The sequence below is a fragment of the Stutzerimonas chloritidismutans AW-1 genome, assembly GCF_000495915.1.
Taxonomy (GTDB): domain Bacteria; phylum Pseudomonadota; class Gammaproteobacteria; order Pseudomonadales; family Pseudomonadaceae; genus Stutzerimonas; species Stutzerimonas chloritidismutans.
Genome location: NZ_AOFQ01000055.1, coordinates 1 through 55508, shown reverse-complemented (window position 1 = coordinate 55508; position 55508 = coordinate 1). Strand labels below are relative to the sequence as shown.

The 55508-nt window shown below is 61.3% G+C and carries 53 protein-coding genes, 4 tRNA genes and 2 pseudogenes (1 of these 59 running past the window's edge); 40 read left to right on the top strand and 19 right to left on the bottom strand.

Annotation, left to right across the window (positions count from 1 at the left end):
* On the bottom strand, positions 1-1385 hold the 5' portion of the coding sequence (locus tag F753_RS42395) for a proline--tRNA ligase (RefSeq protein ID WP_023446268.1). Its footprint begins 331 nt before the window's first position; the window shows 1385 of its 1716 coding nt (coding positions 1-1385); the start codon lies at positions 1383-1385; its stop codon lies beyond the left edge, outside the window.
* Positions 1386-1558: 173 nt separating this feature from the next.
* The gene (locus F753_RS42390) at positions 1559-2788 is read right to left on the bottom strand and encodes an OprD family porin (RefSeq protein ID WP_023446267.1); all 1230 of its coding nucleotides are present in this window, start codon (positions 2786-2788) and stop codon (positions 1559-1561) included.
* 432 nt (positions 2789-3220) lie between these two features.
* On the opposite strand from F753_RS42390, the gene F753_RS42385 reads away from it, so the two are divergent.
* Positions 3221-3643: an HIT family protein gene (locus F753_RS42385; RefSeq protein ID WP_031298109.1), complete on the top strand. Its 423-nt coding sequence runs from the start codon at positions 3221-3223 to the stop codon at positions 3641-3643.
* Between the two features lie 2 nt (positions 3644-3645).
* Positions 3646-3852 (top strand): SlyX family protein, encoded by a 207-nt coding sequence (locus tag F753_RS42380; protein WP_014821044.1) that lies wholly within the window; start codon positions 3646-3648, stop codon positions 3850-3852.
* Positions 3853-3907: 55 nt separating this feature from the next.
* On the opposite strand, the gene F753_RS50205 is transcribed toward F753_RS42380, so the two are convergent.
* The gene (locus F753_RS50205) at positions 3908-4507 is read right to left on the bottom strand and encodes a cold-shock protein (RefSeq protein WP_023446264.1); all 600 of its coding nucleotides are present in this window, start codon (positions 4505-4507) and stop codon (positions 3908-3910) included.
* Positions 4508-4780: 273 nt separating this feature from the next.
* Positions 4781-5251, bottom strand: a complete 471-nt coding sequence (locus tag F753_RS42370; RefSeq protein WP_003300673.1) for a Dps family protein — start codon at positions 5249-5251, stop codon at positions 4781-4783.
* A gap of 346 nt (positions 5252-5597) precedes the next feature.
* Between F753_RS42370 and aspS the strand changes: the two genes are divergently transcribed.
* The 17 genes and pseudogenes from aspS (at position 5598) to nadA (ending at position 20704) form a co-directional block, all read left to right on the top strand.
* On the top strand, positions 5598-7373 hold the full coding sequence (gene aspS, locus F753_RS42365) for an aspartate--tRNA ligase (RefSeq protein ID WP_031298108.1): 1776 nt from the start codon (positions 5598-5600) through the stop codon (positions 7371-7373).
* A gap of 150 nt (positions 7374-7523) precedes the next feature.
* Complete coding sequence (locus F753_RS42360; protein ID WP_014821040.1) at positions 7524-8273, top strand: YebC/PmpR family DNA-binding transcriptional regulator; 750 nt, start codon at positions 7524-7526, stop codon at positions 8271-8273.
* Between the two features lie 167 nt (positions 8274-8440).
* Entirely contained in the window at positions 8441-8965 is a 525-nt protein-coding gene (ruvC, locus tag F753_RS42355; RefSeq protein ID WP_014821039.1) for a crossover junction endodeoxyribonuclease RuvC, read from the top strand.
* A gap of 74 nt (positions 8966-9039) precedes the next feature.
* The gene (ruvA, locus tag F753_RS42350) at positions 9040-9645 is read left to right on the top strand and encodes a Holliday junction branch migration protein RuvA (RefSeq protein WP_014821038.1); all 606 of its coding nucleotides are present in this window, start codon (positions 9040-9042) and stop codon (positions 9643-9645) included.
* Between the two features lie 3 nt (positions 9646-9648).
* Complete coding sequence (ruvB, locus tag F753_RS42345) at positions 9649-10701, top strand: Holliday junction branch migration DNA helicase RuvB (protein ID WP_003300681.1); 1053 nt, start codon at positions 9649-9651, stop codon at positions 10699-10701.
* 51 nt (positions 10702-10752) lie between these two features.
* On the top strand, positions 10753-11196 hold the full coding sequence (gene ybgC / locus F753_RS42340; protein WP_023446262.1) for a tol-pal system-associated acyl-CoA thioesterase: 444 nt from the start codon (positions 10753-10755) through the stop codon (positions 11194-11196).
* A 2-nt stretch (positions 11197-11198) separates the two neighbouring features.
* On the top strand, positions 11199-11891 hold the full coding sequence (gene tolQ, locus F753_RS42335; protein WP_023446261.1) for a protein TolQ: 693 nt from the start codon (positions 11199-11201) through the stop codon (positions 11889-11891).
* Between the two features lie 11 nt (positions 11892-11902).
* The gene (gene tolR / locus F753_RS42330) at positions 11903-12343 is read left to right on the top strand and encodes a protein TolR (protein WP_023446260.1); all 441 of its coding nucleotides are present in this window, start codon (positions 11903-11905) and stop codon (positions 12341-12343) included.
* A complete protein-coding gene (gene tolA / locus F753_RS42325; protein WP_023446259.1) occupies positions 12343-13344 on the top strand; it encodes a cell envelope integrity protein TolA in 1002 nt (333 codons plus the stop codon). The genes tolR and tolA overlap by 1 nt, the downstream gene beginning before the upstream one ends.
* Positions 13341-14642, top strand: a complete 1302-nt coding sequence (gene tolB / locus F753_RS42320; RefSeq protein ID WP_031298106.1) for a Tol-Pal system beta propeller repeat protein TolB — start codon at positions 13341-13343, stop codon at positions 14640-14642. Before tolA ends, tolB begins: the two co-directional genes overlap by 4 nt.
* A gap of 46 nt (positions 14643-14688) precedes the next feature.
* Positions 14689-15192 carry a peptidoglycan-associated lipoprotein Pal gene (gene pal, locus F753_RS42315; RefSeq protein WP_003280313.1) on the top strand — a complete coding sequence of 168 codons (504 nt, stop codon included), beginning with the start codon at positions 14689-14691 and terminating at the stop codon, positions 15190-15192.
* Positions 15193-15198: 6 nt separating this feature from the next.
* Positions 15199-16018 (top strand): annotated as a pseudogene (gene ybgF / locus F753_RS42310) (tol-pal system protein YbgF).
* A gap of 120 nt (positions 16019-16138) precedes the next feature.
* Positions 16139-16780, top strand: coding sequence for a 7-carboxy-7-deazaguanine synthase QueE (gene queE / locus F753_RS42305; protein WP_023446256.1), 642 nt, complete (start codon positions 16139-16141; stop codon positions 16778-16780).
* 63 nt (positions 16781-16843) lie between these two features.
* Positions 16844-17518, top strand: a complete 675-nt coding sequence (gene queC / locus F753_RS42300; RefSeq protein ID WP_023446255.1) for a 7-cyano-7-deazaguanine synthase QueC — start codon at positions 16844-16846, stop codon at positions 17516-17518.
* Between the two features lie 108 nt (positions 17519-17626).
* Positions 17627-17702 (top strand) — tRNA-Lys (locus F753_RS42295).
* Positions 17703-17902: 200 nt separating this feature from the next.
* Positions 17903-19399, top strand: a complete 1497-nt coding sequence (scpC, locus tag F753_RS42290; RefSeq protein WP_023446254.1) for a succinyl-CoA:acetate CoA-transferase ScpC — start codon at positions 17903-17905, stop codon at positions 19397-19399.
* 246 nt (positions 19400-19645) lie between these two features.
* Positions 19646-20704 carry a quinolinate synthase NadA gene (gene nadA, locus F753_RS42285; protein WP_023446253.1) on the top strand — a complete coding sequence of 353 codons (1059 nt, stop codon included), beginning with the start codon at positions 19646-19648 and terminating at the stop codon, positions 20702-20704.
* A 40-nt stretch (positions 20705-20744) separates the two neighbouring features.
* Here the strand turns inward: nadA and F753_RS42280 are convergent, their stop codons facing one another.
* Positions 20745-22175 carry a M48 family metalloprotease gene (locus tag F753_RS42280; protein ID WP_023446252.1) on the bottom strand — a complete coding sequence of 477 codons (1431 nt, stop codon included), beginning with the start codon at positions 22173-22175 and terminating at the stop codon, positions 20745-20747.
* Positions 22176-22285: 110 nt separating this feature from the next.
* Between F753_RS42280 and F753_RS42275 the strand changes: the two genes are divergently transcribed.
* Positions 22286-22537, top strand: coding sequence for a sulfurtransferase TusA family protein (locus F753_RS42275; protein ID WP_014821027.1), 252 nt, complete (start codon positions 22286-22288; stop codon positions 22535-22537).
* 21 nt (positions 22538-22558) lie between these two features.
* Positions 22559-23635: an AI-2E family transporter gene (locus F753_RS42270; RefSeq protein WP_014821026.1), complete on the top strand. Its 1077-nt coding sequence runs from the start codon at positions 22559-22561 to the stop codon at positions 23633-23635.
* Between the two features lie 33 nt (positions 23636-23668).
* Here the strand turns inward: F753_RS42270 and F753_RS42265 are convergent, their stop codons facing one another.
* Entirely contained in the window at positions 23669-24142 is a 474-nt protein-coding gene (locus tag F753_RS42265; RefSeq protein ID WP_014821025.1) for a peroxiredoxin, read from the bottom strand.
* A 22-nt stretch (positions 24143-24164) separates the two neighbouring features.
* Complete coding sequence (locus tag F753_RS42260; RefSeq protein ID WP_023446251.1) at positions 24165-24725, bottom strand: glycine cleavage system transcriptional repressor; 561 nt, start codon at positions 24723-24725, stop codon at positions 24165-24167.
* 226 nt (positions 24726-24951) lie between these two features.
* On the opposite strand from F753_RS42260, the gene dapA reads away from it, so the two are divergent.
* The 6 genes from dapA to F753_RS42230 all read left to right on the top strand — a co-directional run bounded on the left by dapA (position 24952) and on the right by F753_RS42230 (position 31039).
* Positions 24952-25830 carry a 4-hydroxy-tetrahydrodipicolinate synthase gene (gene dapA / locus F753_RS42255; RefSeq protein ID WP_023446250.1) on the top strand — a complete coding sequence of 293 codons (879 nt, stop codon included), beginning with the start codon at positions 24952-24954 and terminating at the stop codon, positions 25828-25830.
* Positions 25831-25846: 16 nt separating this feature from the next.
* Complete coding sequence (bamC, locus tag F753_RS42250; protein ID WP_023446249.1) at positions 25847-26950, top strand: outer membrane protein assembly factor BamC; 1104 nt, start codon at positions 25847-25849, stop codon at positions 26948-26950.
* A 93-nt stretch (positions 26951-27043) separates the two neighbouring features.
* Positions 27044-27913 (top strand): phosphoribosylaminoimidazolesuccinocarboxamide synthase, encoded by an 870-nt coding sequence (locus tag F753_RS42245; RefSeq protein ID WP_023446248.1) that lies wholly within the window; start codon positions 27044-27046, stop codon positions 27911-27913.
* Between the two features lie 125 nt (positions 27914-28038).
* Positions 28039-28128, top strand: a tRNA-Ser gene (locus tag F753_RS42240).
* Positions 28129-28291: 163 nt separating this feature from the next.
* Positions 28292-30658 (top strand): DNA polymerase II, encoded by a 2367-nt coding sequence (locus tag F753_RS42235; protein ID WP_023446247.1) that lies wholly within the window; start codon positions 28292-28294, stop codon positions 30656-30658.
* A gap of 72 nt (positions 30659-30730) precedes the next feature.
* A complete protein-coding gene (locus F753_RS42230) occupies positions 30731-31039 on the top strand; it encodes a hypothetical protein (protein WP_023446246.1) in 309 nt (102 codons plus the stop codon).
* 48 nt (positions 31040-31087) lie between these two features.
* Here the strand turns inward: F753_RS42230 and F753_RS42225 are convergent, their stop codons facing one another.
* From F753_RS42225 to F753_RS42215, 3 genes are read right to left on the bottom strand one after another with little or no spacing between them, the layout of a single operon-like run.
* The gene (locus F753_RS42225; RefSeq protein ID WP_023446245.1) at positions 31088-31432 is read right to left on the bottom strand and encodes a YdbL family probable chaperone protein; all 345 of its coding nucleotides are present in this window, start codon (positions 31430-31432) and stop codon (positions 31088-31090) included.
* An 8-nt stretch (positions 31433-31440) separates the two neighbouring features.
* Positions 31441-31632 (bottom strand): YnbE family lipoprotein, encoded by a 192-nt coding sequence (locus tag F753_RS42220; protein WP_023446244.1) that lies wholly within the window; start codon positions 31630-31632, stop codon positions 31441-31443.
* A gap of 37 nt (positions 31633-31669) precedes the next feature.
* Positions 31670-34243 (bottom strand): intermembrane phospholipid transport YdbH family protein, encoded by a 2574-nt coding sequence (locus F753_RS42215; RefSeq protein WP_023446243.1) that lies wholly within the window; start codon positions 34241-34243, stop codon positions 31670-31672.
* 545 nt (positions 34244-34788) lie between these two features.
* Between F753_RS42215 and F753_RS42210 the strand changes: the two genes are divergently transcribed.
* Both F753_RS42210 and F753_RS42205 read left to right on the top strand, forming a co-directional pair.
* Entirely contained in the window at positions 34789-35136 is a 348-nt protein-coding gene (locus tag F753_RS42210) for a tetratricopeptide repeat protein (protein WP_014821012.1), read from the top strand.
* 65 nt (positions 35137-35201) lie between these two features.
* Positions 35202-36674: a DNA recombination protein RmuC gene (locus F753_RS42205; protein ID WP_023446241.1), complete on the top strand. Its 1473-nt coding sequence runs from the start codon at positions 35202-35204 to the stop codon at positions 36672-36674.
* A 9-nt stretch (positions 36675-36683) separates the two neighbouring features.
* Here the strand turns inward: F753_RS42205 and F753_RS42200 are convergent, their stop codons facing one another.
* Positions 36684-37931, bottom strand: a complete 1248-nt coding sequence (locus F753_RS42200; RefSeq protein WP_023446240.1) for an MgtC/SapB family protein — start codon at positions 37929-37931, stop codon at positions 36684-36686.
* Between the two features lie 88 nt (positions 37932-38019).
* Positions 38020-41487, bottom strand: a complete 3468-nt coding sequence (locus F753_RS42195; protein WP_023446239.1) for a hybrid sensor histidine kinase/response regulator — start codon at positions 41485-41487, stop codon at positions 38020-38022.
* A 277-nt stretch (positions 41488-41764) separates the two neighbouring features.
* On the opposite strand from F753_RS42195, the gene F753_RS42190 reads away from it, so the two are divergent.
* From F753_RS42190 to F753_RS42175, 4 genes are all read left to right on the top strand, one after another.
* On the top strand, positions 41765-42325 hold the full coding sequence (locus tag F753_RS42190) for a GNAT family N-acetyltransferase (RefSeq protein ID WP_023446238.1): 561 nt from the start codon (positions 41765-41767) through the stop codon (positions 42323-42325).
* Between the two features lie 153 nt (positions 42326-42478).
* Positions 42479-43195: an AzlC family ABC transporter permease gene (locus F753_RS42185; RefSeq protein WP_014821007.1), complete on the top strand. Its 717-nt coding sequence runs from the start codon at positions 42479-42481 to the stop codon at positions 43193-43195.
* On the top strand, positions 43192-43518 hold the full coding sequence (locus tag F753_RS42180; RefSeq protein ID WP_014821006.1) for an AzlD domain-containing protein: 327 nt from the start codon (positions 43192-43194) through the stop codon (positions 43516-43518). Before F753_RS42185 ends, F753_RS42180 begins: the two co-directional genes overlap by 4 nt.
* The gene (locus F753_RS42175; protein ID WP_031298102.1) at positions 43515-44927 is read left to right on the top strand and encodes an MFS transporter; all 1413 of its coding nucleotides are present in this window, start codon (positions 43515-43517) and stop codon (positions 44925-44927) included. The genes F753_RS42180 and F753_RS42175 overlap by 4 nt, the downstream gene beginning before the upstream one ends.
* Before the next feature lie 36 nt (positions 44928-44963).
* Here the strand turns inward: F753_RS42175 and rdgC are convergent, their stop codons facing one another.
* Positions 44964-45884: a recombination-associated protein RdgC gene (gene rdgC / locus F753_RS42170; protein WP_003300724.1), complete on the bottom strand. Its 921-nt coding sequence runs from the start codon at positions 45882-45884 to the stop codon at positions 44964-44966.
* 215 nt (positions 45885-46099) lie between these two features.
* Between rdgC and F753_RS42165 the strand changes: the two genes are divergently transcribed.
* The 3 genes from F753_RS42165 (at position 46100) to bamJ (ending at position 47282) form a co-directional block, all read left to right on the top strand.
* Positions 46100-46175, top strand: a tRNA-Val gene (locus F753_RS42165).
* A 13-nt stretch (positions 46176-46188) separates the two neighbouring features.
* A tRNA-Asp gene (locus F753_RS42160) sits at positions 46189-46265 on the top strand.
* 267 nt (positions 46266-46532) lie between these two features.
* The gene (gene bamJ, locus F753_RS42155) at positions 46533-47282 is read left to right on the top strand and encodes a BamJ family beta-barrel-assembly machinery protein (RefSeq protein WP_014821004.1); all 750 of its coding nucleotides are present in this window, start codon (positions 46533-46535) and stop codon (positions 47280-47282) included.
* Between the two features lie 71 nt (positions 47283-47353).
* Here the strand turns inward: bamJ and bfr are convergent, their stop codons facing one another.
* Both bfr and F753_RS42145 read right to left on the bottom strand, forming a co-directional pair.
* A complete protein-coding gene (gene bfr, locus F753_RS42150; protein WP_003300730.1) occupies positions 47354-47824 on the bottom strand; it encodes a bacterioferritin in 471 nt (156 codons plus the stop codon).
* A gap of 191 nt (positions 47825-48015) precedes the next feature.
* Positions 48016-48234, bottom strand: coding sequence for a bacterioferritin-associated ferredoxin (locus F753_RS42145; RefSeq protein WP_023446236.1), 219 nt, complete (start codon positions 48232-48234; stop codon positions 48016-48018).
* A gap of 195 nt (positions 48235-48429) precedes the next feature.
* On the opposite strand from F753_RS42145, the gene F753_RS42140 reads away from it, so the two are divergent.
* Entirely contained in the window at positions 48430-48969 is a 540-nt protein-coding gene (locus F753_RS42140; protein WP_003300734.1) for a YaeQ family protein, read from the top strand.
* A gap of 18 nt (positions 48970-48987) precedes the next feature.
* On the opposite strand, the gene F753_RS42135 is transcribed toward F753_RS42140, so the two are convergent.
* The 4 genes from F753_RS42135 to F753_RS42120 all read right to left on the bottom strand — a co-directional run bounded on the left by F753_RS42135 (position 48988) and on the right by F753_RS42120 (position 52687).
* Positions 48988-50208 carry an NRAMP family divalent metal transporter gene (locus F753_RS42135; RefSeq protein WP_023446235.1) on the bottom strand — a complete coding sequence of 407 codons (1221 nt, stop codon included), beginning with the start codon at positions 50206-50208 and terminating at the stop codon, positions 48988-48990.
* Positions 50209-50322: 114 nt separating this feature from the next.
* Complete coding sequence (locus F753_RS42130; RefSeq protein ID WP_023446234.1) at positions 50323-51237, bottom strand: 5-oxoprolinase subunit C family protein; 915 nt, start codon at positions 51235-51237, stop codon at positions 50323-50325.
* Positions 51234-51941 (bottom strand): 5-oxoprolinase subunit PxpB, encoded by a 708-nt coding sequence (gene pxpB, locus F753_RS42125; protein ID WP_023446233.1) that lies wholly within the window; start codon positions 51939-51941, stop codon positions 51234-51236. Before pxpB ends, F753_RS42130 begins: the two co-directional genes overlap by 4 nt.
* Positions 51938-52687, bottom strand: a complete 750-nt coding sequence (locus F753_RS42120) for a 5-oxoprolinase subunit PxpA (RefSeq protein ID WP_023446232.1) — start codon at positions 52685-52687, stop codon at positions 51938-51940. The genes pxpB and F753_RS42120 overlap by 4 nt, the downstream gene beginning before the upstream one ends.
* 180 nt (positions 52688-52867) lie before the next feature.
* Here F753_RS42120 and F753_RS42115 point away from each other — a divergent pair, with 180 nt between their 5' ends.
* The 3 genes and pseudogenes from F753_RS42115 to F753_RS50320 form a co-directional block, all read left to right on the top strand.
* Positions 52868-53395 carry a winged helix DNA-binding protein gene (locus F753_RS42115; protein ID WP_023446231.1) on the top strand — a complete coding sequence of 176 codons (528 nt, stop codon included), beginning with the start codon at positions 52868-52870 and terminating at the stop codon, positions 53393-53395.
* A gap of 26 nt (positions 53396-53421) precedes the next feature.
* Complete coding sequence (gene recJ / locus F753_RS42110; RefSeq protein ID WP_023446230.1) at positions 53422-55137, top strand: single-stranded-DNA-specific exonuclease RecJ; 1716 nt, start codon at positions 53422-53424, stop codon at positions 55135-55137.
* Positions 55026-55508, top strand: a pseudogene (locus F753_RS50320) (molybdopterin oxidoreductase family protein); the annotation flags it as partial. The gene recJ and the pseudogene F753_RS50320, both read left to right, overlap by 112 nt.

The following is a 55508-nucleotide window of genomic DNA, read 5'->3' as shown; positions in this document are numbered from 1 at the left end:
CCGCGGTCGTCGTAGTTCTGCTCGATCGCCGCGGCAACCACGCGGGATACGCCGATGCCGTAGCAGCCCATGATCAGAGTGGCCGGTTTGCCGTTCTCACCCATCACCCGGCAATTCATAGCCTCGCTGTACTTGGTGCCCAGCTGGAAGATATGGCCGACCTCGATACCGCGTTTGATTACCAGATTCCCCTGTCCGTCCGGGCTCGGATCACCGGCAACCACATTACGCAGATCGGCGATCTGCGGTAGCGGCAGGTCACGCTCCCAGTTCAGGCCGAAGTAGTGCTTGTCGTCGACGTTGGCGCCGGCACCGAAATCGCTCATCAGCGCAACCGAGCGGTCGATGACGCAGGGAATCGTCAGGTTCAGTGGGCCCAGTGAACCGGGGCCGGCACCAATCGCGGCGCGGATTTCCGCTTCCGAGGCGAATACCAACGGGCTGGCAACCTGCTCAAGGTTGGCGGCCTTGATCTCGTTGAGTTCGTGATCGCCGCGTACGATGAGGGCGATCAGTTGGCCGTCTTCGACGCCATGAACGACCAGCGTTTTTACCGTTTTCTCGATGGCGAGGCCGAACTGCTCGACGAGTTCGATGATCGTCTTGGCATTCGGTGTGTCTACCAGGCGCATTTCTTCGCTTGGTGCCGCACGATCGGTTTCGCGCGGAATGGCTTCGGCCTTCTCGATGTTGGCGGCGTAGTCGGAGGTGTCGCTGAACGCGATGTCGTCTTCGCCAGACTCAGCCAGTACGTGGAACTCGTGCGAGCCGGTTCCGCCGATGGAGCCGGTGTCGGCTTGCACCGGACGGAAGTCGAGCCCGAGGCGAGTGAAGACGTTGCAGTACGCCTCGTGCATGCGGTCGTAGGTTTCCTGCAGCGATTCCTGGGACAGGTGGAAGGAGTAGGCGTCCTTCATCAGGAACTCGCGGCCGCGCATGAGGCCGAAGCGCGGACGGATTTCGTCGCGGAATTTGGTCTGGATCTGATAGAAGTTGATCGGCAGCTGCTTGTAGCTGTGAAGCTCGTTGCGTGCCAGGTCGGTGATGACCTCTTCGTGGGTCGGGCCGACACAGAATTCGCGATTGTGGCGGTCCTTCAGACGCAGCAGCTCCGGGCCGTACTGCTCCCAGCGGCCGGACTCCTGCCAGAGCTCGGCTGGTTGAATGGCCGGCATCAGCACTTCCAGGGCGCCTGCCTTGTTCATTTCCTCGCGAACGATGGCCTCGGCCTTTCGCAGCGCACGCAGCCCCATCGGCATCCAGGTGTAGAGACCGGACGCCAGCTTGCGAATCATCCCGGCACGCAGCATGAGTTGGTGACTGATGACCACTGCATCGGATGGGGTTTCTTTGAGGGTCGAGAGCAGGAACTGACTGGTGCGCATGTGGCCGTTGTGTCCTTGCAGAAGAGGCTGGAATTTGGCTCGGCATTGTACGGCTGCGGGAAAGAAGCGTACAGAAGTCGGTCAGAGCGAGCGGACGCATGGGGCCGACTGCCGAATGAAAAAGAGGAGCCCGGCCAATTGGCCGGGCTCCTCGGTGCTGCGCTTGCCGCCGGTTACAGGATGCTGATCGGATAAATGGCGTACAGGCGCCATTCGTTAATATCGTTCCAAGCGGGGTTGTTGGTACGCAGGATAGAGTTGCGTGCGCGCAGGGTCAGGTCCTTGGCAGCGCCATCTTGGAAGGTGTAGGAAACCTGGTTGAAGAGTTCACGCTCGGTCGCCTCGCCTTCACCGCCGTAATAGGCTGCGTCGATGTTATCGCCGCGCACATAGGCGGTCTTCCACTGCAGACCGGACACGCCATAGCTGCTGAAGTCCAGCTCGTAGCTCGCTTGCCAGGAGCGCTCGTCCTTGAAGTTGAAGTCGGAGAGATAGGAGTTGGCTACCCAAATGGAGCCGCCGCCGTCGCCGTTGTCGTATAGATAGCCGGTATCACCGGTTACGCGCTGGTGAGCGAGGATGAAAGCGTGGGCACCGACTGCATACTTGGCCGACAAACTCCAAATGGTGTTGTCATCAGCGTTGACCGCTACTCGATCTTCAATGTCGTCGGTCTTGTAGTAGTTGAGGTCGAAGGTCAGCGATTGATCATCTGCGAGCGGCATCACGTAGTTAACGTTGGCGTACTTCTTGTCGTAGGTGTCTTCGACATCAGAGAAGTACAGCGACGCGCTGAGGTTATCGGTGAAGGCATAAGTACCACCGAAGACGTCGAGACTCTTCAGGCCGAGGTCGTCACGCGCGGGGGAGCCCATCGGGCTGTCCGCGGTGAAGTGGCCGGCGTTCAGTTCGAGGCCTTCGATCTCGCTGCTGGTGATCAGGGTGCCGGTAAAGGCTTCAGGCAGCAGGCGGGAGTCATCCGAGGCGATGACCGGAAGATTGACGAACTGATTGCCGTACTTGAGCGTGGTATTGGAGAGGCGGAATTTCACCGCCGCGCCCGCTTCGGAGATATCGTCTTCCCAATTCTTCGGCTCTCCGGGGAACATGTCGCCCTGGCCACCATCAAGCTTGACGCCTAGCAGGCCGTAAGCATCGATACCGACGCCGATGGTGCCTTGGGTGAAGCCGGACTCGAAGGTGGTGATGAAGCCCTGCGCCCAGGTGTTGCGGTCGTCGACGCCATCTTTGTGGTCACGGTTCCAATACGTGTTGCGCAGCAACAGATCCAGGCTCGCATCTTCGACGAATCCCTTGGACTCCGACTGCTGGCTGGCCAACGCCATCTGGGAGGTGCCCGCCGATACGGCCAGGGCGATTACGCTCCACTTCATCACTTTCATTGTGATTGCTCCTTTGGTTTAAAAACGGTGCTTACCTTGCCGCGCGTGGGCGGAAAGGGTGCAACTTCTTAGTCCCGCATCAGGCTTTAGCCAATTTTGGCTGCTCTCGCGAAAAGCCATCCAGAGAATGTACTGTTTAGCTCTAGTGCAGCGCTAGAGCAAGCTGTGTGACGCTGATTGCGGTGTTTTGAAGCCGCCCTAGCGTTCGCATAGATCGTCTAGCAAGAATCGTACTCAGAATTCATGATTGAGCTAATCGGGCGTTGCGGAGAAATACTGGGGTCGCATTGCACTGAAAGGCGGCGCATTTTCTGAGGTAAGGCACCAATCTTGTGCGCGGTTGCCAGATTGTCGTCCGGGATGTCTGAGGTATCCTTTTTACCTGTTTCCTACGGCGCATTCGCGCGGGGTTTGCTTCGCAAGGGGGGGCTTATGTTTGTACTTGATTCACGTCTGGAGCAGGACACGTTGCTGCTTGGTGACTTCCCGCTCTGTCGGTTGCTGTTGATGAACGACTCGCAGTACCCCTGGTTCATTCTGGTGCCGCGTCGCGAAGAGATTAGTGAGTTGTTTCAGCTGGATGCGGCTGATCAGCTGGCGCTGTGGAAGGAGGCCACTGCGCTGGCCGAGACCGTCAAGGACACCTTCGGCGCCGATAAGATGAATGTCGCCACGCTTGGTAATGTCGTCGGGCAGCTGCATATGCATGTCATTGCGCGGCGACGCGATGATGCTGCCTGGCCAGCGCCGGTGTGGGGTAGGCATCCGGCGAAGCCTTACAGTGACGAGCAGGTGGCAGCCATCAGGGACAAGCTAAAGTTGGTGCTGACCGATCACTTTCGTTTTGGAGTATGACTGTGGACCTTGAATCGAGAGTGATGGATCTGGAAACGCGTCTGGCGTTTCAGGACGATACGATCCAGACGCTGAACGATGTGCTCGTCGAGCAACAGCGGATCATGGAGCGTCTGCAGCTTCAGCTGCGCGCACTGGCAAAACGTCAGGAGGAAATGCAGGTTCCAATGGACGCTGGTGAGGACGAGGCGCCTCCACCGCATTATTGAATTGAGAAACGGGGCGCCGTGGTGACTTCGCCCCGTGGCAGCTTGCTCGGTCGTCCTACTCGATCGGGACGACGTCTTCGGCCTGCAGCCCCTTGTCCCGCATCATGATGGTGAACTCCACGCGCTGGCCCTCGACCAGGATGCGGTGCCCTTCGCCGCGGATGGCGCGGAAGTGGACGAATACGTCATCTCCGCTGTCCCGGGAAATGAATCCGAACCCCTTGGATGTGTTGAACCATTTTACGGTGCCAGCCTCGCGCCCTGCTGCCGATGGCGCGCGGGTGTTTGTGCGAGCCGGTTTTGCCTGCTTGCTCAGGCCGCGTGGCGTGGCGAGGTGCAGCAGCACGGCCACAAGGGCGAGCAGCAGGCTGGCGAGTGTTGCGGGCTGGCCGGCGATCTGTGGCAAAGCTACAAGTACGATGACGGCCTGCAGCGCGATAGATAGGAGTAGCAGTGCTGACGCAGCGATTATGACTGGCCGGGTGCGGCTGTCGATCAACTGGGCAGATGGGGCGAATTGAACGTTCAGCAGGCCGAGCATCAGCAGGCACAAGGCGTCGGGCTGCAGCAGTAGTGGCGCCGCGCCGCGCAGGCTTGGAACAAAGGACAGCAATAGGGCAACGACGCCCGCCAGGACATGGACGATCTTTAACATTCTTGTATGGCTCACGGTTGATAACACGACAGAGAAGCCGCAGGCCTGGAGTTCGTGGAAAACGTTCGTCGGTCAGGGCTGAACACTGTTCGAGAAACCGCGCGGGTCCGGGCTGCAGCGCGGCGTATTTAACAGGAAAGGAGGAGGGGGCTCAAATGAGCGTGTTCGCCGTCGTGGCTTCGAGTGCGGAGAGTGCTCGAAGACGGGCTGTTTCGCAGCAGATGCGTTGCGATCTGGGCAGAGCGAATATGGCGCTCCGCCCAGTAGCGAAACTTAGGCCGAAAGCAGGCTGCGCAGCATCCATGCAGTTTTTTCGTGGCTCTGCATGCGTTGAGTCAGGAGGTCGGCGGTCGGCTCGTCGTTGACCTTGTCCAGTAGCGGGAAGATACCGCGGGCGGTTCGTACAACGGCTTCCTGGCCTTCGACCAACAGCTTGATCATCTCTTCGGCGGAGGGGACGCCTTCCTCTTCCTTGATCGAACTCAGGCGGGCGTATGCCGCGTAGGTGCCCGGCGCCGGGAATCCTAGCGTGCGGATGCGTTCGGCAATATCGTCCACGGCGATGGCGAGTTCGGTGTACTGGGTTTCGAACATGGTGTGCAGCGTGTTGAACATCGGCCCCGTGACGTTCCAATGGAAGTTATGGGTCTTCAGATACAGGGTGTAGGTGTCGGCGAGCAGGCGCGACAGGCCTTCGGCGATGGCTGCACGGTCCTGTTCGGCGATGCCAATGTTGATTTCCATGTTTTTCTCCTGGTGGATGGTTCAGCCGTTAGTTATGCCAGAAAAATGCGTGGTGTTGTGAAGCGATACGTTTCTGGTCGAATGCTCACCGTTGGAAGGCTCTGATCGATTCAGGGTTCCATCAACGGCTCGATTTCGAGTTGGCGAGGGCAACGGCTGCGCCGCGGTGATTATCTCGATATAATCCCGCGCTTGTGCCTGGCGGTCCCAGTGCGTGCTGCGGCGCCCGGCGTCAATGCGGTATCGCGTACGGTACATGCCGCTTGCGCAGAGCAGTCACGGTCTTGTCAGTCTGTCGCGGCTCTGGCGCCCCATCGAATTCAAGATACGAGAAGCGAACTTCACCATGATGCGCAGCCACTATTGCGGCCAATTGAACGAAAGCCTGGACGGCCAGGAAATCACTCTTTGCGGCTGGGTACATCGCCGTCGTGACCACGGCGGGGTGATCTTCCTCGATGTGCGTGATCGTGAGGGCCTGGCTCAGGTGGTCTTCGATCCGGATCGCGCCGAAACCTTTGCGACCGCCGATAAGGTGCGTAGCGAGTATGTAGTGAAGATCACCGGCAAGGTCCGCCTGCGCCCAGCTGGTGCGGTGAACCCAAATATGGCTTCCGGTGCCATCGAGGTGCTGGGCTACGAGCTGGAGGTGTTGAACGACGCCGAAACCCCGCCGTTCCCTCTCAACGAATACAGCGATGTGGGCGAGGAGACGCGACTGCGCTATCGCTTCATCGACCTTCGTCGCCCGGAAATGGCCGAGAAGCTCAAGCTGCGCTCGCGTATCACCGCGAGCATTCGTCGGTACCTGGATGACAACGGCTTTCTCGATGTGGAAACCCCGATCCTGGGGCGTCCGACACCTGAAGGCGCGCGTGACTATCTGGTCCCGAGCCGCACCCATGCCGGTAATTTCTTTGCCCTGCCGCAGTCGCCGCAGCTGTTCAAGCAGCTGCTGATGGTTGCCGGTTTCGACCGCTACTATCAGATCGCCAAGTGCTTCCGCGACGAAGACCTGCGCGCTGATCGCCAGCCCGAGTTCACCCAGATCGACATCGAGACCAGCTTCCTCGATGAAGCGGACATCATCGGTATCACCGAAGGCATGATCCGCAAGTTGTTCAAGGAAGTGCTGGATCTGGAGTTTGGCGAATTCCCGCACATGCCGTTCGAAGAGGCCATGCGCCGGTACGGCTCGGATAAGCCCGACCTGCGCATCCCGCTGGAACTGGTGGATGTTGCCGATCAGCTCAACGCTGTCGAGTTCAAGGTGTTCTCCGGTCCGGCCAATGACCCGAAAGGCCGCGTTGCCGCGCTGCGCGTCCCGGGTGCGGCGAGCATGCCGCGCAGCCAGATCGACGATTACACCAAGTTCGTTGGCATCTATGGGGCCAAGGGCCTGGCCTATATCAAGGTCAATGAACGCGCCAAGGGCGTTGAAGGCCTGCAGTCGCCGATCGTCAAGTTCATCCCGGAAGACAACCTCAATGTGATTCTCGATCGCGTCGGCGCGGTCGATGGCGACATCGTGTTCTTCGGTGCAGACAAGGCGAAGATCGTTTCCGAGGCCCTGGGTGCGCTGCGCATCAAGATCGGTCACGACCTCAAGCTGTTGACCTGCGACTGGGCGCCACTATGGGTGGTCGACTTCCCGATGTTCGAAGAGAACGATGACGGCTCGCTGAGCGCGCTGCACCACCCGTTCACCGCGCCGAAGTGCTCGCCTCAGGAGCTCGAGGCCAATCCGGCTGCGGCGCTGTCGCGTGCCTACGACATGGTGCTCAACGGTACCGAGCTGGGTGGCGGTTCGATCCGTATCCATCGCAAGGAAATGCAGCAGACTGTGTTCCGCATTCTCGGCATCGATGAAGCCGAGCAGGAAGAGAAGTTCGGCTTCCTCCTCGATGCGTTGAAATTCGGCGCTCCGCCACATGGTGGTCTGGCCTTCGGTCTGGATCGCCTGGTGATGCTGATGACCGGTGCGCAGTCGATTCGTGAGGTGATTGCCTTCCCGAAAACCCAGAGTGCGGCGGACGTCATGACCCAGGCGCCGGGTGCGGTGGACAGCAAGGCGTTGCGCGATCTGCATATCCGTCTGCGCGAGCAACCGAAGGCGGAGTAAACGCTACCCGAAGCCTGGTTCTGCCAGGCTTCTTCGTCTTGCGGCTCTGAGTGCGAGACATTACGGCGATAGCCGGCCGCTGTCTTTATCGAGTGACAGACGGATCCGGTTATCGAGATTTTCTGATTCAGTCGAAGAATGGAGTGAGTTATGGCTGGTCATTCCAAATGGGCCAATATCAAGCACCGCAAAGAGCGTCAGGACGCCAAGCGGGGCAAGATCTTCACCAAACTGATCCGTGAGCTGACCGTGGCGGCCAAGCATGGCGGCGGCGTGCCGGCGGACAATCCGCGTCTGCGATTGGCCGTGGACAAGGCGCTGACAGCCAACATGTCGCGTGACGTCATCGATCGCGCCATCGCCCGGGGCGCAGGCTCCAGCGAAGCGGACAACATGACCGAGCTGAGCTATGAGGGTTACGCGCCAAGCGGGGTGGCGATCATCATCGAGGCGATGACCGACAACCGCAACCGTACCGCGGCCGAAGTGCGTCACGCCTTCAGCAAGAACGGTGGCAACCTCGGTACTGACGGCTCGGTCGCCTACATGTTCGATCGTAAGGGCCAGATCAGCTATGCGCCCGGCGTCGATGAAGACGCGCTGATGGAAGCGGCGCTGGAGGCGGGCGCCGACGACGTCGTTAGTCAGGAGGATGGGTCGGTCGAGGTCTATACCAGCTTCGCCGAGTTCCTCTCGGTCAACGAAGCACTGACAGAAGCCGGATTCCGCGGCGACGAAGCAGAAGTGGCGATGATTCCCTCCATCATGGCACCCATCACCGACGTCGAGACGGCGCAGAAGGTTCTGCGTCTCATCGATGCGCTGGAAGATCTGGATGACGTGCAGAACGTCTACCACAACGCGGAAATCTCCGACGAGATCATGCAGCAGCTGGGCTGAATCTCGTGGTGTCCGCAGCCGGGAGCCGCATTGCTGGGCTCCCGGCTTTTTTATAGGCGCGCATCGCAGGCTACGTAGTGACTAGCTGGGCGCATATTGTTGTCGGTGGCGGAGACGGCAGCGCCTCCGTATACTCGCCACTGGATAAATAGACAGCACGGCACGGCATGACGCTGATTTTGGGTATCGATCCCGGCTCTCGAATCACCGGCTACGGCGTCGTACGGGACACCGGCCGCGGTTGTGAATACGTCGCCTCTGGTTGCATTCGTACCGGCACCGGCGAGCTGCCTGATCGCTTGCGTGCCGTTTTCAGTGGCGTGAGCGAGGTCATTCGGACCTATGGCCCGGTAACGATGGGCATCGAGCAAGTATTCATGGCGCGTAATGCCGATTCCGCGCTCAAGCTCGGCCAGGCTCGGGGGGCAGCCATCGTTGCTGGCGCGGAAGCAGGTCTGCAGATCGCAGAGTACACCGCGACTCAGGTCAAACAGGCCATCGCCGGAACGGGCGGGGCTGATAAGCAGCAGGTGCAGATGATGGTCATGCACCTGCTCAAGCTTCTGGAAAAACCCCAGATCGATGCTTCGGACGCGCTGGCCATTGCGTTATGTCATGCGCATCACCGGCAGAGCCTCATTCCGCACGGCCTGGCCGGCGCCAAGCGACGAGGCGGGCGGTTGCGTCTGTAGTCGGCGCAAACTCTCTTGGTTGAACGAATAATCGACTGGTCGTCAGCGGATGCGATGGCCATGGAGGAAACAGCTTGATCGGACGTTTGCGTGGCACGTTGGTGGAAAAGCAACCGCCACATCTGATTCTCGATGTCAACGGTATCGGCTATGAGGTCGAAGTGCCGATGACGACGCTGTATCGCCTGCCGGCGGTCGGCGAGCCGGTGACGCTGCATACGCACCTCGTCGTGCGTGAAGACGCACAACTTCTTTATGGCTTCGCCGAGAAGCGCGAGCGCGAGCTGTTCCGTGAGCTGATCCGTTTGAACGGTGTGGGACCGAAGCTGGCGTTGGCGTTGATGTCCGGACTGGAAGTGGATGAGCTGGTGCGTTGTGTGCAGGCGCAGGATACGTCGGTCCTGGTGCGCATCCCAGGCGTTGGCAAGAAGACCGCCGAGCGGCTTCTGGTGGAGTTGAAGGACCGCTTCAAGGCGTGGGAGAGCATGCCCGCCATCGCGACCTTCGTGGTTGAACCCGGGAGCAAAATGGCAGTCACAAGCGCCGAGAATGATGCGGTCAGCGCGTTGATCTCCCTGGGCTTCAAGCCACAGGAAGCCAGCCGTGCAGTGTCCGCCATACAGGAAGATGATTTGAGCAGTGAAGAAATGATCCGCCGCGCCCTCAAGGGCATGGTGTAAGCCATGATCGAAGCGGATCGTATCGTCACGGCAGGCAGTCGCGATCGCGACGAGCAACTGGATCGTGCCATTCGGCCACTCAAGCTGGCCGAGTACATCGGTCAGCCGGTCGTGCGCGAGCAGATGGATCTGTTCATCCGCGCCGCCAAGGGCCGTCAGGAAGCGCTCGATCACACGCTCATCTTTGGTCCGCCGGGGCTGGGCAAGACTACCTTGGCGAACATCATCGCCGAAGAGATGGGCGTGTCGATCAAGAGCACGTCGGGCCCGGTGCTTGAGCGACCGGGTGACCTGGCCGCATTGCTGACCAATCTGGAGGCGGGCGACGTTCTGTTCGTCGACGAGATCCATCGCCTTTCGCCCATTGTCGAGGAGGTTCTGTACCCGGCGATGGAAGATTTCCAGCTGGATATCATGATCGGCGAGGGGCCTGCGGCTCGCTCGATCAAGCTGGATCTGCCGCCGTTCACCCTTGTGGGCGCCACCACGCGGGCCGGTATGCTGACCAATCCATTGCGAGACCGATTCGGTATCGTCCAGCGTCTGGAGTTCTATTCCACCGAGGACCTGGCGACCATCGTCAGCCGTTCCGCCGGTATCCTCGGTCTGCCGACCGAGCCGGAGGGTGCATTCGAGATTGCCCGTCGGGCGCGAGGGACGCCGCGTATCGCTAACCGCTTGCTACGTCGTGTGCGAGATTTCGCAGAAGTGCGGGGTCGTGGTGAGATCACCCGGCAGATTGCCGACCTTGCCTTGAACATGCTCGACGTCGATGAGCGAGGCTTCGATCATCAGGATCGCCGTCTGCTACTGACCCTGATCGAGAAGTTCGACGGCGGACCGGTGGGGATCGATAGCCTTGCCGCTGCGATCAGTGAAGAGCGGCACACCATCGAGGATGTGCTCGAGCCGTACCTCATCCAGCAGGGCTACATCATGCGCACGCCGCGCGGTCGGGTCGTGACGCGTCACGCCTATCTCCATTTCGGCCTCAACCTGCCCAAGCGCATGAGCGATGCTCCAACGCCGGATCTGTTCGATGGCGACATAGTTTGAAGAAAATATTGTTCTGTTACCCGATTGGCATTTACAGGGCCGAGCACTAGTATGCGCGCGCAAGCCGGAGCTGAAATCTTTACCCACCGCTGTCGAGTCTATTACGAGGACACCGACGCGGGCGGCATTGTCTACTACGTCAATTACCTCAAATTCATGGAGCGAGCTCGTACCGAGCGGTTGCGCAGTCTGGGATTCGCCCAGTCGCAGCTGGCCGGTGAGGACTTGCTGTTCGTCGTGCATTCGGTCGAAGCCCGCTACCGAGCACCGGCTCGCCTGGACGATGAATTGCTGGTGACGGCCGAGGTGGTTGAGGTGAATCGCGCCAGTCTGCGGTTTCGCCAGCAGGTCCGGCGTGCACTGGATGATGTTCTGCTTTGTGAGGGGCAGGTGCTGGTTGCCTGCGTGCGTGCCGAAAGTTTGAAACCCCGAGCCATTCCCGAAGCGCTGCGTGTCGCCTTCGCTGGCTCGGGTCTATCCCCTGCAGGAGAGTAAGCGTGGAAGCCAACGTCGATCACATGTCCATGTGGAGCCTGATCAGCAACGCCAGCTTCGTGGTGCAGCTGGTCATGCTGATTCTGGTGGCCGCTTCGGTCGCATCATGGATTCTGATTTTTCAGCGCGGCAGTATGCTGCGTGCCGCGAAGCGAGCACTCGATACCTTCGAAGAGCGCTTCTGGTCCGGTATCGACCTGTCCAAGCTCTATCGCCAGGCAGGCAACAACCCGGATCCGGATTCTGGCGTCGAGCAGATCTTTCGCGCCGGCTTCAAGGAATTTTCCCGTCTGCGTCAGCAGCAGGGTGTCGATCCCGATGCAGTAATGGATGGGGTCAATCGCGCCATGCGCGTGGCGATTTCCCGTGAAGAGGAAAAGCTCGAGCAGAGCTTGCCATTCCTGGCCACCGTTGGTTCCACCAGCCCTTACATCGGCCTGTTCGGTACCGTCTGGGGCATCATGAACTCCTTTCGCGGTCTAGCTCAGGTTCAGCAGGCAACTCTAGCGACTGTGGCGCCAGGCATCGCCGAAGCGCTCATCGCTACGGCGATCGGTTTGTTCGCCGCGATTCCTGCGGTGATCGCCTACAACCGTTTCGCCGCGCGGGGCGAGATGCTCATCGGTCGTTATTACACCTTTGCCGATGAGTTCCAGGCCATCCTCCACCGCAAAGTTCACACCACCGAAGACTGAGGCCCACGGCCATGGCCAGAATCCGCAACAGACGCAAGCCCGTCGCCGAGATGAACGTGGTGCCTTACATCGATGTGATGCTGGTGCTGCTGGTCATCTTCATGGTCACGGCGCCGATGCTCAACCAGGGCGTCAAGGTCGATCTGCCCAAGGTCAGCAGCGAAGCCTTGCCGCAGGATAACGACAAGCAGGTGCTGACCATCTCCATCAAGGCCGACAAGACCTACTACTGGAACGTGGGTAGTGAGGTGGACACCGAAAGCAAGGGCAATGACGCCGTCGCTTTGGCCGACATGACTCAGGCGGTCGTTGCCATCATGCGTCAGCGTCCGGATACCCAGGTGTTCATCCGTGGCGATCGCGCGGTTGATTATGGTTCGGTGATGGAGGCCATGGGCGGTCTGCAGGAAGCCGGCGTGGGTAATGTCGGTCTGATCACCGAGGCGCCTTGATGCAGCAGCGTGAGTCATCGCCTTCGCAGAGCTACTTCTGGCCGACCGTGCTGGCGGTCGCTCTGCACGTCATTATTTTCGGCATGCTGTTCGTCAGCTTTTCGATGACGCCCGAGCTGCCGCCGTCCAAGCCGATTGTGCAGGCCACCTTGTATCAGTTGAAATCGCAGAGCCAGGCGACTACCCAGACCAACCAGAAGATTGCCGGCGAAGCGAAGAAGACTGCTGCCAAGCAGTTCGAAAGCGAACAGATGGAACAGCGTAAGGTCGAGCAGCAGAAGCAGGCTGCTGCCGCCCGCGCTGCGGAACAAAAGAAGGCGGAAGAGGCTCGAAAGGCGGATGCAGCGAAAGCCGCAGCCGATAAAGCGGCTGCGGCGAAAAAGGCCGAGGAAGCCAAGAAGGTCGAACAGCAGAAGCAGGCTGACATCGCCAAGAAAAAGACTGCTGAAGAATTGGCCAAGAAGAAGGCAGCAGAGGAGGCCAAGAAGAAGGCTGCCGAAGAAGCCAAGCGCAAGGCGGCGGAAGAGGCCAAGAAGAAAGCTGCAGCCGAAGCTGCCAAGAAGAAAGCTGCTGAAGATGCCAAGAAGAAGGCAGCGGCAGAGGCCGCGCGCAAAGCGGCAGAAGACAAGAAGGCGCAGGCGCTTGCCGAGCTGCTCTCTGACACTACCGAGCGCCAGCAGGCACTGGCTGATACCCATGGTGATCAGGTTGCCGGCAACTTCGATGATCTGATCCGGCTGCGTGCAGCAGAAGGCTGGACCCGACCGCCGTCGGCGCGCAATAACATGACCGTGCAGCTCCAGGTAAACATGCTTCCGGATGGCACCATCACCAACGTCAGCGTCTCCAGATCGAGCGGAGATGTGCCATTCGACAATTCTGCGGTTGCCGCAGTAAAGAACATCGGTCGGCTGACGGAAATGCAGGGCCTGAGCCCGCAGGACTTCCAGCCTTACCGGTCCTTCAAAATGACATTTACGCCTGAGGATCTTGCGTTGTGATCAACTCCCTTCGAGGTCTATTTGTCCTGCTCTGCTGCCTGGCGGGAATGGCGGTGGCGCAGGAAAAAAACATCGTCGTCACCAGTGGTGCCGACCGTGCGATCCCGATCGCGGTCGTTCCATTCGGTTGGCAGGGCGGCACCGTACTGCCTGAGGACATGGCGGAAATCATCGGCAACGACCTGCGCAATTCCGGTATTTTCCAGCCCATTCCGCGGCAGAACATGATCAGCATGCCGACCCGCGGCAGCGAGATCATCTATCGCGACTGGAAGGCTCTGGGCGCCCAGTACGTGATGGTCGGCAATATCGAGCCGGCCGGTGGCCGCCTTCAGGTCCGTTACGAAGTGTTCAACGTAACGACCGAACAGCAGGTGATGACTGGAACCGTTGGTGGTTCCCCGGATCAGTTGCGCGACATGGCGCACCATGCGGCGGATCAGTCCTTCGAGAAACTCACCGGCATCAAGGGCGCGTTTTCCACGCGTCTGCTGTATGTGACGGTTGAGCGGCTGGGTGGCGCCAACACGCGCTACACGCTGCAGCGTTCGGATTATGACGGCGCTCGGGCGGTGACTCTGCTGCAATCGCGCGAGCCCATCCTCTCCCCGCGTTATTCACCGGACGGACGCCGGATTGCCTATGTGTCCTTCGAGCAGAAGCGTCCACGTATTTTCATTCAGCACATCGACACGGGTCGCCGCGAACAGGTCACCAACTTCGAAGGTTTGAACGGTGCGCCGGCATTCTCGCCAGATGGCAATCGCCTGGCGTTCGTACTGTCGAAAGATGGCAATCCGGAAATCTATGTGATGGACCTCGGCTCGCGGCAGTTGCAGCGCCTGACCAATCACTACGCGATCGATACCGAACCCTTCTGGGGTGCTGATGGTCAGACCATTTATTACACCTCTGACCGTGCTGGCAAGCCTCAGGTCTACAAGCAGCGGTTGGGCAGCAATTCAGCTGAGCGTGTGACGTTCGTTGGCAACTACAACGCCAACCCGAAGCTGTCGGCCGACGAGAAGACGCTGGTCATGATCCATCGCCAGGACGGTTACACAAACTTCAAAGTTGCTGCGCAGGATCTGCAGCGTGGCAATCTGCGAATACTCTCGGATACCAGTCTGGATGAATCGCCCACTGTTGCGCCTAATGGCACCATGCTAATCTACGCCACCCGCCAGCAGGGCCGGGGAGTCTTGATGCTCGTGTCCATCAATGGACGCGTTAGGCTCCCGCTTCCTACAGCTCAAGGCGAAGTCCGAGAGCCGTCCTGGTCCCCTTACCTGAACTGATGCGGTATCAACGCTTTTAACCAAAACACACCTGGGGTTGTTACAAATGGAAATGCTGAAATTCGGTAAGTTCACCGCTCTGGCTCTGGCCATGGCTGTTGCTGTCGGTTGTTCCTCCAAAGGCGGCGACGATTCGGGCGAAGGTTCGGGCGCGATCGATCCGAATGCTGGTTACGGTGCTGATTCCGGTTCCGTCGATAGCAGCATGAGCGAAGAAGCCGCTCTGCGCGCCATCACTACCTTCTACTTCGAGTACGACAGCTCCGACCTGAAGCCGGAAGCCATGCGCGCTCTGGACGTTCATGCCAAGGACCTGAAAGGCAACGGCGCTCGCGTCGTTCTGGAAGGCCACACCGACGAGCGTGGTACCCGTGAGTACAACATGGCTCTGGGCGAGCGTCGCTCCAAGGCCGTACAGCGTTACCTGGTACTGCAGGGCGTTTCCCCGGCTCAGCTGGAGCTGGTTTCCTACGGCGAAGAGCGTCCAGTTGCCATGGGTAACGACGAGCAGTCCTGGGCCCAGAACCGTCGCGTCGAACTGCGCAAGTAATTCGTCATGCGTAAGTACCGTCATGCTCTGACTCTTACAGTGCTCGCGCTGCCGCTGATGGCGGTGGCTCAAGTGCCGGTGGTGGATTACGAAGAAGGTGCCGCTAGTGGCAACTCGGGTTACTCCACCGCTGCGCCGAGCGGCGACGGTGCCTATGCCGGAGGTGGAGCCACCGCTCCATCTTCGGCACAGGGCATGCTCTTCATGCAGCTACAGCAGATGCAGGAAGAGATCGCGCAACTGCGCGGCATGCTTGAGGAACAACAGAATCAGATCCAGCGCCTGCAACAAGAGGGGCTGGAACGCTATCAGGACCTGGATCGCCGTCTGTCCAGCGGATCCGCGGCAGGCAATCAGCCTGCTCCGTCCAGTAATACGGCGGCGTCAGCTGGAAGTTCGGCATCCGCCCCCCGCCGCTGCCAGCCAGGGCCAGTCGCAAAGCACATCCGGCGATCCTGCAAAGGAAAAGCTCTATTACGACGCTGCTTTCGACCTGATCAAGGCGAAGGATTTCGACAAGGCCAGCCAGGCTTTCGCTGCATTCCTGCGCAAGTACCCTGACAGTCAGTACGCTGGCAACGCCCAGTACTGGCTTGGCGAGGTCAACCTGGCAAAGGGCGACCTGCAAGGGGCCGGTCAGGCGTTCGCTCGAGTGAGCCAGGCGTATCCGCAGCACAGCAAGGTGCCGGATTCGCTCTACAAGCTGGCAGATGTTGAGATCCGTCTGGGTAACCGGGACAAGGCGCAGGGCATTCTGCGTGAGGTCATTGCCCAGTATCCGAATACATCGGCTGCACAATTGGCTCAGCGTCAGCTCAATCGCTGAGGCACACTGGCGAGACCGAACGAAACCCGCCCATCGCGCGGGTTTTTTCGTTAGAATCGCCGCCCCTATTTCCCGCAACGGAGGCGGATGGCCTGTTTAGCCGTCACGCCCGTGGCTGATATGACCCTGCGAATTACCGAGATTTTCTACTCGCTGCAGGGGGAGACGCGGACCAGTGGATTGCCTACTGTGTTCGTTCGCCTGACCGGCTGTCCCCTGCGCTGTCAATATTGCGATACCGCCTACGCATTCAGCGGCGGAGAGTTGATGACGCTCGACGCGATCGTCGAGCGGGTTGCCTCCTACAATCCCCGTTACGTCTGCGTGACCGGGGGAGAGCCGCTGGCGCAGCCCAACTGCGTGCCTTTGCTGCAGCGATTGTGCGATGCGGGATATGAGGTTTCACTGGAGACCAGTGGGGCACTCGATATCTCCGTGGTGGATGAGCGTGTCAGTCGTGTAGTGGACCTGAAAACACCGGGTTCCGCCGAGGTCGCGCGTAACCGCTACGAGAACATCGCCTGCATAACGCGCAACGATCAGGTCAAGTTCGTCATCTGTTCCCGCGAGGATTATGACTGGGCTGTCAGCAAGCTGATCGAGTACGGGCTGGATCGACGTGCCGGAGAGGTGTTGTTCTCGCCGAGTCACGGCCAGGTCGATGTTCGTGCCCTCGCGGACTGGATCGTTGCCGACAATCTGCCGGTGCGCTTGCAGCTTCAGTTGCACAAGATTATCTGGAACGACGCGCCCGGCCACTGAGTCGCTGGCATTGGCGGCTCGTCCCTGGCTGGTCGTGCTCATCCGTTTTGAAGGTATCGCGAAATGAACGAGAAGAAAGCAGTCATCCTGCTGTCCGGCGGGCTTGATTCGGCTACGGTGGTCGCCATGGCCCGTGCTCAGGGCTACGCTTGCTACACCATGAGCTTTGACTACGGCCAGCGTCATCGCGCCGAACTGCAGGCGGCGGAACGTGTTGCCCAACAACTGGGTGTGGTCGAACATAAGGTGATCGGCCTGGACCTCAATGGCATCGGCGGCTCGGCATTGACCGACGACAGCATCAATGTGCCTGAGGTGCCTGGTGAGGGTATTCCGGTCACATACGTCCCGGCGCGCAATACGGTGTTTCTCTCGTTGGCCCTTGGCTGGGCTGAGGTGCTGGGTGCCCGTGACATCTTTATCGGCGTCAATGCGGTCGATTACTCGGGCTACCCGGATTGTCGACCGGAGTTCGTTGCGGCATTCGAGCGAATGGCCAATCTGGCCACCAAGGCAGGCGTAGAAGGGCTGGGGTTTCGCATCCAGGCACCACTGCAGGAGATGAGCAAGGCGCGGATCGTGCAGGAGGGGACTCGTCTGGGCGTGGACTATGCGGCGACGGTTTCCTGCTATCAGGCCGACACGGATGGGCGTGCCTGTGGCAAGTGCGACAGCTGTCGATTGCGTGCCGCCGGTTTTGCCGAAGCGGGGCTGGCTGACCCCACTCGCTATTTCTGAGCGGCCTGCGCCAGTACTGGAGGGGTGCCGTCAAACGAAGGCGATCGCGAACTTTTTCAAAAAAAAGTTTGTTTTCATCAATCAAATCAGTATCATGCGCCCCGCATTGGGTCGTTAGCTCAGTTGGTAGAGCAGTTGGCTTTTAACCAATTGGTCGTAGGTTCGAATCCTACACGACCCACCATATCGCTCCCGAGAGAGCACCAGAAGCCGGAGACCTGTCAGGGTTATCCGGCTTTTTTAATGGCCGCGATTTTGCGTTGCTGCAGGCTGCTACGTTCGGTCATAAGAAGCGTTTTTCTCTACGACCTTAGTAGGTGGCTCAAGCGTTTTTAAACGTAATAGACTGCGGCCCCTTCCGATTACCGTTGGTTCGAGGCTCAAATGTATTCTGATCGTATCCGCTTGTCCTCTCTGCAGAACAAGGTCATGAGTGCCCACGAGGCAGCTGCCCTTATTCGCGACGGCATGACCGTTGGCATGAGCGGCTTCACCCGTGCGGGCGAAGCCAAGGCCGTGCCCCTCGCGCTGATCGACCGTGCCAAGGACGAGAAGCTGCAGATCAGCCTGGTCACTGGCGCCAGCCTGGGTAACGATCTCGATGGCAAGATGGCTTCCGCGGGTCTACTGGCCCGTCGCATGCCGTTCCAGGCCGATCCGGTACTGCGCAAGGCGATTAACGCCGGTGAGGTCATGTTCATCGACCAGCACCTGTCGCATACCGTCGAGCAGATGCGCAATCATCAGATCAAGCGTCCCGACGTCACCATCATCGAAGCGTTGTGCATCACCGAGCAGGGCCACATCGTACCGACCACTTCAGTAGGCAACTCGGCCAACCTGGCCATGTTCGCCGACCAGGTGATCATCGAGCTGAACCTGGCACACAACCTGAACCTGGAAGGTCTGCACGACATCTACTTCCCGGGTGAGCGCCCGAACCGCGGCCCGATCCCGCTGACCAAGGTCGATGATCGTCTCGGCGCGACTTCGATCCCGGTCGATCCGGCCAAGATTGCCGCCATCGTCATCACCAATCAGCCGGATTCCTACTCCACGGTCACTCCGCCGGACGAAGAAACCCAGGCCATCGCCAACCATCTGGTCGAGTTCTTCAAGAGCGAGGTCGAAGCCGGCCGTATGGCGAAGAACCTCGGCCCGATGCAGGTCGGTATCGGCAACATCGCCAACGCAGTGATGTGCGGTCTGATCGATTCGCCGTTCGAAGACCTGGTGATGTACTCCGAAGTACTGCAGGACTGCACCTTCGAGCTGATCGATGCGGGCAAGATGACCTTTGCTTCCGGTTGCTCCATCACCCTGTCCGAGCGTTGCAATGATCGCGTGTTCGGCAACCTGGAGAAGTACAAGGACAAGCTGATCCTGCGTCCTCAGGAAATCTCCAACCATCCTGAGCTTGTGCGCCGTCTTGGCATCATCGGTATCAACACCGCGCTCGAGTTCGACATCTATGGCAACGTCAACTCCACTCACGTGGGCGGCACCAAGATGATGAACGGCATCGGCGGTTCGGGCGATTTCGCGCGTAACGCTCACATGGCCATCTTCGTGACCAAGTCGATCGCCAAGGGTGGCAACATCTCCAGCGTCGTGCCGATGGTTGCTCACGTTGACCACACCGAGCATGACGTCGAGATTCTGGTTACCGAGCAAGGCCTGGCTGACCTGCGTGGCCTCGCTCCGCGCGAGCGCGCCCGCGCCATCATCGACAACTGCGTGCACCCTTCCTACCGCGATGCGCTGAACCAGTACTTCGACGACGCCTGCAAGAAGGGCGGCCAGACGCCGCACCTGCTGGGCGAAGCGATGCAGTGGCACATCAACCTGGAGGAACGTGGACACATGCTCAAGGGCGAGTGATCCAGAAGAAAAGAACCGCCGGCTGATGCCGGCGGTTTTCGTTTGACAGGGCGCAATGCCCGGCTTTTCACGCTTTTTTACCGTGCTTTCCCTTTTATAGAGGCTTCGGCTAGTATTCCTGCCCCGTTGAAAGGCAGGAGGCGTGTCTGAATCCTGCGCGCCTCGTCTCTACCGACAAGCCCGAATTCCCGGCCTGGGCCGTTATACTCGGCGCTTCGTGCAATCCCGTGCTGGCAGGACCCGTCCATGACGCAGATACCCGAACGCATTCTCGTGCAGGCTCACCTGGCAGCTAAGCAGCCCAAGCCGCTTACGCCTGAGCAGGAAGCGCAGTTGCGCAGTGAGATAGCTGTTGAGTTGAAGCGCCAGAATGCAGTGCTGGTGGCGCATTACTACACCGATCCGGTGATCCAGGCGTTGGCCGAGGAAACCGGTGGTTGCGTTTCCGACTCCCTGGAAATGGCGCGCTTCGGCAACGAGCATCCGGCCCAGACCGTGCTGGTAGCCGGCGTCAAGTTCATGGGCGAGACGGCGAAGATCCTCAATCCTGAGAAGCGCGTGCTCATGCCCACGCTCGAGGCGACCTGTTCCCTCGATCTGGGCTGCCCTGTCGAAGAGTTTTCGGCCTTCTGCGATCAGCATCCGGAGCGCACCGTGGTCGTCTATGCCAACACTTCGGCGGCAGTAAAGGCACGGGCTGACTGGGTGGTGACATCCAGTTGTGCGCTGGAAATCGTCGAAAGCCTGATGGATAACGGCGAAAAGATCATCTGGGCGCCGGACAAGCATCTGGGCAACTACGTACAGCGCGAGACCGGTGCCGACATCCTGCTCTGGGATGGCGCATGTATCGTCCACGAAGAGTTCAAGGCCAAGCAATTGGCTGACATGAAGGCTCTTTACCCGGATGCCGCGATTCTGGTGCATCCGGAGTCCCCGCAGGCGGTGGTCGAACTCGCCGATGCTGTAGGTTCGACCAGTCAGCTGATCAAGGCTGCGCAGACCTTGCCGCAGCAGACGCTGATCGTTGCGACGGATCGGGGCATCTTTTACAAGATGCAGCAGTTGTGCCCTGAAAAAACGTTCATCGAAGCGCCGACTGCCGGCCAGGGTGCAGCCTGCCGAAGCTGTGCGCATTGCCCCTGGATGGCGATGAACACGCTGGAGCGGACCCTGGAATGCCTGCGCGCTGGCAGCAATGAAATCTTCGTCGATCCGGCGATCATTCCGCGTGCGGTCAAGCCCCTCAAGCGGATGCTCGATTTCACCCAGGCCGCGCGGCTGAAACAGGCCGGCAACGCCTGAGCCTTTTCATCGGCGCTGAACGTTCAGCGCCGTTTTCAACTCAGCGCAGCATTTCCTCGACCATTCGCTTTTCTTCGATCAGCTGTTTCTGGCGCGCGTCGATCCGTGATGCGATCTGGAAGTTGCTGGCACGACGCTTGGCGAGGTCGAGTTGCTCGATGCCCTGGTCATAGTCGCCTACCAGGGCGAAGTACTCCGCGCGTGCTTGATGCAGGCCAACGATGTTGCCGCTGAGCCCGCGCACTTCGGCGACCTGATACCAGATATCGGGATCCTGGCGGCGCTGCTCCACCAGTTTGTCCAGCTCGCGCTCGGCTTGCTGTGTCTCGCCCTTCTCCATCAGAAGGTCAATGTGCATCTGGCGCACCGGGTAGTTGCCCGGATATAGCTGCAGCAACCGCTGTAAACGGGTCTGCGCCTGTTGCAGGCGGTTGGCGGTGATGTCGAGTTCGATCTGCGCGAGGTTGTAGGTGATGTCGTCCGGTGCCTTGGTTAGCAGCGGGGCAAGGCTGCTGTTCGCTTCGTCGAGTTGCCCAGCTTTGACTTGCGCGAGCGCAAGGCCATAGCGTGCGGCATCCATCTCTGGATTTTCGCTGAGCATCGCGCGGAATCGCTTGGCCTCGACGCCCGGCGTTCTTTCGAACTTCAATTGCGTTCGAGCACGCATCAGCTGGTAGCGCAGGCTGTCCTGTGCTCCACCCTGTGGATACTGTTCCGCTCGGTTTGTGGTATCGGCGATGCGTGATTCACTGACCGGGTGCGTCAGCAGGAATTCCGGTGGCTTCTGATCGTAACGATACTGGCGCATGAGGCGACCGAACATTGAGGGCATCGCACGCGGGTCGTAACCGGCCCGCTCGAGGTTGACGATGCCGATGCGGTCGGCCTCCTGTTCGTTCTGCCGGGAAAAGCGGCGCTGGGCCTGGATGGCAGCGGCCTGGGTAGACACGATGGCGGCGATGCCGGCATCACCTGCGCCGGCTGCGGCTGCGACGACGCCGGCCAGCATGGCGGCCATCAGAGGCAGTTGCATGCGCTGTTGCGCTTCCAGTCCGCGGGCGAAATGGCGCTGGGAAAGGTGCGCCAGTTCGTGAGCCATCACCGAGGCATATTCGGCTTCGGTCTGGGCATAGATGAACAGGCCACCGTTGACACCAATGATCCCGCCTGGAGCTGCGAAGGCATTCAGCTGCGGGCTGTCCAGCAGGACGAATTCAAGGCGACGATCCTGCAGCTGACTGGTTTCTGCCAGGCGATAGACACTGCTTTCTACATAGTCCTTGAGCTGTGGGTCCGAGAGCTGGCTTACCTGCCCGCGCAGCAGGCTGAGCCATGCCCGGCCGAGCTGGTGCTCCTGTTCAGGTGAAACGATGGAGGAGCTGGCATCGCCGAGCGAAGGCAGGTCGTTGGCCAATGCTGGCAGTGCAGTCAGGCAGGCGAGCGTGAGCAGGGCGGGGCGCAGCAATTTCATCCAGACAGGCTCGTTGAGTTGAGAGCGACTACTGTAGCCTTGACCTTGGCCGGCTGGCCAGAGGCCCGCTGTGCTAGGTATGCTGCGAGGCTTTTCTGTGGAGGCGAACCATGACCGAAGCGCGACCGCAATCGCTTGAATGCGATGCCGAACTGGATGCTGTTGGGCTCGACTGTCCGATGCCTCTGCTCAAGGCCAAGCTGGAGCTGAACCGAATGTCCAGCGGTGCAGTGCTCAAGGTCATTGCCAGCGATCCGGGTTCGCAAAGGGACTTCCGCAGCTTCGCCAAACTGGCCGGTCATGCATTGCTGCATGAAGAGGTCGAAGGTGGTCTTTATCGCTACTGGCTGCGCAAGGCCTGACGATTCGCTTCGAGGAATGAAATGCTCAAGGTACTACGCGGCTGGATGCAGCGTTACTTCTCCCATGAGGAGGCAGTGGTTCTTGCAGTCTTATTGTTTCTGGCTTTCGCCGCCGTCCTGATTTTTGGTCGGATGCTGGCGCCGGTACTGGCGGGATTGGTGCTGGCGTTCCTGATGCAGGGGTTGGTGGGCGCGCTGGAACGGCTGCGAGTGCCGCATCTGCTCGCGGTGTGGCTGGTATTTCTGATGTTCATCGGTGTGATGGTGGTCTGCACGCTGTTCATCGTGCCCTTGCTCTGGCAGCAGGTTCTGACCCTGTTCAACGAGCTGCCGCGCATGCTGGTCGAGTGGCAGTCGTTGCTGCTATTGCTGCCGGAGCGCTACCCGCAGCTGGTGACCGAGGAGCAGGTGCTGCGCGGCATCGACTTTATTCGAAGCGAAATCGGCCGTTATGGCCAATTGGTGCTGACATCGTCGCTGTCCAGCCTGCCGCTGCTGATCGGACTGATGATCTATCTGGTCCTGGTGCCGATCCTGGTGTTCTTTTTCCTCAAGGACCGGCAGCAGATCAGCGACTGGATCAAGAGCTATCTGCCGCGCGAGCGCGGGCTGATCACTCAGGTCTCGCAGGAAATGAATCTGCAGATCGCCAACTATATCCGTGGCAAGGCGATCGAGATCCTGATCTGTGCCGTGGTGTCGTATGCAGTCTTCGCCGCGCTGGGGCTTAACTATGCCGCGCTGATGGCGATGCTGGTCGGCGTCTCGGTCGTGGTGCCCTATATCGGCGCGACGGTCGTGACCATTCCGATCGCGCTGATCGGAATATTCCAGTGGGGGCTGGGCGACCAGTTCTTCTACCTGATGGTGGCTTACGCGATCATCCAGACGCTGGATGGCAACGTGCTGGTACCCCTGCTGTTCTCCGAGGCGGTGAATCTGCACCCGGTGGCGATCATCTGCGCGGTACTGCTGTTTGGAGGGTTGTGGGGCTTCTGGGGCGTGTTCTTTGCCATTCCGTTGGCGACCTTGTTCAAGGCCGTTCTCAATGCGTGGCCAGGCGAGCCTAAGGCGGGTTTGGTCGAAGTGGCTGAATGACGCGGGAGGGGCTGGCGCTGTGGCCAGCCTTTTTCATTCGGCGTTCAGTGCTTGCGCGGCTTGAAGGACCGCCTCTACGTGGCCCGGCACCTTGACCGTACGCCACTCCTGTCGCAACACGCCGTTGCGGTCGATGAGAAAGGTGCTGCGATCCACGCCGAGGTATTCCTTGCCGTAGAGCTTTTTCAGTTTGATCACGTCGAACAGCTGGCAGAGCTGCTCTTCTTTGTCACTGATCAGCTCGAACGGGAAGCCCTGCTTGGCGCGAAAGTTCTCATGGGTCTTCAGGCTGTCACGGGAAACGCCGAATACCAGGGTGTTCGCCGCCATAAAAGCCTGGTGGTGATCGCGAAAGCCCTGGCCTTCGGTTGTACAGCCGGGTGTGTTGTCCTTCGGGTAGAAGTACAGCACGACCTGCTTGCCGGCCAGCGACTCGAGTTCGATCAGCTGACCACTGGTGGCCTGAGCCTGAAAGGGCGGGACGGGGCGGTCGATTTCAACGGCCATTGTGGGCTCCTGGTTACTGATCTCAAGGGTTCTGCGGACGCCAGGGCTCGATCAGTGCGTCGAGGTTCAGTGCGTCGGCGAAATCGAGGAACTGGTCGCGCAGCCAGCTGATCTGCGTACCCGCCGGGAGCGTGACGGTCAGTGTGGCGTTGAGCATGGTTCCGCCGGTCTGTGGGGCCTGGTAGGTGTCGCAGGTCAGGCTTTCCAGTTCGACGCGATGGTCGATGAAGAACTGGCACAGCTCATTGAGGATGTCGGGACGAAAGGCGGCGCTCACATAAGCGACGTAGGGCAGTGCCTGCGGGCGGTTTTCCAGCGCCTCGCTGCGCACCACGTTGGCGGTGAAGGCGTGCTTCTTCGCAAGCCCCGGCAGGGTCGTTTCCATCCGGGCCAATGCGTCCCAGCTGCCAGTGACTTCCAGAACCAGTGCACTGCATTCGCCGTGGCGGGTCAGCCGCGTGCTGACAACCGCGCAGCGATTCTCGTTGGCGGCCCGGCAGAGCATGTTGGTCAGCTCCATCGGGTTGGCGCCGAGCGCGCTGATGACGAGAAATTGTTCGCGGGGTAGAGGGGGGGTGGACATGCAGCATTCCTGGCGGTGGTGAATCGGTCGGCCAGCCAAGCCGAAAACGGCTAAGGGTAGCGAAAACCGAGGGCAGAGGGAATGTGCACTGCCAAATGGCCCCCGTGGCGAGGGCTCGGCGCCTGGTCCCCATCGGCTTTGTGCAGCGTGCTTCAGGCTACTCGCAAAGCGCTGGGGAGCCTTGTACCATTACGCCTCTTTTTATTATTCCGGCAGGAGTGGTTGCATGATTGCGGGCAGTATGGTGGCGCTGGTCACGCCCATGGATGCGCAGGGCGGTCTGGACTGGGACAGCCTGAGCAAACTGGTGGACTTCCACTTGCAGGAAGGCACCAATGCAATCGTTGCTGTCGGGACTACCGGTGAGTCGGCCACGCTTAGCGTCGCCGAGCACATCGAAGTGATCCGGCGCGTCGTGGACCAGGTCAATGGCCGGATTCCGGTCATCGCCGGTACGGGCGCCAACTCCACCAGCGAAGCCGTCGAGCTGACCGAGAACGCCAAGTCCGCAGGCGCCGATGCCTGCCTGCTGGTGACCCCGTACTACAACAAACCGACCCAGGAAGGCCTCTACCTGCACTTCAAACACATCGCCGAGGCCGTGGCGATTCCGCAGATTCTCTACAACGTGCCCGGTCGTACCGTTTGCGACATGCTGCCGGATACCGTCGAGCGGTTGTCCAAGATATCCAACATCATCGGGATCAAGGAGGCCACGGGCGACCTCAAGCGCGGCCAGGAAGTGCTGGATCGCGTCAGCAAGGATTTCCTCGTGTACTCCGGTGATGACCCCACTGCCGTCGAGCTGATGCTGATGGGCGGCAAGGGCAATATCTCCGTGACCGCAAACGTGGCGCCACGCGCCATGAGTGATATCTGCGCCGCTGCGATGGCCGGTGATGCCACAACTGCTCGGGCAATCAACGAGCGTTTGATGCCGCTGCATCGCGCTCTGTTTCTGGAAGCCAACCCGATCCCAGTCAAGTGGGCACTGCACGAGATGGGCCTGATGGGTAATGGCATCCGTCTGCCGCTGACCTGGCTGAGTCAGAGCTTCCAGGAAGCGCTACGCCAGGCAATGCGCCAAACCGGCGTACTGGCTTAATAACAAAGGAATACGCATGAAGCGACTGGCCGGACTTTCGACCCTTGCCCTGATGATCTCTGCAACCAGTGGCTGCGGCTGGCTGTGGGGCGATGATGGATATTTCCGTGACCGCGGTAGTGATTACCTCTCGGCGCGTCAGACCGCACCGATGCAGGTTGCAGTCGATGGCGAGACCCGCCCGCTCGACCCGCTGCTGCCGATTCCGCAGCAGGTTGCTGACAGCACTGGCGTTCCTGGCAAGTATGAAGTGCCGCGCCCTCAGCGTTTGCAGGTGGCGGCAGAGCTCAGTGATTTCAGTGTGCAGTCGTCCGAGGAGTCTCGCTGGCTTGTGGCGCAGTACACACCGTCACAGGTCTGGACCGCCGCGCGGCAGTTCTTCACCGACAACGGCTTCAGCATTGCTGAAGAGCGCCGCCAGACCGGCGAGTTCACCACGGCCTGGCAAGGCGCCGCGGGGCTGAACGACGCGTTGGTACGCAATCTGGGCATTCAGGATGGCGAAACGCGGGTACGTGTTCGCGTCGAGCCGGGTGTACAGCGCAATACCAGCGAGATCTTCGTGGTCAGCGTCAAGCGTCCAGCCGGCAGCACCGCCGACGTGGCCTGGCCGGAGATTTCCAGCAACAAGGAACTCGATCGGGTACTGCTCGACGAGTTGCAAGCCAGCCTTACCCAGAGCGCCAAGCAAGGCGGCTCGGTATCGTTGCTGGCAGAGCGTGATTTCGATGCGCCGAGTCGGGTGAATCTGACTGAGGACGGTAGCGGCAATCCTCTGCTGCAGCTGGATAGCGATTTCGATCGCGCCTGGTCCAGTATCGGTCGAGCCCTTCAGGCGGCGGACGTACGCGTTGACGATCTGGACCGCAGCCTCGGCGTGTATTACGTGAATCTGAGTGAGCGTGCCGACGATCCGGATGACAAGCCCGGCTTCTTCAGCCGTCTGTTCGGTGGTGCACCGGACAAGGAAGAGATCGAGGCGCGGGCTGAGCGCTATCAGGTACGTCTGACTCGTGTCGGCAATGGCGTTCAGGTCTCGCTCGACAAGAGCGTCGACACCGTCGCACCGGCCGATGTCGCACGCCGGGTGCTCAGTCTGCTCAAGGACAACCTGGGCTAAGCGAGAGCTGCCCTTGCAACACGACACGGATAGGCGAAACCCTCGGTTTCGCCTGTTTCGTTTCTGCCGACCTGCCAACCGCGGAAGTTTCGTATGACCACTCCCACCGCCCTCAGCCTGAAGAAGATCTATTCGGGCAAGGTTCGTGATCTCTACGAGATCGACGACAAACGCATGCTCATGGTCGCCACCGATCGTCTATCGGCGTTCGACGTGATTCTCGCCGAACCGATTCCGGAGAAAGGCAAGATACTCACCGCGATCTCCAACTTCTGGTTCGACAAGCTCAACGGCCTGATCCCCAACCACTTCACCGGTGACAAGGTCGAAGACGTTGTGCCGGCAGCCGAGTTGCCGCTGGTAGAAGGCCGTGCCGTGGTCGCCAAGCGTCTAAAGCCGGTAGCAGTGGAGGCGATTGTGCGTGGCTATATCGTCGGCTCCGGCTGGAAGGAATACCAAAAGAGCGGCACGGTTTGCGGCATCCAGCTCCCGGTTGGTTTGAAAGAAGCTGCCAAGCTGCCGCAGCCGATCTTCACACCTTCGACCAAGGCGGCAGTGGGCGATCACGACGAGAACATCTCGTTCGAGCAGTGCGAGGCTATCATCGGCAAGGAGCTTGCTGCCCAGGTGCGCGACGTGTCCATCGCGCTCTATAGCGCGGCAGTCGAGTACGCTGCCACGCGCGGCATCATCATCGCCGACACCAAGTTCGAGTTCGGGCTCGACGACGACGGCACGCTGACACTGATGGACGAAGTGCTCACTCCTGACTCGAGCCGCTTCTGGCCAGCCGATAGCTACGAGGAAGGTAAGAACCCGCCGAGCTTCGACAAGCAGTTCGTCCGTGACTGGCTCGAATCGACCGGCTGGAACAAGCAGCCGCCGGCTCCGGCTGTTCCGGCCGACGTTGCGCAGCGAACTGCCGACAAGTACCGCGAGGCGCTGACCCGCCTGACGGTCTGACTGAACTGCATGACCAGGCTCGCCCTGCGTCCGCTCATGGTGGGACGCAAGAGACTGAAAACGGTAAAAAATCTATGCAGTTGGGGTTCGACAAACCTGCTCCAGCTGCTATGATGCGCGCCGCTGGAGAGATGCCGGAGTGGCCGAACGGGACGGATTCGAAATCCGTTGTACCCTCGCGGGTACCTAGGGTTCAAATCCCTATCTCTCCGCCATTACATATAGCCTAAGCCCCTGAACTCGACAGAGTCCGGGGGTTTTTGCTTTTTGTGCCCTCGGTATGCGGCGGCCGGGTTTGTCTGATGATGGCTACGCTTCAACGGCAGGTGCAGTCTGCTGCATGGCCATCACAGTGTTGTGCGAAGCGAGGGGAGGGTGATGTCGCAGCTACGGCGGGGCTTTATCCTGACCCGGCACTGGCGGGATGCGCCGGAGGGTACGGAGGTCAGTTTCTGGCTGGCCACCGACGCTGGCGCGCAGCAGCTACGTGTCCCGCATCAAGATTCCGTCGCTTTCATCCCCGAAGAGCAGCGTCCTCTTGCTGAAGCGCTGCTACGTCGCGAGCGCGATGTGAAATTGCGACCGCTGGCCTTGTGCGACTTCCGCCATCGGCCAGTGATGGGGTTGTACAGCCGTTCGTACCGTCGCTTGCTGGATTGCGCGCGGTTGCTGCGTGAGGCCGGGGTGGACGTCTATGAGTCCGATATCCGTCCGCCCGAGCGCTACCTGATGGAGCGTTTCATCACCGCGCCGGTGTCCTTTTCGGAGGTGTCGGGCGGTGACGGTGCGTCGATCGATGCGCAGCTCAAACCGGCGCCTGACTATCGCCCGACGCTCAAGCTGGTTTCGCTGGATATCGAAACCACCTCCAGTGGCGATCTCTATTCCATTGCGCTGGAGGGCTGTAGCCAGCGCCAGGTCTACATGCTCGGACCGGAAAACGGGCAGGGCACGACCGTCGATTTTTCTCTGCAGTATTGCGATAGCCGACGCGAGTTGCTCGAGCGGCTGAACGACTGGTTTGCCGAGCATGACCCGGATGCGATCATCGGCTGGAATCTGGTGCAGTTCGATCTGCGCGTGCTGCGCGATCATTCGCAGCGCCTGCAAGTGCCGTTGCGTCTGGGGCGCGGTGGTGCGGAGATGGAGTGGCGCGAGCACGGCGGTCGCGGCAATCATTATTTCGCCGCGGCCGCCGGGCGCCTGATCATCGATGGCATCGAGGCGCTTCGCTCGGCTACGTGGAGCTTCCCCTCCTTTAGCTTGGAGAACGTCGCCCAGACCCTTCTGGGTGAAGGCAAGGCCATTGACAATCCCTACCAGCGCATGGCGGAAATCGATCGCATGTTCGCCGAGGACAAACCGGCTCTGGCGCGCTACAACCTCAAGGATTGCGAGCTGGTAACACGCATCTTCGCCCGCACGGAACTGCTGACCTTCCTTCTCGAGCGCGCCACGGTGACCGGACTGGCTGCGGATCGCAGTGGCGGTTCGGTCGCGGCCTTCGAGCATCTGTACCTGCCGCTGATGCATCGCCAGGGCTTCGTCGCGCCGAATCTTGGAGAGCGGCAGCCGGAGGCCAGCCCGGGTGGCTTCGTGATGAATTCGCAGCCGGGGCTTTACGAATCAGTACTGGTGCTCGATTACAAGAGTCTCTATCCGTCGATCATACGAACCTTTCTCATCGACCCGGTGGGGTTGATCGACGGACTGCGCCAGCCGGATGACGAACAATCGATTCCCGGCTTCCGCGGTGCGCGCTTCTCGCGGACTAGGCACTGTCTGCCGGCAATCGTGGAGCGCGTCTGGGAGGGGCGCGAAACGGCGAAACGCGAGCACAACAAGCCGTTGTCGCAGGCGCTGAAAATCATCATGAATGCCTTCTACGGCGTGCTCGGTTCCAGTGGCTGCCGTTTCTTCGATACGCGCCTGGCCTCGTCCATCACCCTGCGCGGTCACGAGATCATGCGGCGCACACGGGAGCTGATCGAGGCGCAGGGGCATGCCGTCATCTATGGCGATACCGATTCCACGTTCGTCTGGCTGCGCAAAGCGCATTCGGATGACGAGGCCGCCCTGATCGGCCGTCAGCTGGTACAGGACATCAATGATTGGTGGCGAGTGTATCTGCAGTCCGAGTACGGGCTGGGTAGTGCGCTGGAGCTGCAATACGAAACCCATTTCCGGCGCTTTTTGATGCCGACCATTCGTGGTGCGGAGGAGGGCAGCAAGAAACGTTATGCCGGACTGATCACCCGGCCCGATGGCAGCGACGGTATGGTCTTCAAGGGGCTGGAAACCGTGCGTACCGACTGGTCGCCATTGGCCCAGCGCTTTCAGCAGGAGCTCTACCAGCGCATCTTCCACCGCCAGCCGCATGGGGAGTATGTGCGCGACTACGTACGGCGCACGCTGGCCGGTGAGCTGGATGAGCTGCTGATCTATCGCAAGCGCTTGCGCCGCAGGCTCGATGACTACCAGCGCAATGTGCCACCCCATGTGCGTGCGGCGCGTTTGGCGGATGACTACAACGACCGTCAGGGGCGGCCTCGGCAGTATCAGAACGGTGGCTGGATCAGCTACCTGATGACGGTCGCCGGGCCCGAGCCGCTGGAAACACGGTCATCGGCTGTCGACTACGACCACTATGTAACGCGGCAACTGCAGCCCGTGGCGGATGCGATTCTGCCCTTCGTGGGCGATGACTTCGCGTCGCTCGTCGACGGGCAGCTCGGCTTGTTCTGAGCTCACCGGCTCGCGGCATCTATCTGGTGCCGGGCCGGTCATATGTCGAGCAACATTCACTGGAGTGCCGACATGTATCTGATTCAGTTGCTGCTACCGCTTTACGACAACGATCAGCAGGCGCTGCCGAAGTCGTCTTTCCGTGCTGTGCGTGATGAGCTCATCGAGCGTTTCGGTGGCCTGACCACCTATTCGCGAGCCCCGGCGAGTGGCTATTGGTTGGAAGAGGGCGACAGCGCGGTTCATGACGAGTCGGTGGTCTACGAAGTCATGGCCAATGATCTGGACAGGGGCTGGTGGGCAGATTATCGCGCCGAGCTGGAGCGCCGGTTTCGGCAGGAGAGCCTGGTGGTCCGGGCACACGCTCTGACGCTGCTGTAGGCGCTGCCGCGAAGAGCGATGGCCGGCAGACCCGGCCATCATCGTTGGTTACTTGCGAACCCAGTTGCCGTTGAGCTGAATGATCTGGCCCGAGGGCGTCTTCTCGATGGCTTTCTTGCCGGCGATGGCTTCCACGTCGCTGACGCTGATGCCGTTTTGCTTGGCGACGCGGTGGTACTCGGCTCGGCGCGCCTGATTGATCTGGCTTGCGATGTCCTCGGCGTTCTGGCTGGACCGCACCACGCCGAGATAGCCGTCGGGCTTCTCGCCAAGCAAGCCGCTGGCCTTGGCGTCACCCAGGGCGGACATGGCTTCGTTGAGTGTCATGGCTGCCGCTGGCAGAGCGATCATGAGTGCCAACAGCAGGCTTGCCAATTTCAGATAGATTTTCATCGTCGTCCTCAGAACAGTCCGCTGTCTTCGTTAATGATCGAGTCGAGCTGCTTGTCCACCCGGATGTAAATCTCATGCTCGATCTTTACGTTCAGGTTGATGTTGATCGGCTCGTTCGGTACGGCCAGTTCCACCCGCGGCGTACAGGCGCTGGCGAGCACGGCCAGCAGCAGAATGGTCAGCGATTGGTGCAACCGCATGGCGGTCTCTCCTGTGTCGGCTAGCGGCTGCAGAGCCTCATTGAAGGCGTTGAAGATGTTCCTGCACCCGTCGTTGAATTGTTTCGCTTACCCGGTCGCTCAGTTGCAAGCTGGTCAGCAGCGCCGGAATGTCCTCTTCCAGATTGATCGAAAAATTGATCGGGCGGCCTCCTTCCAGGGCTGGGTTGCGGCCGTTCAGGCGCAGCGCGAGGTTCAGTTTGCCGCTCTCATCATAGCGGACGTCACTGCTCAGCCGATCATAATGAAAATCGTGCAGGGCTTCGGTGACGATCTTCATGGCCGGGTTCGACTGGCCAAGGGCTTCTATCTTCGGCGAACGAAAGCGCAGTACACCGCCGGGTGCGCGTGCGGCCAGCTCGCCCTGGTCGACGCTGAACCCGAGTGCGCTGCGGCGAATGTCGAAGCTGCCATCAATCAGGCCGCTGCCATCGAGCCCTTCGGTAGGGTAGGCGGCGAGCATGTCGCTCAGTTGCAGTCCTTGCAGCTTGGCGCTTAATTGTTGCTGCGGTGCAGCCAGGTCGAGCGTGGCGGGGGCGAGCCAGAACCTGCCGCCGAAGATTTGGGTTTCCGCGGTTGCCCAGCGCAGCTGGCCTTGCACTGGATGATCGAGACCGGTGCGGTAGTTTCCGCGCAGCAGCAGCGGGCCAAAAGTGAATCCGGGGTTGAGCTGAGCGAGGCGCAGCTCGGTTATATCCATCTCCAGGCGGTTGCGCTCGAGGCTTGCAGCGATTCTTGCGTCGAGCCCGGATATCTCGGCGCGGTCGATGATGCCGGCCAGTCCGCGGGCCTCCAGCGTGAGCCTGGCGGATGGCGGTGTGCTGCCAGCTGGCACAGAAAGCGTGCCATCAGCCAGCAGGCGCCCGCTGTTCAGTTCGAGCATCTCCGGCCAGGCTGTGAAGCTGCGGGCAAGCGGGTTGCCGGCGCGCAGAAAGATCTCCTGTAGCTTGCCGCTTGCCTGTAGTGGGCCGTTCCAGCGCTTGTTCAGGTTTGCTGCCAGTGTCAGCCCGACATCGTTGCTCAATGGGCCGGTCGCTGCGAGTTTTGTGGCATCAGCTTCCAGCTGCCCGCTCCAGCGCCAGCCCTGGGAGATCAGTCGCGGGTGATCCAGTCGGCTGACGCGCAGGTCCAGAGGCCCCTGTACGCGCCAGCTAGGCGGCTCTGAGTTGCGGCGGCCGAGATGCAGGCTGAGCGGTTGGGAGAGCAGGGCCTGCAGTTGGCGGGCAGTGAGTTCTCCGCTGGTCAGGTCGGTGAGGGTGGCCCGTGAGCTTTTATGCAGCTGTACATCGATCTGCTCGAGGCTCGCACGACCGGAGAAGTCCAGCGTGGCCTCCAGACCTCCTAGCGAAAGTGCATCCAGCTTCAGCTTGCTACTGCGCAGTTGCAGTTGCGCCTGCTCGATCTGCAGTACATATGGCGGTGCGGTATTCAGTCGCACCCGTGCCTGCAGGGTCGCCGGTGTGGCGCCTTGGGCGTCCAGCTTGACCTGTAGCGGCAGTTCGTCTTGATCGGTTTCGGCATCCAAGGGCTCGATCTGGATATTCAGCCGCTCAGGTCGCAGATTCTCGGGGAGGTCGGCGACGAGCGCCGGTTCGGGGCGTAGCTGGACATTGGCTTTCAGCTCGGTAGGCAGCCACAGGCCATCCTGTCCATTAGCCGTGAGGTCGATATCGCCTTGCAGCTCGCCAAGCCCGATGATCGGCCACGGCGCCGGCAAGTGGCCGGAGAGACGCAGATCCCCGCCGGCACGGCGCCATTCGAGCGTGCCGTCTGTCGAGCGAGGCACGCTAAGCGCCCAACCTGCGCCAAGCCGCATGTCAGCTGGCATGTCTGGCAGCGGGGTGGGTTCGTAGCCGGTCCAATCGCTTAGCCAGCTCAACAGCCAGGGCGCTTCCGGCAAGCTGCCCATGGCAAGGGTGCCATCGGATCGCAGGGTGTTGCCGAGGAGGTTGAGCCGGTTACTGCCTTCCAGGCGCGACTGCTCGTCGATCAGCAGTCTGGCTTCGATCAGGCTGTGCATGGGGTCTGGTCCCTGTGCACTGACGATCAGCGAAACACGGTGTTCGTTGCGGCGCAGGTCCAGCCGGGCATCGACAGGCAGCAGTGTTTCGCCGGCGTGTTCCAGCCACAGGCTACCCCGTTCGTCGCAACGACCCTTCGCGCAGGGGAGGTCCATCCTCAGATCAGCTATGGTCATTCGCTGCGGCAGCCATGCCCCCCAGCGTGCATATTGCTCGGCGTCGCGCGGAGGCGAGCTCTCGTTCCCGGCACGGGGTAGCGAGAGTAGGGTCGTGCTGAGGCGATCTATTTGAAGCGATTGTGGTGGAAATGGCTGAAAAAGGCTGGGAACTTGCAGCGCAATATTTTCAGCCCGGACGGTCAGGTTGAGGCCGTTCTCGGTCAGCTGTGCATAGTCAAGCTGGCGGATCGATATGCTTCTGGAAGAGACACGCAGCCCCTGCCAGTCGAGTTCGACGATGCCTTGTTCGCGCTTGAATGCTGTCCATTGATACCAGGCGAAACCGCCGGCAAGTAGCAGCAGTAGCAGCAGGCCAGCCAGCAGCCAGCGCAGTATTCTCGACGGTTTCGTCATTTCCAGTTCCAGAATGCGAGGCGTACAGCATAGCCGCAGAACAAGCGTAGCTACCGTGCTCCGGCAAGGTGCGCAGGTCGACAACAGCTTTGTCTGAAAGTTCGCTCTTGTGCCGCTGCAACCCTTGTGGCAAGCCGCTTTGCGTCAGGTGCGCTGAACTTGTGCACATTTGCGCAGCATGCCTGTCAAGGCCTTATGACAAACTGTCGCAAATCGCCTGAGCTCATAGATCGTTAATAACCAATTGAAAAATAAGCACTTTTTTCATTGGCGAAAAAAACGTCAGTTTAAGCGCAGCCCCCATGAGACGTGGCATTCATAGATTTGTCTTCTGTTTGTCCACTGACTTATCCACAGCTTCTGTGGATTAATTTTTGGTGTGATCCGGATCTAATTTTTTCGCTTTTGACAAGACTTTAACTCTCGGAAAAAAGGAGTAGAGTGCGCGACCTTATTCATCCAGCCCCCAGATGTGCATGAGAACGCGTACAGCCCCCTCCGCCTCCTTCGCCACTACCGCCCCTACGGCACGGTTGCCGCTGCGCATGGCGCTGTGGTTGCTCGATAGCCAGCACCTGGGCAGAAATCAGGGTGTCAAGCGGATTGCGGGGCGCCTGCTCAAGCAGCCGGCGCGTGAGGGCGTGGTGGAAGCGCAGAGTCGTCTGGGGCGTCTGCTGTGCTGCGAGTGCGATGGTCAGCGCGACCGCCGTATCGGTTTCGAGCTGCTGCGTCAGGCGGCCCGTGCAGGCGACTGCCAGGCACAGCTGGAGCTGGGGCGCCTTTATTGCCAGCCCGACCACAGCGAACCTGCCAAGGCGCGCCTGTGGCTCGAGCAAGCCGCCGCACAGGGTTCCCAGGAGGCTGCGAGCTTCCTTCAGCGGATCAAGGGCTGACGGCACCCGCCTGACCACCCACCTGCGGCTCGCTATACTGCCCGGCACTTTTGCCGGAGCCCTTCATGTCCTTTGATCCTCTTCATCTATTGATCGGTCTGGCGCTCGGCCTGGCTGCCTTGGCTGGGCTGAGCCTTTATCTGCAGCGCCGCCTGTCCGCCAGCGAGTCCGAACAGGCGTTGCTCGATGAGCGGCTCCGACAGGCCACCTTGGCGCAGGAGGGGCTGACGGCGCAGCTGGAGAGCTGTCGGATCGAGCTGACTGAGTTGAGTGGCATAAAATCAGCGCAGCAGGCCGAGCTGGCTGCGCTGCGCCGCGAGGCCGAACTGTTGCGCACGCAGCGTGACGGCCATGATGAAACCATTGCCGACCTGCAAGCCGAGCGCGACGCCCAGCAAGGTGAACTGCGCCGGTTGAGTGCGACCCATGCCGCGCTCGAAGCCGAACTGCGCGAACAGCACAACGCCCATCAGCAAAGGCTGGCAGACCTGCAGGCAGCGCGTGACGACCTGCGGGCACAGTTCGCCGAGCTGGCCGGCAAGATCTTCGACGAGCGTGAGCAGCGTTTCAGCGAGTCCAGCCATGAGCGCCTGGGGCAGCTGCTCGAACCGCTGAAGGAACGCATCCAGTCGTTCGAGAAGCGAGTCGAGGAGAGCTACCAGAACGAAGCGCGCGAGCGCTTCTCCCTGGCTCGCGAGCTGGAGCGCCTGCAGCAGCTGAACCAACGCCTTGGTGATGAAGCGACCAACCTGACCCGTGCGCTGCAAGGGCAGAAGACGCAGGGCAACTGGGGCGAGCTGGTGCTGGAAAAGGTGCTGGAGCACGCCGGGTTGGAGAAGGGCCGCGAGTACCATACGCAGGTCAGCCTGAAGAGCCCGGACGGTGAGCGTTTTCAGCCGGATGTGCTGATCCATCTGCCCGGGGACAAGCAGGTCGTGGTTGATGCCAAAGTCAGTCTGACCGCCTATCAGGCGCTGACCTGCGCCGAGGATGAAGGCAGCCGGGCGCTGGCGCTCAAGCAGCATGTGCAATCGCTGCGCAGCCACCTCAAGGGGCTCTCGCTGAAGGACTACCAGCGCCTCGATGGTTTGCAGAGCCTCGACTTCGTGCTGCTGTTCGTGCCGATCGAGGCGGCTTTCGCGGCCGCGCTGCAGGCAGATCCCGATCTGTTCCAAGAAGCCTATGGGCGGCACATCGTGATCGTCAGTCCGACGACCTTGCTCGCCACCCTGCGGGTCATCGACAGCCTCTGGCGGCAGGAACGGCAAAGCCAGAACGCCCGGGAGATCGCCGAGAAAGCCGGCGGGCTTTACGACAAGTTCGTCGCCTTCATCCAGGATCTCGATGAGATCGGCAGCCGCTTGCAGCAGGTGGATCGTGCTTACCTGGCGGCGCGCAACAAGCTTAGCGATGGTCGCGGCAACCTTGTTGGTCGAGCCGAGCAATTGAAGTCGCTCGGTGCACGGGCCAGCAAGCGCTTGCCGGGCGACTGGCTGGAGCGTGCCGGTGCCGAGGAACTCAGCGAGGCGGGCGACTAGATCACGGCGCTAACGCAACAGCAGCACGGCGAGCGCGGTCAGCAGCCCGGCGAACATGATCGGCAGGGTACGGATAGCCAGTTCACGGCCACCGATGAAGGCGATCAGCATGGCCTTGACCAGGCTGTTGCTCAGCGCGGCGAATACGATGCCGCGCGACGCGACCTCATGACTGAGCCCGTCGCGGGCATTGTTGGCCAGCGAGAGGGTGATCGCATCCACATCGGTCAGACCTGCGACCAGCGACACCATGTAGATGCCGGCATCGCCCAGCCAGCGCCGTGCCCCCTCGACCAGTAGCAGGATCAACACTAGCAAGGCGGCGAAGCGTAGCGCCGGTCCCAGCTCGAACGGGTTCTTCAGCAGGGGCTCGGCAGTGTCTGTGGGCGTTTTGGCTGCCAGCAGGTAATAGAAGATTGCACCTGCTGTATAGATGGCGCCGGCGCACGCCAGAGGCAGGATCAGGCCGGGAAGCAGCGCCGGATTGACCAGTCCCACCTCCAGTAGAACGCGAGGAAACATGAGCGCCGACGTCGCCAGCAGGCCGGCTGCGAGCGCGGCACGCAGCTTCGGCGCGTTCAGCCGCGCCAGCGTGATGGTCATCGCAGTGGAGGAGACGATGCCGCCAAGCAGCGCCGTGACGAAGAGGCCGTGACGAGGACCAAGGATACGGATCGCCACGTATGCGGCGAAACCGATTCCGGCGATCAGTACCACCATCATCCAGGTCGTGTAGGGATTGAGTGCCTGCCAGGGGCCATAGCCCTGGTTCGGCAGCGTGGGCAGCAGCACCACGGAGATGAACAGCATCTTCAGCGCGCCGCCCAGTTCCGCCTCGCTGAGCCGCTTCAGCGCCTGATGCAGCGGGGCTTTCAGGCTCAGCAGCAGCGCCACGACGATGGCGCATGCGGCGGCGAGCTGCCGGCTCTCCGCGACCGCCAGGCTGCCGAGAACAAAGGTCAGCAGCATGGCGACCTCGGTGGTCATGCCATGGTCGCCGCTGCGACGCGCATCGATCAGATAGCCGGCAATGACCAGCAGCGCGAGCATGGCGAACATGGCCACCCAGGCAGAGCCGCCGAGATGGCTGACGCTAACCGCCGCGAGCCCGCCGAACAGGCCCGACAGGCCGAAGGTGCGGACCCCGGCGACCAGCTCCTGGCCGGGGCCGTCTCTGCCGCTCCAGCTACGTTCGGTGCCGATCAGTAGCCCGACGGCAAGCGCCGTGGCGAGGTTGAGAAAAAGCTCGAGCGTCATCGGCCACCTTGCCGCCAAGTGTGCAAATTGCCAGCAGTGTAACCGGCCTCGGCCGCGATTGTTTCACCCGCTGGCCGAGGTCGCCTGTTTACTGAAGCGTCAGGTGCCGGCTCATCAGGGCGCGCAACGCCGCAGGCTTGACCGGCTTGGCGAGGAAATCCAGGCCGCTTGCGTGAATCGCCGCCACCAGTTCCGGGCGGCCATCGGCACTGATCACCACGCCGGGCACCGGCTCGCCCAGCCGGGTGCGCAACCAGGCCATCAGCTCGGTGCCGGTCTGGCCCTCGTCGAGGTGATAGTCGACCAGCACCAGTTGCGGGCGAATGTCCTCGGCCAGCAGCGCTTCGCATTCGGCGCGGTTGCTGGCGGTCCATACCTGGCAACCCCAGCGGGTGAGCAGGCTGTTCATGCCGACCAGAATGCTGTCCTCGTTATCGATGCAAAGAACCTGAGTGCCGGTCAATGCGGTGTGATGCGGCTCGCCACGCTTGGCTGCCGGGCGCGGCTGGCTCAATGCACGGGCGATCGGCACAGTGACGCTGAACACGCTGCCCTTGCCCGGCCAGGAGCGCACTTCCAGTGGGTGTTCGAGTACGTGGCAGAGACCGTCGGCGATGGCCAGGCCCAGGCCCAGGCCTTTCTCCGCGCGGGTCTGGTGGCTGTCGAGGCGTTTGAACTCCTCGAAGATCACTTTCAGCTTGTCATGCGGGATGCCCGGGCCGCGGTCCCAGACTTCGAGCCGCAGTGATGCGCCTTGCCGGCGCACGCCGAGTACCACGCGGCCCTTGGCGTAACGGAAGGCATTGGTGATGAAGTTCTGCAGCACGCGACGGAGCAGGCGGATGTCACTGTCGACGCGCAGCTTGCTGCCGTGCACGCGGAAGTTGACCCCCTGTTCGCGGGCCAGGGCGGTGAACTCCGTGCCCAGCGTGTCGAACAGCGTGGCGAGCGGGAAGGGGTTGCGATCCGGAGTCACCCGACCGCTTTCCAGGCGCGAGATATCCAACAGGTCGGTGATCAGGTCTTCAGCCGAACGCAGCGAACTGTCCAGATGCTGCACCAGTTCCTGGGCCTCGCTGGGCAGCGCGCTCTGCTGATGCGACAGTGCGGCGGAGAACAGCCGTGCGGCGTTGAGCGGCTGCATCAGGTCGTGGCTGACGGCGGCGAGGAAGCGGGTCTTCGACTGGTTGGCCGCTTCCGCGGTGCTCTTGGCTTCGATCAGCGCCTGGTTGAGCTGCGACAGTTCCTGGGTCCGCTCGCTGACGCGCTGTTCGAGACCTTCGTTGGCATCTTTCAAGGCGCGTTCGGCTTCGCGGTAGGCGGTGATGTCACTGAAGCTCATGACGAAGCCGCCGCCCGGCATCGGGTTGCCGATCAGCTCCACGACGCGGCCGTTGGGGAACAGCCGCTCGGACGTATGCGCGCGACCTTGGCGCATCCAGTACAGGCGCTTGGCCACGTGGGTGTCGGGATCACCGGGACCGCATAGTCCGCGTTCGGCGTTGTAGCGGATGATGTCGGCGATCGGGCGGCCGATGTAGACCAGCCCGTCCGGGTACTCGAAGAGTTCGAGATAGCGATGGTTCCATGCCACCAGACGCAGCGACTGATCGACCACGCTGATGCCCTGGGTGATGTTCTCGATCGCGCCTTGCAGCAGTGCGCGGTTGAACTGCAGCACCTCCGACGCTTCGCCGACGATGCGCACCACGTCGTCGACCTGCATGTCGCGGCCTTCCAGCGCTGCCTTGACCACCGCACGGGTGGACGACGCGCCGAGCACGCCCGCCAGCAGGCGTTCGGTATGGGCGATCCACTGACCATCGGCCTGCAGCTTGGGCGAGAAGTCCTGGCCGTGGCGACGGGCAAAGCGCTGGAAACTCTGCTCGGCGCGCTCGGCGCCGACGAAGCGGGATGCCAGGACCAGCAGGTCTTCGACGCGTACGGCGAGCAGACGGCGGGCACCGGTCGGGGAGGCGATCTCCTGACCGATGAAACGGCTGGCCTGCCAATGCTCGGCCACGTGGGTCTGGGTGAGGATGGATACCCAGAAGAACAGCGTGGCATTGCCGATCAGCGACAGGGTCACGCCCAGGGTCAGTCCGCTGAGGCCGAAACCGAGGCCGCCGTTGTACATCCAGCTCAGGCCCGGGAACATTTCCAGCGGCCAGCCCAGCAGAGGAACAATCAGCGTATAGAACCAGATTGCCGCGCCGGCGGTCAGGCCGGCGAACACGCCGCGACGGTTGGCCTGCTTCCAATACAGCGCACCAACCATCGCCGGGGCCAGCTGAGTGATGGCGGCGAAGGCGATCTGGCCGATTGTAGCCAGCGATGCCGTGGAGCCGAGCAGGCGGTAGCTGACATAGGCGAGCAGCAGGATCACGACGATGCTGATGCGACGTACCGAGAGCATCCAGTGACGGAACGCCTCGAATGGGCGCTCGGTTTCCTGGCGGCGCAGCAGCCAGGGCAGCAGCATGTCGTTGGAAACCATGGTCGACAGTGCGACGCTGGCGACGATTACCATGCCGGTTGCCGCCGAGGCGCCGCCGATGAAGGCGAGCAGGGCGAGCCAGGGATGCAGTTCGGCCAACGGCAGGCTGATGACGAAAGAGTCCGGCGTTACGCCAGGCGGCAGCAGCATCTGTCCGGCCAGCGCGATCGGGATGACGAACACCGCGGCGAGTACCAGATAGAGCGGAAACACCCAGCGGGCCATACGGAAGTCTCGCGGCTCGATGTTTTCCACCACAGAAACGTGAAACTGCCGCGGCAGACAGACGATCGCCATCATCGCGACGGTGGTCTGGACCAGCATGGCTGACCAGTTGACACCTTCGCTCCAGAATCCGGCAAGGTCCGGCGAATCATAGGCCTGATTGAACAGATCGCCGAAGCCGTCGAACAGGCCGAAGGTGACGAAGGCGCCCACCGCCAGGAATGCCAGCAGCTTGATCAGCGATTCGAAAGCGATTGCTAGGACCATGCCGCGGTGATGCTCGGTCACATCGAGGTTGCGCGTGCCGAAGAGGATGGTGAACAGCGCCAGCACGATCGAGACGATCAGCGCGGTGTCGCGCGTGCCGGTGCCGGCTGCCTCGATGTTGATGCCGCTTAGCAGGTTGACGCCGAGTACGATGCCTTTGAGCTGCAGCGCGATGTACGGCAGTACGCCAACCAGGCAGATCAGCGTAACAACCACTGCCAGCAGCTGGGATTTGCCATAGCGGGCGGCGATGAAGTCGGCAATGGAGGTGATGTTCTCCTGCTTGCTGATCATGATCATCTTCTGGATCACATGCGGTGCGAACAGCATCAGCAGGATCGGGCCCAGATAGATCGGCAGGAACGCCCAGAGCTGCTCGGCGGATTGGCCAACAGCGCCGAAGAAGGTCCAGCTGGTGCAGTACACCGCCAGTGAAAGGCTATAGACCCAAGGCCGCAGGCGCGGCGACATGGAAGCGCTGTTGCGGTCGCCGTAGAAAGCGATGGCGAACAGAATGGCCATATAGACGAGGGCGACCGCGGCGATCAGCCCGCCTGACAGCGTCATGCAAACTCCAGAAAACGAAAGGTGAGTGCCAGGCAGGCCTCGGCGGGCCGGTAACGGTGCCGAATTCAATCAGCCCTGGTGACTCGTTAATATGCTGAGTTCGCGAAGTTTCGCAGCAATGGTCACCCCGTGTGCAGGGTTGCGACCAAGGTCGCATGCGTCTAGCGCGGGCCCGCCAGCAATATCGCCGGTCGTCCGCGAAGTACGGCGTTTCCTGCGCCATGGGTTACTGTCTGGTAACCGCCGATTTGCCCGAACGCAATAACAGGAGAATGTCATGCTCAGCCCCCATCCGGTAACCCTGCAACGCGGGGCGCTGCGCCTGGAGCCGCTGATGGAAGCGGATATCCCGGAGCTGGTTGCCCTGGCAGAGCGGAACCGCGCCGAGCTGACATATATGAGCGGGCCGCTACGGCCGGACTGGTACCGCCATGCGCTGGCGGAACAGCGCGAGGGGCGCGCGGTTGTCTTCAGTGTGCGCATGGCCGAGCAGCTGGTCGGCACCACGCGCTTCGCCGACTTCAACCTGAGCCTGCCGGCGGCCGAATTGGGCTGGACCTGGCTGGACCATGCGGAGCATGGCACCGGGCTGAATGCCTCGATCAAGTACCTGCTGCTGCGTCACGCATTCGAAGAATGGCAGTTGGTTCGCCTGCAGCTGAAGACTGCCGCCAGTAACCTCCGCTCGCAGCGGGCCATCGAAAAGCTAGGTGCCCTACGCGAAGGATTGCTGCGTAACCATCGGCGACTGGCAGACGGTCGTCTGGACGATACCGTGCTGTACAGCATCACCGACCGTGACTGGCCGCAGCTCAAGCAGCGGCTCGCGGCCGACTGACTGCTCTGCGACGCATCGCCTGAGCGTCTGAGTTCGGTTATCGTGCGGTGCTTTGCCGCATGTTTTGCGTCGATCCGTCCGCCACCCACGCCTTTCGCTACGAGATCGATAGGCAACGCAAGGTTCGGTGCGAAATTGGCTACAGGAGTTCCAATGTCCCGCTCGCAAGAGTTCGTTCACGGATGCCGTGACATTCTGCCGTTGATCCTCGGTGCGATTCCGTTCGGCGTCATCTTCGGCACGCTGGCCGTCGGCGCCGGATTGACGCCCTGGCAGACCATGGGCATGTCTTCGCTGGTCTTCGCCGGTTCCGCACAGTTCATCGCGATCACGCTGATAACCGGTGGCGTTGGCGCAGCCGTGGTACTGCTGACCACCTTCGTGGTCAATCTGCGGCATGCCTTGTACAGCGCCGCGCTGCAGCCATTCGTTCGTCATCTGCCGGGCCGCTGGCGCGCCCCTCTGGCGTTCTGGCTCACGGACGAGGCCTTCGCCGTGGTGCAGAACCGCTATGCCCGCGACGATGAGTCGCCGTACAAGCATTGGTTCTTTCTCGGCGCCGCGCTGACCATGTACATCAACTGGCAGTTGTCGACACTGGTGGGGGTCGCCTTCGGTCAGGCGGTTCCGGATATCGCCAGCTGGGGGCTGGACTTCGCCATGATCGCCACCTTCATCGGCATCGCGGTGCCGATGATGCGGACGCGCCCGCAGGTGGCCTCGGCGCTGGTGGCTGGCGCGGTGGCCTTGCTGACCTGGGAGCTGCCTTACAAGCTCGGACTGATCGCCGCCGCCATGGCCGGCATCGTCGTCGGCGTCTGGCTCGAACGTCGCGCCGAAGCGGCTGCGCGCATGCAGGGGGCGCTATGACGACCTGGTTGCTGATCTTCGGCATGCTGGCGATCACCTTCGTGATCCGCTACAGCTTTTTCGCCTGGCCCAACCTGCGCTTTCCCCGCGCTATCGAGCAGGGGCTGCATTACGTGCCGGTGGCGGTACTGACTGCCATCGTGGTGCCGGGAATGCTGATGCCGGAAGGGCAGTGGGCGTTGCGCCCGGACAATGCCTATCTGCTAGCGGGGCTGTTGGCGATCCTCATAGCCGCGTTTAGCCGCAACCTGCTGGCGACTATCGCCGGCGGACTGCTGAGCTTCTTTCTGCTGCGCTGGGCTTTCGGGCAGTTGCCGATATGAATCAGGAATCGACCGGGGCTAGCTCGACAAGGCGTGTGCCAGCTGGCGGGCCGGCGACCACGCATTCGCAGTTTCGCCTGCTCGGCAAGCGTCGCTTCCTGCCTTTTTTCTGCACGCAGCTGCTCGGTGCATTCAACGACAACGTGTTCAAGCAGGCGTTGATCCTGGCGATTCTGTTCAAGATCGGCACTGGCGCCGACAAGAGTCTGCTGATTAATCTTTGTGCGCTGCTGTTCATCCTGCCGTTCTTTCTGTTCTCCGCGCTGGGTGGCCAGTTCGGCGAGCGCTTCGAGAAGGCCTGGCTGATTCGCCGGATCAAGTTCGCCGAGATCCTGATCATGCTTGTCGGGGCGCTCGGCATGCTGCTCGGCAACCTGCCGGTATTGCTTGCGGTGCTGTTCTGCATGGGCACCCAGTCGGCGCTGTTTGGTCCGGTCAAGTACTCGATCCTGCCGCAGCAGCTCGCCGAGGATGAGCTGGTGGGAGGCAATGCGCTGGTGGAGATGGGAACGTTCCTGGCGATTCTCGGGGGCACCATCGGTGCGGGTGTGTTGATGGCGAGTGAGGGCTACGCCGAGCTGGTGGCGATCAGCGTGGTGCTGATCGCGCTCGTCGGTTATCTCGCCAGTCTGGCCATTCCAGCCGGTACGGCAGCGCTGCCGACCCTGCATATGGATTGGCGCGTGCTGCGTCAGTCATGGCGCATTCTGCGGCTGGGGCTCGGTCAGCAGCGGGCGGTGTCCCGGGCCATGCTGGGCAATTCCTGGTTCTGGTTTCTCGGTGCGACCTACCTGACGCAGATCCCGGCGTTTGCCAAGGACTATCTCGGTGGCGATGAAAGCGTGGTGACGTTGATCCTGACGCTGTTTTCGGTCGGCATCGCGCTGGGATCGCTGCTTTGCGAGCGGCTGTCGCGGCATCACGTGGAGATCGGCCTGGTCCCGTTCGGAGCCATTGGCCTGAGCCTTTGCGGAGTGCTGCTGTGGTGGCATGCGAGCGGCCACGTGGAGCCTCTGGGTACGGTCGACTGGCTTGCGCTGCTCCGCGAGCCTTCTGCCTGGTGGGTACTGATGGATATCCTCGGGCTGGGGATTTTCGGTGGGCTGTACATCGTCCCGCTGTATGCCCTGATCCAGTCACGCAGTGTGGTTCACGAGCGCTCGCGAGTGGTGGCAGCGAACAACATTCTCAATGCGCTGTTCATGGTCGCGTCGGCGATCATCGCAATTGTCCTGCTGGTGCTGCTGAAGCTCTCGATACCGCAGCTTTTCCTGACTGTTTCGTTGCTCAGCGTGCTGGTCTGCGGGGCGCTGTTCGTCGATGCGCCGGAGTTCATCGAGCGTTTTCTGGTCTGGTCGCTGGGGGAGCGATTGGGCGGGGCGCTGGCGTTGCAGCTGAAGGTGCGTTGAGGGGAGCGGGGCGCCGATCAGCGCCCCGGGCGGGTGTCAGAGGCCCTGGGGGACTTCTTCGCCACCGAACGCCTCGAACAGCGCAGGCAGGAACTCGCGGAAGGTCATCATCATCAGCAGGAAACTGGCGTCCTGCTGGGCAAGGGCGTCTTCACCACCGTCCTGCTCGGCCTGGTCCTGCAGCAGTTCCTCGAAGCGCAGGCGCTTGATGATCAACTTGTCGTCCAGCACGAAGGACAGCTTGTCCTGCCAGGCCAGGGACAGCTGGGTGACCTGCTTGCCGGCTTCCATATGCTGCTGGATCTCGTCGCTGGTCAGGTCCTGGCGCTTGCAGCGCACCACGCCGCCGTCCTCGTGGGTATCGCGCAGCTCGCATTCGTCGAGCACGAAGAAGTCGTCTGCGGACTTCTGCGTCTTGACCCAATCGGTCAGGGTGGCGCTTGGCGCAATCTTCACGGTCAGCGGGCGCACCGGCAGCGAGCCGATCGCTTCACGCAGGGTGGACAGCAGGTCCTCGGCCTTCTTCGGGCTGGCCGAGTTCACCAGGATCAGCCCGCGCTCGGCGTCGATTGCGGCGAAGGTGCCGGATTTGCGGATGAAGGCGCGCGGCAGAAAGGCCTGGATGATCTCGTCTTTTATCTGGTCGCGCTCCTTCTTGTAGACCTTGCGCATCTGCTCGGCTTCGATCTCGTCGACCTTTTCCTTCAGCGCATCCTTGACGACGCTGCCCGGAAGAATGCGTTCTTCCTTGCGCGTGGCGATCAGCAGGAACCCCTGGCTGACGTGCACCAGGGGGGCGTCTTCACCCTTACCAAAAGGGGCGACGAAGCCGTAGGTGCTCAGCTCCTGGCTGGCGCAGGGGCGGGCAGGTTTGGCGGCCAGTGCAGCTTCGAGTGTCTCGGCATCTAGAGCGACGTTCTGGGTGAGACGGTAAACGAGCAGGTTACGAAACCACATGGCGGGGTAGATCTCCGGAAAGCAAAGGGGTGCATTATTCCTGCCTGGCCAGTTCAGGCCAACCCTGCGGGATGTTAATGCACGGCGGACGAGAAAAATCGGCTGGTAAATCGAGGGTTTTCCTAAGTCTTTGGAACTTCTGCAATTTTTTTTTCGAAAGGGGGTTGCCAAGGTGCGGAACCCTCTCTAGAATGCGCCCCACTTCGAGAGCAAACGGGTGATTAGCTCAGCTGGGAGAGCATCTGCCTTACAAGCAGAGGGTCGGCGGTTCGATCCCGTCATCACCCACCACTCGAGGTTTAGCGCAGCGGTAGTTCAGTCGGTTAGAATACCGGCCTGTCACGCCGGGGGTCGCGGGTTCGAGTCCCGTCCGCTGCGCCATATTCGCTTCACGGGTCCACTGAACGCCCTGAAGCAACGAAAGAAACGGCCATCTAGGCCGTTTTTTTTTGCCTGAATTTTTGTGGGCGGAAGCTGCGGGTGCCGCTTCTCGCTCGGCTCGATCCTGCTGTCGGATTGCTACGCGCGTCCGTTCTTTGCAATCTCTTTACGGTCCTTGCCTTGGGGTGCGGTAGCCAGTGCCGGGATGCGCTGCTAAGCTCGACCATCGGTTTTTCGAATGCCCAACAGCGTATTTAAGGAAACAGCATGAGACTGAGACATCATCGTTTGGCGCCTGCGGTTGCCCTGGTTGGCCTGGTGCTGGCCGGCTGCGACTCGCAGACCAGTGTCAAACTGGACACTCCGGCGCAGAAGGCGTCCTATGGTATCGGCCTGAACATGGGCAAGAGCCTTGCGCAGGAGGGTATGGATGATCTCGACTCCCAGGCTGTTGCGCAGGGTATTGAAGATGCCATCGGCAAGAAGGAGCAGAAGCTCACCGATGAGCAGCTGATGGAAGCTTTCACCTTCCTACAAACCCGTGCCGAAGAGCGCATGGTTGAGATGAATGCCAAAGCGGTCGAGGCTGGCAAGAAGTTCCTCGAAGACAACGCCAAGCGTGAGGGCGTGAAGACCACCGAATCCGGTCTGCAGTACGAAGTCGTCAAGGCGGCCGAAGGCCGTCAACCGACCGAGAACGACGTGGTGACCGTGCACTACGAGGGCAGCTTGACCGACGGCACCGTCTTCGACAGCTCGATCAAGCGCGGCAGCCCGATCGATCTGCCGGTCGGCGGTGTGATTCCAGGTTGGGTCGAAGGTCTGCAGCTGATGCATGTGGGCGAAAAGTACAAGCTCTACATCCCGAGCGAACTGGCCTACGGCGAGCAGAGCCCGAGCCCGCTGATTCCGGCCAACTCGGTGCTGGTCTTCGATCTCGAGCTGCTGGATATCAAGGGTGACGAGGCCGAGCAGCCCGCAGCCGAGCAGCCTGCTGAAGCAGCCGAGCAGGAATAAGCGGTTCTCTTCGCTGCAAACGAAAACGCCCCGATCTAGTCGGGGCGTTTTTACATGGGCTTGCTACTGAATCAGTCGTCCATCTGCGACTGCAGGTAGTTTTCCATGCCCACCTTGTCGATCAGGCTCAGCTGCGTCTCCAGCCAGTCGATGTGTTCCTCCTCGGATTCGAGGATGTCTTCCAGCAGCTCGCGACTGCCGTAGTCGCCGACGCTTTCGCAGTAAGCGATGGCGACCTTCAGATCCTGCACGCCACCTTGCTCCAGCCTGAGGTCGCACTCGAGCATCTCGCGAGTGTTCTCACCGATCAGCAGCTTGCCCAGATCCTGCAGATTCGGCAGGCCTTCCAGGAACAGGATGCGCTTGATCAGCTTGTCCGCATGCTTCATCTCGTCGATGGATTCTTCGTACTCATGCTTGCCGAGCTTGCCGAGACCCCAGTCCTCATACATGCGCGCGTGCAGGAAGTACTGGTTGATGGCTACCAGCTCATTGCCGAGGATCTTGTTGAGGTGCTGAATGACCAGCTTGTCGCCTTTCATGTAGTTAGCCTGCCTGACGCGGTGGGAATGCAAGCAGTCTGGCCACGCTCAGGCGACCTGTCAAACCTAAGTCATTGAATGCTAAAGCTAAACCCTAGCGAGAATAGTTGCGTTCCGCATCCTTCTGAGCAACTTGCTGATTTGCAGGCAAAAAAAAGCCGGGCATGCCCCGGCTTCATGGCTTCAGTCTGTCAAGCCTGAACAAAACTGGCAGGGTAGGCGAGGGAGGCCTGGGCACTTTGCACGTTGCTGAGCGTATCGCGCACGACCTGCTTGGCGACGCAGGCACACTTGCCGCACTGGGTGGCGACGCCGGTCGTTTCCCGTACTTCACGGTAGCTGCAGCAGCCTTCGTAGATGGCATCGCGAATCTGGCCGTCGGTGACACCCTGGCAAAGACAGACGTACATAGAAGCACTACCCGTTGAATTCGTTGACGGTTGGGATGCTAATCAGAATGAGAATAATTGTCAAAGTTCGTTCGTCGGGGGGTTCTCCGATGAGCGTATTTTTCCGTTCGTACCGACGGTGTCGAAGGCCGCAGCGAGGATCGGTGTTGATCGCTTTGCGGTAGACTGCGCGCCTTTTCGCAACGGAGGCCGTTCATGGCCCTGCAAGCCACACCATATAAAGTCGAGCTGAATCTCACGGACCTGGACCGCGGGGTTTACGAGAATCTGCGCTTTACGGTCGCCAAACACCCGTCGGAAACCGAAGAACGCCTCGGCGTGCGATTGATTGCCTATGCGCTCTGGTATAGCGAGCAGCTGGCCTTTGGTCGCGGCCTCTCTGATGTGGACGAGCCAGCACTCTGGGAAAAGAGTCTGGATGGCCGCGTCCTTCATTGGATCGAAGTGGGTCAGCCGGATGCAGAGCGATTGACTTGGTGTTCGCGACGAGCCGAACGCGTCAGCCTGGTTGCCTATGGCAATCTGCGCGTCTGGCAGGGCAAGGTGATCGATGCGGTGAAGGGATTGAAGAATCTGTCCATTGCCACCATCGACTCGGAGTCACTTGCCGCGTTGGTCAAGGACTTGCCGCGTAGTCTGCAGTGGGGCGTGATGATCAGTGACGGCACGTTGTTCATCACCGATGAGCGTGGTCAGTTCGAAGTGAAGTTGGGTTGGTTGCTCGGCGAGCGCTGAGAGCGCCCGCCGTGCCAGTCACGCTTGCCAGAACTCCAGCAGCGCATTGAACGACATCACCACCCCAACCGCCGTGGCCAGCATGGCCAATATGCCGAACATCAGCATCCAGGTGGGGTGACGGTAGCCGTCGCCGACGATGTTCGTTTTGCGCGATGCGAGCAGTATGCAGCCCAGTGCCAGCGGCAGCACCAGGGCATTCAGTGTGCCCGCTACCACCAGAACCTTCACGGGCTGGCCGACCAAGCTGTAGATGAGCGTCGAGCAGGCAATAAAGGCGATCACCACTCGCTGGTTATGCCGGCGGATGCTGTCATGCAGCGAGTACATGAAGGTCACACTGGTATAAGCGGCGCCGATCACCGATGAAACCGAAGCGGCCAGCAGCACTACGCCAAAGATCTTGTAGCCGATGGTGCCCATCGAATGGGAAAACACCGACGCAGCGGGGTTGCTCGGGTCGAGAGTCAGGCCCTGGCTGACGACCCCGAGCGCGGCAAGAAAGAGGCAGATGCGCACGACGCCGGTGGTAGCGATACCGATCACGGCCGCGCGGGTTACCAGCCTGACATTCTCTACCCCGGTGATGCCGGCCTCTACCAGGCGATGGCCACCGGAAAACGATATGTAGCCGCCGACCGTGCCGCCCACCAATGTCACGATCGGCAGCAGCAGGATCAATGGGTCGTCCGGATTAAAGCTGCGACTCATCGCTTCGAGCAGCGGTGGATTCGACTGCAGCATGGCGTAGCCGATCATGCACAGCATTACCAGGCCGAGAACCTGCATCACCGAGTCCATCACGCCCTTGGCGTTGCGCAGCAGGAAGATGCCGATGATCAGCACGGCGGCGATCAACGAGCCGATTATCGGCGGGATGCCGAAGATCACATTCATTGCCAGGCCGGCGCCACCGATATTGCCGATATTGAAGGCAATGCCGCCCAGCACGATGAAGGCGGATATCAGATGGCCGACGCCGGGTATCACGCGGTTGGCGACGTCCTGGCCGCGCAGGTTGGCAACGGTGATCACCCGCCAGATATTAAGCTGGGCACCGATGTCGATGAGCAAAGAGATCAGGATCGCGAAGGCGAAACTCGCCAGATACTTCTCGGTGAACAGCGACGTTTGGGTTAGAAACGCGGGTCCGATGGACGAAGTCGCCATGATGAAAATGGCGCCGCGCAGGACGTTGCGCTGGGCGGGAGTTCCGCGTTCGGCTTGTGTGGCTTGCATTGGATACCTTCTTTTTCTTGGCGTTGGGGCAGGTAGAAATGCGCCCGGGTCATACCCGGTAATGTTGTTTTTGTAGGAATAACTGGCTGCTGGTCAGCGGCTCCTTATGAGCGACTATCGCCATTGGGCGAGCAGTTCGCGGTGCGCGCGTTGCGCGGCCTCCAGTGAAATCGGTTTGAGCCTGAGCGAGGTACCGGGCAGGCACTGCCCCAGCTGGGCCACCGCCGCAGGTGTCAGCGCGCCGAGGCGTGGATAGCCGCCGATTGTCTGGCGGTCGTTGAGCAGGATGATCGGCTGCCCGTCGGCCGGAACCTGGATCGCCCCCAGCGGCACGCCTTCGGAAATCATCGATGAGCGCGTGCTGTGAAGCGCGGGGCCGAGCAAGCGCACGCCCATGCGGTCGGCTCGTTGATCGACTGTCCAGTCGCTGTTGAAGGCATCGAACAGGCTCTGGCCGCTGAAATCACCAATCTGCGCACCGAGTACGACCGCCAGGGTCGGGCTCGATAGTGGGGTGACGGTTTGTACTGGCAGCTCTCGGGGAGCAGCAGAAACACCACCGAGCCAGTGCAAGCGGTCGCCCTCGGCCAGCGCTTGGCCGTCACCGGCCAAGCCGCCGAGTTGCTCGCGCCGGACCGTGGCGTAGCTCCCCAACACCGGTGTCGCCTGGAAGCCGCCTGGTGCCGCGAGATAGGCGCGAACGCCTCGCTTTGGATGCGCGAAGGCAAGCAGCTGACCCTTACGGACCTCGAAGCTACGCCCCGGCGCAATGGCCTCGTCATCGAGCGCGGCGCCAAGATCGGCGCCGCAGATCGCCAGGCAGGTATCGGTTTCCGCGCGAATGCTGAAATTCCCCAGCGTGATTTCCACTGTCGCGGCCTGCACCGGATTTCCAAGCAGCCAGTTGGCCCAGCCGTGGGAAATCCAGTCCACCGGGCCGCCCTGGGTAACGCCGAGGTGACGTACGCCCATACGGCCGCCGTCCTGCAGGCTGGCCAGTGCGCCGGCGCGTTCGATAAGCAGGCTCATGCAGTGGTTTCCTTGAAGGGGCTGTCGTCACCGCCCAGGCGGACGAATTCGGCGCGCTCGATGGGCACGAAGCGCACCCGGTCGCTTGGCTGCCAGAGGCTGTAGCCGTCGAGCTCGCGGTCGAACAGACGAACCGGGCTGCGCCCGATCAGATTCCAGCCGCCCGGCGAAACCAGTGGGTAGATCGCTGTCTGCCGATCGGCGATGCCTAGGCTGCCCGCCGGCACCTGCTTGCGCGGTGTGGCCAGGCGCGGGCTGGCCAGACGCTCATCGACCAGCCCGAGAAAGGCGAAACCCGGTGCAAAGCCTAGGGCGAATACCTGATAGATATGCGCGCTGTGTTGCTCGATCACGCCAGCTACACCGAGTCCGCTGCGCTTGCCTAGCGCTCGTAGCTCGGGGCCGACGCTGGCGTCGTACCACACCGGGATTTCATGCTGGCGCGCGGTTTCGGCGGCGGCGGGCTGCAGACCCGCGAGCGCTTGGTGAAGGTGCTGGCGAGCCTGCAGGTCGTCCAGTTGGGTCAGGTCGTAATGCACTAGCAGCGTGGTGTAGGAGGGCACCAGATCGACCAGTGCCGCGCCGAAGGTTTCGCGCACACGCTGACTGGCGGCGAGCATCCAGGGCATGTTGTCTTCATCGATCTGATCGAACAGGCGCAGCAACAGACTGTCGACGCCGACCACTTCGATCCGCGGCTTCATGCGGGAAGCGCCTGCAGCGACTGACGGATGCGCTGGACGGCGGCTATGGAACCGGCGTTGTCGCCATGCACGCAGAGGGTATCGGCCTGCAGAATCAGCGCGCTGCCATCGCTCGCAATCAGCGCCTCGCCCTTGGCCAGGCACAGGGCCTGGTCGGTCACGGTTTCTGCATCGTGGTGGACGGCGCCTGGCAGGCTGCGTGACACCAGCATGCCGGCGGCGTCATAGGCGCGGTCGGCGAACACCTCGAACCACAGGGTGATGCCCATTTCCGCTGCCAGCGCCTGGCTTGCGCTGTTGTCGCGGGTGGACATCAGCATCAGCGGCAGATTGGTGCTGTAGGCCTTGATGGCGCTCATCACCGCGCGCAGCAGTTCGGGCTGGCGCATCATGTCGTTGTACAGCGCACCGTGGGGTTTGACGTAGCGGACCTGCGTGCCTTCGGCGCGGCAGATGCCGTCGAGCGCGCCGATCTGGTAGAGCAGCATGTTCTCCACTTCGGCCGGGCTGCAGGCCATGGAGCGCCGGCCGAAGCCGACCAGATCCGGATAGGCCGGATGGGCGCCAATACGCACATCATGCTTGCGTGCCAACGCCACTGTGCGCCGCATGATCTGCGGATCGGACGCGTGGAAGCCGCAGGCGACATTGGCGCAGTCGATGAAAGGCATCACCTCGGCATCCAAGCCCATGGTCCAGGCGCCGAAGCTTTCCCCTATATCGCAATTGAGTAACAGACGACTCACGATGGCTGCTCCTTTCTAGATGGGCCGGTGCGGCGGTCGAAGCTGATACACTGATAAAGTATCGATAAATTATCAACGTATTTTTCCTATTGACCGCCGAAGTGACCGCGCGGACATTGCTGTATCCTTGCCGCCCACCTCTATACGATCGACCGCCGCTTCTTCAATCAGGAATTCAGAATGGTTGACGCCAAAAGCTCTCGCCCGTTGCGATCCTCGATTGTCGCCTCGGCACATCTCGCCGAGCAGTCTCAGGAATTGTCCGAACTCGAATACGGCATCATCGTCGCCAGCGCCGCGCTGATGCGCTGGATGGAGCGTTGCATGCAAGCCTGCGGTACGGTGGAGATGAACGCGCTGGACGTCATGGTGCTGCATAACCTCACCAGCCGCGGCCGCGCCAAGCGACAGGCGGACATCTGCCTGCTGCTCAACGTGGAAGACACGCACACCGTGACCTACGCGCTGAAGAAGCTCGGCAAACTCGGTCTGGTGGACGGCGCGAAGCAGGGCAAGGAGATGTTCTATCGGACCACTGACAAGGGACGCGCGCTCTGCCAGGAATACGCCGACATCCGCCGCGAATGCCTGATCGCGTCGTTCGAGAACCTGAATATCGATCCCGATGAGATCCATCGCCTGGCGGGTATGCTGCGCGCCATGTCCGGGCTGTACGACCAGGCCGCTCGCGCCGCCACCTCCCTGTAAACGACCTTCACCGAGCCCGGAATTCCATGCGTATCGAACCCCGCCCCTTGCCCGAGCAGCTGCCCGACCTTGGCGAGCTGCCGCCGCTGCTGCAGCGCCTCTACGCGGCCCGTGGCGTGACCTGCGCTGAGGAGCTGGACAAGGGGCTGGCGCGGTTGATTCCTTATAAGCAGCTCAAGGGCATCGATGCCGCGGTGGAACTGCTGGTCGAGGCGCTGGAAAAGCGTCAACGCATCCTGTTCGTCGGCGATTTCGATGCCGATGGCGCCACGGCCAGCACCGTGGGTGTACTTGGCTTGCGCCAGCTTGGCGCTGCCCACGTCGATTACCTGGTGCCCAATCGCTTCGAGTACGGGTACGGTCTGACCCCTGAAATCGTTGCCGTTGCCTTGCAGCGCGAGCCCGATCTGCTGGTGACCGTGGACAACGGCATCTCCAGCGTCGACGGCGTGGCGGCGGCCAAGGCCGCAGGGCTCAAGGTGCTGGTCACGGACCATCACCTGCCGGGTCACGAACTGCCGGCGGCTGATGCCATCGTTAACCCCAATCAGCCTGAGTGCGCCTTTCCCAGCAAGTGCATCGCCGGTGTCGGGGTCATCTTCTATGTGCTGCTGGCATTACGCGCTCGCCTGCGTGAGCTGAACTGGTTCACCCGTCAGGGCTGGACCGAGCCGAATCTGGCTGAGCTGCTCGATCTGGTGGCGCTGGGCAGTGTCGCCGACGTGGTACCGCTGGATGCCAACAACCGCATTCTGGTCCATCAGGGCTTGGCGCGGATTCGCGCGGGGCGGGCGAGGGCGGGCCTGCGGGCGATCCTCGAAGTGGCCGGGCGCGATCATCGGCGCATCACCTCCACCGATCTGGGCTTCATTCTCGGCCCGCGGCTCAACGCGGCCGGGCGGCTGGATGACATGTCGCTGGGCATCGAATGCCTGCTCTGCGAGGACGAGGCACTGGCGCGGGATATGGCGGTCCAGCTCGATGAGCTGAACAAGGACCGCAAGAGCATCGAGCAGGGCATGCAGCGCGAGGCGCTGGCGCAGCTCAAGGATCTGCCGCTGGAAGACCTGCCGTTCGGCCTGTGCCTGTTCGAGGCGGACTGGCATCAGGGTGTGATCGGCATCTTGGCTTCGCGCCTGAAGGAGCGCTACCACCGCCCGACCATCGCCTTCGCCGATGCTGGCGACGGGCTGCTCAAGGGGTCGGCGCGCTCGGTGCCGGGCTTTCATATCCGCGATGCGCTGGATGCGGTTGCCGCCAAGCATCCTGGCTTGATCAGCAAGTTCGGCGGGCACGCCATGGCGGCCGGGCTGTCGCTTCCGCAAGCCAACTTCGGTGCCTTCGCCGCAGCCTTCGACGCCGAAGTGCGCCGCCAGCTGTGCGAGGACGATCTCACCGGTCGGCTGCTCACCGACGGCCAGCTCAGCGTCGAGGAATTTCATCTGGAACTGGCCCGTGCGCTGCGCAACGCCGGGCCTTGGGGCCAGCATTTTCCCGAGCCGATGTTCCATGGGGTGTTCCAGCTGGTGCAGCAGCGTATCGTCGGCGAGCGCCATTTGAAGCTGGTGCTGAAAAGTGAATGTGGATCGCTGACCCTCGACGGCATTGCCTTCAACATCGACCGCGAGATCTGGCCGAACCCGACGGTGCGCTGGGCCGAGCTAGCCTACAAGCTAGACGTCAACGAGTACCGCGGTCAGGAAAGCGTGCAGCTGATGGTGGCGCATATCGCCCCGCGCTGATCGATGCATGCCGGCTGACGATAGGCCGGCTGAATCCAGCGCCATTCCCCGTCAAGACGTCTGATTGTTGCCCGCGGCCATGGCGCCTAGAGTGGCTGGACAACAACAGCGCCATGCGGGAATCCGAAATGAGCGACACGACCGTCCATCACCGTGCCTGTCACCTGTGCGAAGCCATCTGCGGCCTGACCATCCAGACCGAAGGCGAGCGCATCCTTTCGATCAAGGGCGACCCCCTCGACAGCTTCAGTCGCGGCCATATCTGTCCGAAAGCGGTGGCGCTGCAGGACATCCAGAACGACCCTGACCGGCTGCGCCACCCGATGCGCCGCTGCGGCGATGAGTGGCAGGCGATCGGCTGGGGCGAGGCG

What these genes read in the sequence shown, in the direction of transcription:
- F753_RS42270 (WP_014821026.1), top strand. Translation starts at nt 22,559, where the DNA reads ATGCTCAAGGTACTACGCGGCTGGATGCAGCGTTACTTCTCCCATGAG.
- F753_RS42135 (WP_023446235.1), bottom strand. Translation starts at nt 50,208, where the DNA reads ATGCAAGCCACACAAGCCGAACGCGGAACTCCCGCCCAGCGCAACGTC.
- queE (WP_023446256.1), top strand. Translation starts at nt 16,139, where the DNA reads ATGACCCTGCGAATTACCGAGATTTTCTACTCGCTGCAGGGGGAGACG.
- ruvB (WP_003300681.1), top strand. Translation starts at nt 9,649, where the DNA reads ATGATCGAAGCGGATCGTATCGTCACGGCAGGCAGTCGCGATCGCGAC.
- tolR (WP_023446260.1), top strand. Translation starts at nt 11,903, where the DNA reads ATGGCCAGAATCCGCAACAGACGCAAGCCCGTCGCCGAGATGAACGTG.
- nadA (WP_023446253.1), top strand. Translation starts at nt 19,646, where the DNA reads ATGACGCAGATACCCGAACGCATTCTCGTGCAGGCTCACCTGGCAGCT.
- bfr (WP_003300730.1), bottom strand. Translation starts at nt 47,824, where the DNA reads ATGAAAGGCGACAAGCTGGTCATTCAGCACCTCAACAAGATCCTCGGC.
- F753_RS42180 (WP_014821006.1), top strand. Translation starts at nt 43,192, where the DNA reads ATGACGACCTGGTTGCTGATCTTCGGCATGCTGGCGATCACCTTCGTG.
- F753_RS42265 (WP_014821025.1), bottom strand. Translation starts at nt 24,142, where the DNA reads ATGGCCGTTGAAATCGACCGCCCCGTCCCGCCCTTTCAGGCTCAGGCC.
- F753_RS42245 (WP_023446248.1), top strand. Translation starts at nt 27,044, where the DNA reads ATGACCACTCCCACCGCCCTCAGCCTGAAGAAGATCTATTCGGGCAAG.
- queC (WP_023446255.1), top strand. Translation starts at nt 16,844, where the DNA reads ATGAACGAGAAGAAAGCAGTCATCCTGCTGTCCGGCGGGCTTGATTCG.
- F753_RS42195 (WP_023446239.1), bottom strand. Translation starts at nt 41,487, where the DNA reads ATGACGCTGTCAGGCGGGCTGATCGCCGCGGTCGCCCTCGTCTATATG.
- F753_RS42225 (WP_023446245.1), bottom strand. Translation starts at nt 31,432, where the DNA reads ATGAAAATCTATCTGAAATTGGCAAGCCTGCTGTTGGCACTCATGATC.
- bamJ (WP_014821004.1), top strand. Translation starts at nt 46,533, where the DNA reads ATGAGACTGAGACATCATCGTTTGGCGCCTGCGGTTGCCCTGGTTGGC.
- scpC (WP_023446254.1), top strand. Translation starts at nt 17,903, where the DNA reads ATGTATTCTGATCGTATCCGCTTGTCCTCTCTGCAGAACAAGGTCATG.
- F753_RS42115 (WP_023446231.1), top strand. Translation starts at nt 52,868, where the DNA reads ATGGTTGACGCCAAAAGCTCTCGCCCGTTGCGATCCTCGATTGTCGCC.
- pal (WP_003280313.1), top strand. Translation starts at nt 14,689, where the DNA reads ATGGAAATGCTGAAATTCGGTAAGTTCACCGCTCTGGCTCTGGCCATG.
- F753_RS42235 (WP_023446247.1), top strand. Translation starts at nt 28,292, where the DNA reads ATGTCGCAGCTACGGCGGGGCTTTATCCTGACCCGGCACTGGCGGGAT.
- ybgC (WP_023446262.1), top strand. Translation starts at nt 10,753, where the DNA reads ATGCGCGCGCAAGCCGGAGCTGAAATCTTTACCCACCGCTGTCGAGTC.
- F753_RS42175 (WP_031298102.1), top strand. Translation starts at nt 43,515, where the DNA reads ATGAATCAGGAATCGACCGGGGCTAGCTCGACAAGGCGTGTGCCAGCT.
- recJ (WP_023446230.1), top strand. Translation starts at nt 53,422, where the DNA reads ATGCGTATCGAACCCCGCCCCTTGCCCGAGCAGCTGCCCGACCTTGGC.
- F753_RS42370 (WP_003300673.1), bottom strand. Translation starts at nt 5,251, where the DNA reads ATGGAAATCAACATTGGCATCGCCGAACAGGACCGTGCAGCCATCGCC.
- F753_RS42220 (WP_023446244.1), bottom strand. Translation starts at nt 31,632, where the DNA reads ATGCGGTTGCACCAATCGCTGACCATTCTGCTGCTGGCCGTGCTCGCC.
- F753_RS42210 (WP_014821012.1), top strand. Translation starts at nt 34,789, where the DNA reads ATGGCGCTGTGGTTGCTCGATAGCCAGCACCTGGGCAGAAATCAGGGT.
- F753_RS42385 (WP_031298109.1), top strand. Translation starts at nt 3,221, where the DNA reads ATGTTTGTACTTGATTCACGTCTGGAGCAGGACACGTTGCTGCTTGGT.
- F753_RS42140 (WP_003300734.1), top strand. Translation starts at nt 48,430, where the DNA reads ATGGCCCTGCAAGCCACACCATATAAAGTCGAGCTGAATCTCACGGAC.
- F753_RS42190 (WP_023446238.1), top strand. Translation starts at nt 41,765, where the DNA reads ATGCTCAGCCCCCATCCGGTAACCCTGCAACGCGGGGCGCTGCGCCTG.
- F753_RS42360 (WP_014821040.1), top strand. Translation starts at nt 7,524, where the DNA reads ATGGCTGGTCATTCCAAATGGGCCAATATCAAGCACCGCAAAGAGCGT.
- F753_RS50205 (WP_023446264.1), bottom strand. Translation starts at nt 4,507, where the DNA reads ATGTTAAAGATCGTCCATGTCCTGGCGGGCGTCGTTGCCCTATTGCTG.
- ruvC (WP_014821039.1), top strand. Translation starts at nt 8,441, where the DNA reads ATGACGCTGATTTTGGGTATCGATCCCGGCTCTCGAATCACCGGCTAC.
- rdgC (WP_003300724.1), bottom strand. Translation starts at nt 45,884, where the DNA reads ATGTGGTTTCGTAACCTGCTCGTTTACCGTCTCACCCAGAACGTCGCT.
- F753_RS42230 (WP_023446246.1), top strand. Translation starts at nt 30,731, where the DNA reads ATGTATCTGATTCAGTTGCTGCTACCGCTTTACGACAACGATCAGCAG.
- F753_RS42390 (WP_023446267.1), bottom strand. Translation starts at nt 2,788, where the DNA reads ATGAAAGTGATGAAGTGGAGCGTAATCGCCCTGGCCGTATCGGCGGGC.
- dapA (WP_023446250.1), top strand. Translation starts at nt 24,952, where the DNA reads ATGATTGCGGGCAGTATGGTGGCGCTGGTCACGCCCATGGATGCGCAG.
- F753_RS42145 (WP_023446236.1), bottom strand. Translation starts at nt 48,234, where the DNA reads ATGTACGTCTGTCTTTGCCAGGGTGTCACCGACGGCCAGATTCGCGAT.
- F753_RS42280 (WP_023446252.1), bottom strand. Translation starts at nt 22,175, where the DNA reads ATGAAATTGCTGCGCCCCGCCCTGCTCACGCTCGCCTGCCTGACTGCA.
- F753_RS42200 (WP_023446240.1), bottom strand. Translation starts at nt 37,931, where the DNA reads ATGACGCTCGAGCTTTTTCTCAACCTCGCCACGGCGCTTGCCGTCGGG.
- F753_RS42275 (WP_014821027.1), top strand. Translation starts at nt 22,286, where the DNA reads ATGACCGAAGCGCGACCGCAATCGCTTGAATGCGATGCCGAACTGGAT.
- aspS (WP_031298108.1), top strand. Translation starts at nt 5,598, where the DNA reads ATGATGCGCAGCCACTATTGCGGCCAATTGAACGAAAGCCTGGACGGC.
- F753_RS42215 (WP_023446243.1), bottom strand. Translation starts at nt 34,243, where the DNA reads ATGACGAAACCGTCGAGAATACTGCGCTGGCTGCTGGCTGGCCTGCTG.
- bamC (WP_023446249.1), top strand. Translation starts at nt 25,847, where the DNA reads ATGAAGCGACTGGCCGGACTTTCGACCCTTGCCCTGATGATCTCTGCA.
- F753_RS42205 (WP_023446241.1), top strand. Translation starts at nt 35,202, where the DNA reads ATGTCCTTTGATCCTCTTCATCTATTGATCGGTCTGGCGCTCGGCCTG.
- pxpB (WP_023446233.1), bottom strand. Translation starts at nt 51,941, where the DNA reads ATGAAGCCGCGGATCGAAGTGGTCGGCGTCGACAGTCTGTTGCTGCGC.
- F753_RS42130 (WP_023446234.1), bottom strand. Translation starts at nt 51,237, where the DNA reads ATGAGCCTGCTTATCGAACGCGCCGGCGCACTGGCCAGCCTGCAGGAC.
- F753_RS42185 (WP_014821007.1), top strand. Translation starts at nt 42,479, where the DNA reads ATGTCCCGCTCGCAAGAGTTCGTTCACGGATGCCGTGACATTCTGCCG.
- F753_RS42260 (WP_023446251.1), bottom strand. Translation starts at nt 24,725, where the DNA reads ATGTCCACCCCCCCTCTACCCCGCGAACAATTTCTCGTCATCAGCGCG.
- tolA (WP_023446259.1), top strand. Translation starts at nt 12,343, where the DNA reads ATGCAGCAGCGTGAGTCATCGCCTTCGCAGAGCTACTTCTGGCCGACC.